Source organism: Runella sp. CRIBMP (assembly GCF_009905605.1).
GTDB lineage: Bacteria > Bacteroidota > Bacteroidia > Cytophagales > Spirosomataceae > Runella.
This window is the reverse complement of the sequence record NZ_JAAAKZ010000001.1, coordinates 115,344-173,014: the sequence shown is the minus strand read 5'-3', so window position 1 is coordinate 173,014 and position 57,671 is coordinate 115,344. Positions and strand designations below refer to the sequence as shown.

Annotated in this window: 40 protein-coding genes (2 of these 40 cut by a window edge); 19 read left to right on the top strand and 21 right to left on the bottom strand. The window is 45.9% G+C overall.

Annotation, left to right across the window (positions count from 1 at the left end):
* The 5 genes from GVN20_RS00690 to GVN20_RS00670 form a co-directional block, all read right to left on the bottom strand.
* Positions 1 to 196, bottom strand: partial view of a YceI family protein gene (locus GVN20_RS00690; RefSeq protein WP_166556499.1) — the 5' portion only. The gene continues 344 nt to the left of window position 1, outside the view; the window shows 196 of its 540 coding nt (coding positions 1-196); the start codon lies at positions 194 to 196; its stop codon lies off the left edge, out of view.
* A 167-nt stretch (positions 197 to 363) separates the two neighbouring features.
* Positions 364 to 1,152, bottom strand: a complete 789-nt coding sequence (locus tag GVN20_RS00685; RefSeq protein WP_166556498.1) for a polyprenol monophosphomannose synthase — start codon at positions 1,150 to 1,152, stop codon at positions 364 to 366.
* Positions 1,125 to 2,387 (bottom strand): hypothetical protein, encoded by a 1,263-nt coding sequence (locus GVN20_RS00680; protein ID WP_166556497.1) that lies wholly within the window; start codon positions 2,385 to 2,387, stop codon positions 1,125 to 1,127. Before GVN20_RS00680 ends, GVN20_RS00685 begins: the two co-directional genes overlap by 28 nt.
* Positions 2,388 to 2,406: 19 nt before the next feature.
* Positions 2,407 to 3,429 (bottom strand): uroporphyrinogen decarboxylase, encoded by a 1,023-nt coding sequence (hemE, locus tag GVN20_RS00675; RefSeq protein ID WP_166556496.1) that lies wholly within the window; start codon positions 3,427 to 3,429, stop codon positions 2,407 to 2,409.
* A gap of 91 nt (positions 3,430 to 3,520) precedes the next feature.
* Positions 3,521 to 4,174: a metal-dependent transcriptional regulator gene (locus GVN20_RS00670; protein ID WP_166556495.1), complete on the bottom strand. Its 654-nt coding sequence runs from the start codon at positions 4,172 to 4,174 to the stop codon at positions 3,521 to 3,523.
* A gap of 284 nt (positions 4,175 to 4,458) precedes the next feature.
* Here GVN20_RS00670 and GVN20_RS00665 point away from each other — a divergent pair, with 284 nt between their 5' ends.
* Positions 4,459 to 5,784 carry an Nramp family divalent metal transporter gene (locus GVN20_RS00665; protein WP_166556494.1) on the top strand — a complete coding sequence of 442 codons (1,326 nt, stop codon included), beginning with the start codon at positions 4,459 to 4,461 and terminating at the stop codon, positions 5,782 to 5,784.
* Positions 5,785 to 6,041: 257 nt separating this feature from the next.
* Here GVN20_RS00665 and GVN20_RS00660 read toward each other — a convergent pair whose 3' ends face one another.
* Positions 6,042 to 11,024 carry a hypothetical protein gene (locus GVN20_RS00660; RefSeq protein ID WP_166556493.1) on the bottom strand — a complete coding sequence of 1,661 codons (4,983 nt, stop codon included), beginning with the start codon at positions 11,022 to 11,024 and terminating at the stop codon, positions 6,042 to 6,044.
* A gap of 155 nt (positions 11,025 to 11,179) precedes the next feature.
* Between GVN20_RS00660 and GVN20_RS00655 the strand changes: the two genes are divergently transcribed.
* Both GVN20_RS00655 and GVN20_RS00650 read left to right on the top strand, forming a co-directional pair.
* Entirely contained in the window at positions 11,180 to 12,463 is a 1,284-nt protein-coding gene (locus GVN20_RS00655; RefSeq protein WP_166556492.1) for a DUF2851 family protein, read from the top strand.
* Between the two features lie 87 nt (positions 12,464 to 12,550).
* Positions 12,551 to 14,020 carry a M20/M25/M40 family metallo-hydrolase gene (locus GVN20_RS00650; RefSeq protein WP_166556491.1) on the top strand — a complete coding sequence of 490 codons (1,470 nt, stop codon included), beginning with the start codon at positions 12,551 to 12,553 and terminating at the stop codon, positions 14,018 to 14,020.
* Positions 14,021 to 14,065: 45 nt separating this feature from the next.
* Here the strand turns inward: GVN20_RS00650 and GVN20_RS00645 are convergent, their stop codons facing one another.
* A complete protein-coding gene (locus tag GVN20_RS00645; RefSeq protein ID WP_166556490.1) occupies positions 14,066 to 19,633 on the bottom strand; it encodes an alpha-2-macroglobulin in 5,568 nt (1,855 codons plus the stop codon).
* Positions 19,634 to 20,292: 659 nt separating this feature from the next.
* On the opposite strand from GVN20_RS00645, the gene GVN20_RS00640 reads away from it, so the two are divergent.
* On the top strand, positions 20,293 to 21,033 hold the full coding sequence (locus GVN20_RS00640; RefSeq protein ID WP_166556489.1) for a sensor histidine kinase: 741 nt from the start codon (positions 20,293 to 20,295) through the stop codon (positions 21,031 to 21,033).
* Between the two features lie 3 nt (positions 21,034 to 21,036).
* Positions 21,037 to 21,717 (top strand): LytTR family DNA-binding domain-containing protein, encoded by a 681-nt coding sequence (locus GVN20_RS00635; protein ID WP_166556488.1) that lies wholly within the window; start codon positions 21,037 to 21,039, stop codon positions 21,715 to 21,717.
* A gap of 62 nt (positions 21,718 to 21,779) precedes the next feature.
* On the opposite strand, the gene GVN20_RS00630 is transcribed toward GVN20_RS00635, so the two are convergent.
* Positions 21,780 to 23,405 (bottom strand): ABC-F family ATP-binding cassette domain-containing protein, encoded by a 1,626-nt coding sequence (locus GVN20_RS00630; RefSeq protein ID WP_166556487.1) that lies wholly within the window; start codon positions 23,403 to 23,405, stop codon positions 21,780 to 21,782.
* Between the two features lie 403 nt (positions 23,406 to 23,808).
* Here GVN20_RS00630 and GVN20_RS00625 point away from each other — a divergent pair, with 403 nt between their 5' ends.
* The 3 genes from GVN20_RS00625 to GVN20_RS00615 all read left to right on the top strand — a co-directional run bounded on the left by GVN20_RS00625 (position 23,809) and on the right by GVN20_RS00615 (position 25,877).
* Entirely contained in the window at positions 23,809 to 24,489 is a 681-nt protein-coding gene (locus GVN20_RS00625) for a hypothetical protein (protein WP_166556486.1), read from the top strand.
* A 177-nt stretch (positions 24,490 to 24,666) separates the two neighbouring features.
* Complete coding sequence (locus GVN20_RS00620) at positions 24,667 to 24,951, top strand: 2TM domain-containing protein (protein WP_166556485.1); 285 nt, start codon at positions 24,667 to 24,669, stop codon at positions 24,949 to 24,951.
* 194 nt (positions 24,952 to 25,145) lie between these two features.
* The gene (locus tag GVN20_RS00615) at positions 25,146 to 25,877 is read left to right on the top strand and encodes a metallophosphoesterase family protein (RefSeq protein WP_166556484.1); all 732 of its coding nucleotides are present in this window, start codon (positions 25,146 to 25,148) and stop codon (positions 25,875 to 25,877) included.
* Between the two features lie 27 nt (positions 25,878 to 25,904).
* Here the strand turns inward: GVN20_RS00615 and recO are convergent, their stop codons facing one another.
* Positions 25,905 to 26,600: a DNA repair protein RecO gene (recO, locus tag GVN20_RS00610; protein ID WP_166556483.1), complete on the bottom strand. Its 696-nt coding sequence runs from the start codon at positions 26,598 to 26,600 to the stop codon at positions 25,905 to 25,907.
* A gap of 45 nt (positions 26,601 to 26,645) precedes the next feature.
* Here recO and argB point away from each other — a divergent pair, with 45 nt between their 5' ends.
* Entirely contained in the window at positions 26,646 to 27,455 is an 810-nt protein-coding gene (gene argB / locus GVN20_RS00605) for an acetylglutamate kinase (protein ID WP_166556482.1), read from the top strand.
* 47 nt (positions 27,456 to 27,502) lie between these two features.
* Positions 27,503 to 27,964, top strand: coding sequence for a RidA family protein (locus GVN20_RS00600; RefSeq protein WP_166556481.1), 462 nt, complete (start codon positions 27,503 to 27,505; stop codon positions 27,962 to 27,964).
* Between the two features lie 80 nt (positions 27,965 to 28,044).
* Here GVN20_RS00600 and sprA read toward each other — a convergent pair whose 3' ends face one another.
* The 3 genes from sprA to GVN20_RS00585 all read right to left on the bottom strand — a co-directional run bounded on the left by sprA (position 28,045) and on the right by GVN20_RS00585 (position 38,756).
* Entirely contained in the window at positions 28,045 to 35,613 is a 7,569-nt protein-coding gene (gene sprA / locus GVN20_RS00595; protein WP_166556480.1) for a cell surface protein SprA, read from the bottom strand.
* Between the two features lie 242 nt (positions 35,614 to 35,855).
* The gene (gene purH, locus GVN20_RS00590) at positions 35,856 to 37,376 is read right to left on the bottom strand and encodes a bifunctional phosphoribosylaminoimidazolecarboxamide formyltransferase/IMP cyclohydrolase (RefSeq protein WP_166556479.1); all 1,521 of its coding nucleotides are present in this window, start codon (positions 37,374 to 37,376) and stop codon (positions 35,856 to 35,858) included.
* Positions 37,377 to 37,601: 225 nt separating this feature from the next.
* On the bottom strand, positions 37,602 to 38,756 hold the full coding sequence (locus tag GVN20_RS00585; RefSeq protein WP_166556478.1) for a nitrate/nitrite transporter: 1,155 nt from the start codon (positions 38,754 to 38,756) through the stop codon (positions 37,602 to 37,604).
* A gap of 104 nt (positions 38,757 to 38,860) precedes the next feature.
* Here GVN20_RS00585 and GVN20_RS00580 point away from each other — a divergent pair, with 104 nt between their 5' ends.
* Genes GVN20_RS00580 through GVN20_RS00570 form a run of 3 tightly spaced genes read left to right on the top strand, consistent with a single transcriptional unit; the run spans position 38,861 to position 41,296 of the window.
* Complete coding sequence (locus GVN20_RS00580) at positions 38,861 to 39,709, top strand: S9 family peptidase (protein ID WP_166556477.1); 849 nt, start codon at positions 38,861 to 38,863, stop codon at positions 39,707 to 39,709.
* A gap of 50 nt (positions 39,710 to 39,759) precedes the next feature.
* A complete protein-coding gene (locus GVN20_RS00575; RefSeq protein ID WP_166556476.1) occupies positions 39,760 to 40,527 on the top strand; it encodes a DUF4846 domain-containing protein in 768 nt (255 codons plus the stop codon).
* Positions 40,460 to 41,296 carry a M15 family metallopeptidase gene (locus GVN20_RS00570; RefSeq protein ID WP_166556475.1) on the top strand — a complete coding sequence of 279 codons (837 nt, stop codon included), beginning with the start codon at positions 40,460 to 40,462 and terminating at the stop codon, positions 41,294 to 41,296. Before GVN20_RS00575 ends, GVN20_RS00570 begins: the two co-directional genes overlap by 68 nt.
* Before the next feature lie 129 nt (positions 41,297 to 41,425).
* On the opposite strand, the gene pruA is transcribed toward GVN20_RS00570, so the two are convergent.
* The 5 genes from pruA to GVN20_RS00545 all read right to left on the bottom strand — a co-directional run bounded on the left by pruA (position 41,426) and on the right by GVN20_RS00545 (position 48,165).
* Positions 41,426 to 43,054, bottom strand: coding sequence for an L-glutamate gamma-semialdehyde dehydrogenase (gene pruA, locus GVN20_RS00565; protein WP_166556474.1), 1,629 nt, complete (start codon positions 43,052 to 43,054; stop codon positions 41,426 to 41,428).
* A gap of 31 nt (positions 43,055 to 43,085) precedes the next feature.
* Positions 43,086 to 45,188, bottom strand: coding sequence for a prolyl oligopeptidase family protein (locus tag GVN20_RS00560; RefSeq protein WP_166556473.1), 2,103 nt, complete (start codon positions 45,186 to 45,188; stop codon positions 43,086 to 43,088).
* Between the two features lie 96 nt (positions 45,189 to 45,284).
* Complete coding sequence (locus tag GVN20_RS00555) at positions 45,285 to 45,740, bottom strand: hypothetical protein (protein WP_166556472.1); 456 nt, start codon at positions 45,738 to 45,740, stop codon at positions 45,285 to 45,287.
* 227 nt (positions 45,741 to 45,967) lie between these two features.
* Positions 45,968 to 46,417 (bottom strand): nuclear transport factor 2 family protein, encoded by a 450-nt coding sequence (locus tag GVN20_RS00550; RefSeq protein WP_166556471.1) that lies wholly within the window; start codon positions 46,415 to 46,417, stop codon positions 45,968 to 45,970.
* Between the two features lie 35 nt (positions 46,418 to 46,452).
* Positions 46,453 to 48,165: a GMC oxidoreductase gene (locus GVN20_RS00545; RefSeq protein ID WP_166556470.1), complete on the bottom strand. Its 1,713-nt coding sequence runs from the start codon at positions 48,163 to 48,165 to the stop codon at positions 46,453 to 46,455.
* A 202-nt stretch (positions 48,166 to 48,367) separates the two neighbouring features.
* On the opposite strand from GVN20_RS00545, the gene GVN20_RS00540 reads away from it, so the two are divergent.
* Positions 48,368 to 49,222 (top strand): M48 family metallopeptidase, encoded by an 855-nt coding sequence (locus GVN20_RS00540; RefSeq protein ID WP_166556469.1) that lies wholly within the window; start codon positions 48,368 to 48,370, stop codon positions 49,220 to 49,222.
* 65 nt (positions 49,223 to 49,287) lie between these two features.
* On the opposite strand, the gene GVN20_RS00535 is transcribed toward GVN20_RS00540, so the two are convergent.
* Positions 49,288 to 49,719, bottom strand: coding sequence for a thioesterase family protein (locus GVN20_RS00535; protein WP_114067990.1), 432 nt, complete (start codon positions 49,717 to 49,719; stop codon positions 49,288 to 49,290).
* A gap of 33 nt (positions 49,720 to 49,752) precedes the next feature.
* Positions 49,753 to 50,463, bottom strand: a complete 711-nt coding sequence (locus GVN20_RS00530) for an RDD family protein (protein ID WP_166556468.1) — start codon at positions 50,461 to 50,463, stop codon at positions 49,753 to 49,755.
* A gap of 109 nt (positions 50,464 to 50,572) precedes the next feature.
* Here GVN20_RS00530 and GVN20_RS00525 point away from each other — a divergent pair, with 109 nt between their 5' ends.
* The 4 genes from GVN20_RS00525 (at position 50,573) to GVN20_RS00510 (ending at position 54,886) form a co-directional block, all read left to right on the top strand.
* Complete coding sequence (locus GVN20_RS00525; RefSeq protein WP_166556467.1) at positions 50,573 to 51,520, top strand: stage II sporulation protein M; 948 nt, start codon at positions 50,573 to 50,575, stop codon at positions 51,518 to 51,520.
* 40 nt (positions 51,521 to 51,560) lie between these two features.
* Positions 51,561 to 52,448: a hypothetical protein gene (locus GVN20_RS00520; RefSeq protein ID WP_166556466.1), complete on the top strand. Its 888-nt coding sequence runs from the start codon at positions 51,561 to 51,563 to the stop codon at positions 52,446 to 52,448.
* 142 nt (positions 52,449 to 52,590) lie between these two features.
* Positions 52,591 to 54,027 (top strand): pentapeptide repeat-containing protein, encoded by a 1,437-nt coding sequence (locus GVN20_RS00515; RefSeq protein ID WP_166556465.1) that lies wholly within the window; start codon positions 52,591 to 52,593, stop codon positions 54,025 to 54,027.
* 136 nt (positions 54,028 to 54,163) lie between these two features.
* Complete coding sequence (locus GVN20_RS00510) at positions 54,164 to 54,886, top strand: RluA family pseudouridine synthase (RefSeq protein ID WP_166556464.1); 723 nt, start codon at positions 54,164 to 54,166, stop codon at positions 54,884 to 54,886.
* A gap of 78 nt (positions 54,887 to 54,964) precedes the next feature.
* On the opposite strand, the gene glyA is transcribed toward GVN20_RS00510, so the two are convergent.
* Complete coding sequence (gene glyA / locus GVN20_RS00505; RefSeq protein WP_166556463.1) at positions 54,965 to 56,251, bottom strand: serine hydroxymethyltransferase; 1,287 nt, start codon at positions 56,249 to 56,251, stop codon at positions 54,965 to 54,967.
* A gap of 105 nt (positions 56,252 to 56,356) precedes the next feature.
* The gene (locus tag GVN20_RS00500; RefSeq protein WP_166556462.1) at positions 56,357 to 56,932 is read right to left on the bottom strand and encodes a ribonuclease HII; all 576 of its coding nucleotides are present in this window, start codon (positions 56,930 to 56,932) and stop codon (positions 56,357 to 56,359) included.
* 159 nt (positions 56,933 to 57,091) lie between these two features.
* Here GVN20_RS00500 and GVN20_RS00495 point away from each other — a divergent pair, with 159 nt between their 5' ends.
* Positions 57,092 to 57,671, top strand: the 5' portion of a protein-coding gene (locus tag GVN20_RS00495; RefSeq protein WP_166556461.1) for a polysaccharide biosynthesis/export family protein. Its footprint extends 209 nt past the window's final position; only the first 580 of its 789 coding nucleotides appear in the window; its start codon is at positions 57,092 to 57,094; the stop codon falls past the right edge of the window.

The following is a 57,671-nucleotide window of genomic DNA, read 5'->3' as shown; positions in this document are numbered from 1 at the left end:
CCATGTTGGTATCAATACTGTTGACATCGGCACTGAACTTAATAGAGGCGCCTTCAAAACTATCGCCATCCGTTTCAGCAGATGCTTCAAACGACTTAAAGCTCCCCGTTACGGTCGAAATTACTAAGTGCTTTACTTTAAATTGTACTTCTGAGTGTGTTGGGTCAGCTACCCAAGCAGTTTTTAATGTTGCCATTGTCTTATGTAAGTTTTATGTAAATCAAAATTGATGATGCAAATTTATATGTATATACATTAAATGTCAAGACATTTTTTAAATATTTTTTTTGAACAAAAAAAAGTTGCTAGTAAGCGTTTACTTACCAGCAACTTCGGAGAGGAACGACTGCCGTCGGTCTTTATTTATATCATTTCTGTGACGGAGGGAACGAGCGCTTCCTCGGCTTCTGTTTGCGGAATGTAAGTCTTAAAAAAACTTCTGATTTTTAAATATAGTACCCCCAAAACCGCTTCTTTAAAAATCTTAGTAGACATTTTAGAAACGCCCTTGGTCCGGTCTGTAAAAATAATCGGTACTTCGGTCATTTTATAGCCATATTTCCATGTATTAAATTTCATCTCAATTTGAAAAGCATAGCCTACAAATCGAATATCGTTTAAACCAATCCCCTGCAACACTTCACGTTTATAGCAAATAAACCCCGCTGTGGGGTCCATAATTTCCATCCCCGTAATGAAACGAACATAGACCCCTGCAAAATAAGACATCAAAACGCGCCCCATTGGCCAGTTGACTACATTTACCCCTTTGATATACCGAGAGCCAATCGCTACATCATTTCCATCTTTTGCACAGGCTGTATACAAACGAACCAAATCGTCGGGATTATGGGAAAAATCGGCATCCATTTCAAACAAATAACGATACCCCTCTCCAAATGCCCACTGAAATCCGTGAATATAAGCCGTACCAAGCCCCTGCTTACCTTTGCGCTCAAGCAAGTGCAATTGGCCAGAATACTCCTGCTGAAGCTCTTTCACTTTCAGCGCAGTGCCATCAGGAGAACCATCATCTACAACGAGTATATCAAAAGGAAGAGACAAACTAAATACCTTACGGATAATAGCCTCAATATTTTCAATTTCATTATAGGTAGGGATGACTACAAGATTCTCTTTGAAGATTCCCATATATTTTTTCGTTTTAAATTAATATCAAATCTGTTTAAAAAAGGCATCGAATAAAGACCAAACATCAACATGACAAATATCAGGCCATTTCGTACGTTAAGCATTACTACCCACAACAATTTCATTTCGACCATGCGATGATAGGAGCCTGGGTAAATCGCTATTGTTAAGATAAACGCTACCCCAAAACAATAAATTATCGTGGGACGCAAAAAAGGGACAATCGGCAAAAACCAAATCAGGTATTGTGGAGAAAATACTTTATTACTTACTAAAAACAAAAGTAACACTACTCCAAAAGCAATCAGCAACATCTCCGTAGAAACGCGATTTTGCTTCTGAAAAAAGGCGTATATTACCCCCAAAACCAATAAATACGCTATGGCAAATCCCCAAGATAATACTTTCAAAAGTGAGATAGTCAGGGGAGTAACCAAATGAATAGCTCCAAAATTAGCGATTATTTGCAGCGGTGTTCCTCCTATTTTATTCCAAAGCACCAGCCACCCTCCTACCAAACTTTCAAGCTGAATACCTCTTAATTGGTGATATTTTAGGAAAGACCCAACATCCTCCCCCGCCCAAAAATACATTGCTACAATTGTAAGTACCGAAATCACCGAAACTCCCCCTAAAAAAAGCGCTAGAAATCGGTATTGCTTATTTACAAAATAATAAAAAACGATTGGCGCTACAAAAATAACTGGGTATAGTTTTGCAAGAATACCAACCGCCAGCCATACACCAGAAGCGACTGGCGACTGCTTTACGACGTAATAAATGACCAGAATCGTAGAAAACGCCACAAAGGCGTCATACCTAAATAGAAAAATTGGCAGACTGATTACCCATAAAATCCAATAAATCAGATGTATTTCCTGGACTTTGGGCGCTTCTAAAAATGTATTCGCTATTTTACAAGCAATCCTCCCTGTATAAAAGCCAAGAACAATATTTTGCAGCGCAAAAAAAACGATAAAGCCATAGAAACCCGTTTCCCCAATTTGACACAACAATTGGGGAAACAGCATGGTAAGAATAGCCAATGGCGGGTATTCCAGCTTAAAATCATGGTAAGGCACTAGCCCGTACACAATTATGTTTTGGGAAAGGTCATAGTAGACCTGCAAGTCCCCCAAATGCACCGAGAAATTACGAAGGGTTACCACTACCTCAAAACACACAAACAACCCTACAAATACAAGTATAGTTTTTCTAAACAGGGCTGAATTCATGCATATTAATTAAGTGGAATCAGTACGATTTTACAGCATTAATAAAACAACGTACCTTTTCAGGATCGGTGTCTGGATATACTCCGTGGCCTAAGTTAGCAATATAACGCTGATTACCAAAGGTATCCAGCATTTTTCGAACTTCTTTTTCAATTTGACTAAAAGAAGAATAAAGCACGCAGGGGTCAAGATTTCCCTGTAAGGTTTTGGTGGGAATCAACTGGCGCGACTCCTCAATATCCATGTTCCAGTCCAGCCCTACCACTTCGCAGCTTAATTCGCCAATTTCCTTACGTGCAAAAAAGGCCCCCTTGGCAAACACTGTGACGGGGACTTCGGTGATTGCGTCACAAATTTGTTTGATATAAGGCAACGAATACTCTCGATACTGCGTTGGCGATAAGATTCCCGCCCACGAGTCAAAGATTTGAACCAGATTTGCCCCCGCTGCGATTTGTGCTTTTAAGTACAGAATGGTGCTGTCTGTGATTTTTTGGAGCAATTTATGCGAAAATTCAGGGTCAGCATAGAGAGCTTTTTTGGCCACTGAAAACGTTTTTGAACCTTTGCCTTCCGTCATGTAGCAAAAGATGGTAAATGGCGCACCCGCAAAACCAATCAAAGGCACGCGGCCGTTGAGTTCTTTTTTTACAATACGAATGGCTTTCAGCACATATCCTAAATCAGCTTCAGGGTCAGCGATTCGCAATTGGTCTATTTCGCCCATTGTTTTCACCACCTTCGGAAACACCGGCCCGCGTTTTTCTTCCATTTCGTAGGGTAAGCCCATCGCTTCGGGCACCACCAAAATATCGGAAAAAATAATCGCCGCATCTACCCCCAGCAAATCTACGGGTTGAATAGTGACTTCGGCGGCAAGTTCCGGCGTAGTGGCAAGTTGAATAAAACTACCTGCTTTTTCGCGTACGGCGCGGTATTCGGCCAATATTCGTCCTGCCTGACGCATCATCCAAACAGGTACACGTTCGGTTTTTTCTCCTCGCGCAGCCCGCAAGAGAAGGTCATTTTGTAATAATTCCATACTGCAAATGTACAAAGAAGCTGGTAGTAGGTTGGGGAGATGGGGAGAAATATCAACAACTCTGCCTAATAAAGCTCAAAAAATTTAACTGTTATTTTACCAAAAGGTTTTTTGCAACTTCATGACTGACAAACAATGTACGTACGTTGTCAATCAAAACGCTAACTGATTTATCAAAATCGCTGATTTCGTTCACTTTCAGTTGACAACCGAGGGTGAGGCCCGCTTTATCCAAATGCTGCAAAAACGCGGGGGAATGTTCTGATACTCCCGTCATAACCACCGTAGTTCCTTCCACAATTTCTGAGAGTTTACGGTAAATAAAACGGGGCATTTCGCCAGCAGCGTTAGGGATTGGATCGCCGTGGGGGTCAAACTTGGGATACCCCAAAAAAGCGTCCAGTTTTTCAATCAGGCGCTCTGAGCGTATATGTTCCAGTTCTTCGGCAATCACGTGTACTTCGTCCCAACCAAACTGAAGTTTTTCGGCCAAAAAAACTTCCCAAAGACGGTGCTTCCGAATGACCAACAACGCAAGCCGCTCACCTTCTTCGGTCAAGGTGACACCCCGGTATTTTTGATAATTAATCAATCCTTTCTCTGCCAACCGCTTAAGCATATCTGAAACCGACGCCGCCCGCGTATTGGTACTGTCGGCGAGGGCATTGGTTGAGACACCTTCCTGAGTCCCGATTGACAGGTAAAAGATGGTCTTGAGGTAATTTTCTTCCGTGAATGAATACAAGACTTTACAGTTTGTTTCAACAAAAAAACAAAATTTCGCTCACTTTTCTGCACTCACCATTCCAACATCTTTGATAAAACCCTGAATTTCAGGGAAAAATACTTGATAACTTTCACCAAAAAAGAAAATTTAGAAACGATAAATAAAAAATTTAGACTAATCTAAAAAAATTATTTGAAACCCCTTATATTTGTATTGCCTATTATTAACAAGCCATAAAAACACCTCGGTGGCACAGCTGTTTTGAGTACTAAATGCTGTGTCGCCACAAAACGAACAAAACAATGAAACTAATACTCTCTACCCAAAATATGCCTCTCGACCGCCAATCCCTTTCCGAAACCAACGCAAGCATTACCGTACACACAAAAGGCAGTTTTTGGAAAAAAATGTCGGCCTATATTGGGCCAGGTTTAATGGTTGCCGTTGGATATATGGACCCCGGAAACTGGGCGACCGACATCGCAGGCGGAGCGCGCTTTGGCTATACGCTGTTGTCTGTTATTCTTATATCCAATCTCTTTGCCATGCTTTTACAACACTTGTCGCTCAAGCTGGGTATTGCTACGGGCATGGATTTGGCGCAGGCTTGCCGCGCTTATTTTCCCAAAAAAGTAGCCCTCGTTTTGTGGGCATTGGCTGAAATAGCCATTACAGCCTGTGATTTGGCTGAAGTTTTAGGTTCCGCAATTGCCCTCAATCTGCTATTTCATATCCCGTTATCGGTGGGGGTAGTGATCACTACTTTGGATGTATTGCTGATTTTATATTTTCAGAACAAAGGGTTCCGCATCATCGAAAGCATTGTGGGTGGGCTGATTGCCGTCGTATTGATGTGTTTTGTGTACGAAGTCATCGTTTCTCACCCCGAATGGAGCCAAGTAGCGGGTGGATTGATTCCGCAAAAAGAAGTGATTACCAACCCAGGGATGTTGTACGTAGCCATTGGTATTTTGGGCGCTACGGTCATGCCGCACAACTTATATTTACATTCCAGCATTATCCAAACCCGCGCCTACGCACGCACGGATGAAGGGCGTAAATCGGCCATCCGTTATGCCACTATCGACTCAACGGCGTCGCTCGGCATTGCATTTTTTATTAATGCGGCCATTTTGATTTTGGCGGCGGCTACATTTCATACCACAGGCAACCAACAAGTAGCCGACATTACTGACGCCCACCACCTCCTCGACCCGCTTCTGGGTAGTCGATGGGCCAGCGTGCTGTTTGCCGTGGCTTTGCTGGCCGCTGGCCAAAACGCCACCATCACAGGCACCATGGCGGGGCAGATTGTGATGGAAGGATTTTTGAATCTACAAATGAAACCGTGGCTTCGCCAGTTAATCACACGGCTGATTGCGATTGTTCCGGCGTTGTTTGTTGCTATCCAATACGGCGAACATGGCACGAGCGAACTGCTTGTTTTTAGTCAAGTAATTCTCTCCATCCAATTGAGCTTTGCCGTGATTCCCCTGATTCTTTTCACCAACAAACGCGACTGGATGGGTCGTTTTGTCAACTCACGTTTACTTTCGACGGTTAGTTGGGTAATTGCCGCCATCATTGTGGTACTGAATGTATATTTATTGATAGATACTTTCACTTAGCGGTATTTTACCTAAAAAATACCTGAATTCCGGTATTGTGCACCGCTAGATAAACATAGATATTTGCACTCATAAAATCTGGTCCCCTTTTCTATAAGACACAGTAACAGCATTATCATTTTTCCTATTAGCAGCCTTTTTTACTTTTTTTATCGTTTTCAGCAGCTTTATGATGTTGTATTACATTTGAACCACAAAACAAATCGGCCAGTAAAGAGCGTAGTTCATCACTGGCCGATTTGTTTACTCTTTTTTCGCTAAAACCCTTCTTTCTCCTCTTCTTTCTCTTTTTTCTTAACAGGAACTTTGGCGGGCGTCTGCGCTACTTTTGCCCCTGGCTTGGCCTTGGGGTCAGTCGGCTTAGCCGCTGTTTTTGTATCCTTTGCCGTTGACGTTTTCGGGTCTTTCTTGCCCTTGGCAGGAGTTGCTTTATCGGCTACTTTTGTATCGGTTTCCTCCGTTATTTCTTCTTCGGCCTCCGTCTCTTCTATTTTAGGTTCTTTGGTTTTGGCGGGAGCAGCGGCCGCAGTTTTGGTTCCGCCGCTAGGAGCGGCTTTGGTAGGAGTACCCTTAGCGGGTGTCTTGGTATCTTTGGCCAATGTAGGCTTTTTAGGTCTGGGACGGTACATTGACATAAACCGGCTCACAAACATATCGCGCTCTTCTAGCCCGATAGGCAGTACTGTTGACTCCTTTTTATCACGTGATTTGACCGTAATAAAATCATTCACTTCCTGCACCGACGACACCATTGCCAGTTTTCCTTGCTGCCAGTCAAAGTAATACCAAACATCTTCCGACGACTCAATGTAGATACTCACCTCATCTCCCCGGGCGTTTTTGCGGATTTCAACCATTCCTTCCAACTCCGCATTTATGTCGGTGTTACCGAGGTTTGACACCCCGATTTTACCCACACTATAAAACGCATTTTGCGGCGCCGACCACCTCAAATCAACATTTGATAATACCAAGGATGCATTAAATTTGGGCGATGCATCAAACAGCGGCTTATACGCCGCCGCCGTACGAGCAATGTAGCTATCGGTGGCTTTTCGACCGATTAAGGCGGTCAATTTTGCCCCTAAACGTTCAAAATCAGGTTCTGCGGGGTCGCTGTTTTGTTCATCCAGATTCGTTTGAACAATATTCTCTGCGGCTTTGGTGATAATCTCCCGATTGGCGGGAAAATTCATCGAAAGCAGGGTATTAAAACGATACGAAGTGCTGTCAATGTTTGTTTGCACACTTCCCGACGCCAAAATCATCTCTTCTCCTTCTTTCTCGCCTCTTTCGTTAATCAAGTTAAGTTTTCCCACATAACTGATGGTGCCTTTGGCATCGTTGAAGGTGTACGCATTTTCCTCATCCACTAGCTCATCCGCTGATTTGGTCTCGGGAATGATTTTAAATAATTTGCTCTTCGCATCAAAACGTAACAAACCATGTGCTTCAAAAATAGTCTGGTCATTGCGGGCTTCTTTGGGCGATAAGAACGTACTGTATAGCCCATCAGCTCCTGCACGATAGTGTAATCCGACCGAAATCGGCAAATCAGACTCGTTTTTGAGGGAGGGGGTTACTTTCAACGCCACATCTTTGGTCGGCGTTTCTTTGAATGGAATCCAAGATGCAACCAAATCGGGGCGTTTTTTTATAATGGGCTTGATGTAGCCATCAAATTGCAGGTTTGGTTCGGGGGCCAACATTGTCATACCACCTTTGTACTGCAACCTCGGTCCCACCACAAAATTATCGACCTCCACAATCTCTGCCCGGGCAACGGTCGAAAATACCTTTGTTTTGTTCTGTGGAGCGCGGGTACTGGTTGAGGCCGAAGCCGTGGCTATCTGACGCAAATCAAAATTTCCCATTTTGACGGGAATGGTGTCATTGGTTACCGTAGCATATAGGTAGGTGGCATCGCCCGAGAATTTTGTACGGGATACAATCTGAATATTTCCGTTTTTCAGGCGGTGGTATTCATTCAACGTATCAAGAACCAAACGTGCGTTTTTAAACGGTGTCATTTCTCCGTTGCGGCGCACCACCACCAAACCCTTGTCAGGTAGCACCTTGGCATCAGCGGCTTTGATAAACGGAACCCCTCCGATGTTGAGCGTCATTTTTTCAATCTCATACAATGCCGACGAGCCGTTGAAGGTCAAGCCTTCTTGTTCGGGTGCGGTCGCCGTAAATGTTGACGTAGCCACATCGCCTTTCATCGCAATGGTTTTGGCATTAATATTCCATTGCGCGCGGTTGATAGATGTTCGATACGAGGCAAACGGAAATTCCATCAATGTGTTTTCCAACGAATTTTTGTTCGTAGCAATCCCCACCAATCCTTTCACGATGTTGAAATCAATGTCTACATTTTGCCCTAACAACACTGGCCGGGTGGCGTTGGTGGCTGAGATAATTTTATACTGCGACTCTCCCGCCAAAAACCCTTCTTTGTTAAATTTAATATCCTGAGAAGTAAGCTCGGAGTCGTCGCGACGCAGAAGGCCCTTGCCGTATAATCCCGTAGAGCGCAGCACAATACGCCCGTCTAGCTTGGTGGTAGCGTTATAAAAATTAAAGGTATTTCCTTTAGTAGTCAGCGACATACTATCGGCTTTGGGCATCCAGCGTAGGCTATAATTGCGCAGCTCTACTTTCGGAAAATAGGCTTTGCCAATGGTCGCTTCCTTGATTTCAGCCTCCGCTCCACTGGCAATCAATGAATCAGGCATAAACAACATGGCCTGGGTCGGAATGCGCGCACTCAAGTGGGCAATTTCGCCCTGCGAGCGCAACCCTTGCTTATCCATTACCAGTTCTTTTGTAAACTTTACGGTGGTATTGGACCCGTATACTTTATAACCAGCCGCGGGAGGCGTATAGTTAAATCCTAACGAATTGTCGGGCATGGAGCGCAGTTGTGCCTGAAACGGCGGGAAAATTCCCCCCGAATTAAATGTCCCGATAAACACAATGTCCTGTGTACCGAGGCTGTCATAATCCAATGAGGGTATCTTGAAGAATACTTTTTTATCGTAGATGAGCTCTCCCCGATCGGGTTGGTCAAAATAAACCGTCATTCCTTCGGGCACACTCAGGCGCGGGAATACCGAGTTTTTCTTACCCCCTGATTTATTTCCGGGGTCGTTTAGATAGATTCTTCCTGATTTTTCGTAGACAATATCGCCGCCCACTTCGGTCGAACTTCCTTTATCATAGGCTTCTTTGGGGATATACGTAATCTTGTCAATTTTGTTCAGGTCTACAAAAAACTTGTCGTAATTAAACATCAGATCGCGCCCATTGAACCTAAAGTTAGCTGACATCAGCAAGCCATTCATCATAAAATCCCGATTCTTGTAGACTTTGATTTGCTTGTCTGACGGAATAGCCACGATTTTCAGGGAATCACTAATGGTAAATTTATCAACCCCCCTAATCGTTAACACATTGTCTTTAAGGTCAATAGAAGCATTGGCAGTGGTACTGTTGGCGGGATAGAGCGACGACACCAGAAAATTGTCAAAGTCGGTTTGTTTGTTATTGGCCAACACGTACAAAAGCCCTTTACTGGCCATTCGGTACAGTCCCGTCTTGGGCTCAATAGCCAAGTACCCATCGACATTCAACTGACTAAAGGCAGTACGCAGCGCCGCGGGGTCACGTTTATAAAACAGTGCGACATCTTCGGCAAAAAAGGTCGGTGTTTTTTGTTTAGAAATATAGTTGGCCACCATCAGCAACGGATGAAAACCGTATTGTTCGCTCATGGCCCGAAAACGCTCTGGCTTGAAAAAACTAAAGGATTCAAAACGGACCGGAACGACATTTTTTCCCGCAATGACCGAAAACTCAATTTCATTTTTCACAAAACTCCAGCGTACCATTTCGGCGTCGATGTACATTTTATGGTACGAATCGGAAAAAAGGGTATTTTGATACCCCGTTCGCTCGGCTTTTTGAACCTTCACCAGTCCTTCCGAATCGTTGTAAGAAAGCCGAATGGCGGGGTGATACAAAGAATCTTTGTCGCCCAAATAAGTTGCAAAACTTGCCAACGGCGACGTAATGAGGGAGTCGGCAAATTCGAACCGACGGCTCGTTGATTTAAACGCTGTTTTGTTGCCGTTGCTGATAATCAGCGTTGAAGGCTCCTGGCTTAACGAACCGCTCGACAGTTTCAAACCCACCAACGACACGCCGCCTTTGTAGCGCATATTTTTGCTCAGTCCTTTCAACTGCGCGTCGTTCTGATAAGACACAAACCGTGGATACGGCGACGGCTGCCCCTTGGGCCGCCGCTTGCTTTCGTACTCAAAAAGTCCATCAATGGGTTGGTCAAGCTTGGCCGTATAGTTCAGCTTCGCGTCGTCGGTAATGAGTTTTGGTAGACCTACGTTAAAACTATAACCACCAAATGTAACGTAGACATCGGGGGTGCCCGCCATCTCCCAGGTCATTTTCCCGCCTTTCCCGAGCCAAATTCCTTCTTTGACCGCCAACTGACCGTTGGTTTGGGTGATAGGAACGGAGTCATTGGCGGTGGTCATGACTAAGTTTACATTTTTGAATTCAATAAGCGCTCCCGTCACGGTGGGCAAAGGCTTTTTTTCGTAAGCGGTGGCGCTGCTGAGCAACCCCGTCGAATCGGCAGTCACACTTCCCCATCCGTCATTGGCAGCGACAGGTTTGGTCGGGTCGGTTGCTTTGGCGGCATCGGCAGCCGCATCTACAAAGCGAAAGCTGAACGTACCCTCGAAGGCAAACAAACGGTTAAAATTTGAGAGATAAATCAGGCGATTTTCGAACAGGTTTCGCGCCGTTTCGAAATATTTAAGCGCGCTTTTTGTATCATAGGTTTCTACCACTTGCGTAGCCACGGTCAGGTAATTATCAACTTCGGCGGGGTTAGCGTAGGTTCCGTTAAAGGCCGCATTGATGCCGCTAAAAAACTGCTCAAAATGCGGCATTGCGGGTTTATAGCCTTTGGCCACCATGCGCCGCGAAAGCGCAATGATACTTTTCTGGTGATTTTGCGTCATACGACTGTCTAACCACAGCGTTTCTAGGTTCTTAGCCGCTTTGACATACGCCGGACTGCCACTCATCGCCATCATTTTTTGCGCATCGGCAATAAACTGCGCGGGGTCTTCGGAGAGCTTTACGACTTGGGCTTGTGTGTTTAAACCCAACAAGATAAAAACACATATTATAAGTAATGAGAACGGTTTCATAGACAGGTTTTTAAAACAAACTCTTAGGGGTATTATTGAAATCACTTGGCTCCACTATGTAGACATGCACATGCCCATAAACACAACGTAATTTGAAGAAAATAAACCATTTAATATAACTCAATTTAAGACCTTTTTATTTTGAATCAACGCCCATGTCTGAAGATTTTCTGTATTTCCTGTGGCAATTTCAGTATTTCCAAAAAAACAACCTGCAAACCGTTACGGGTGAGGCGCTTCAGATTTTGGCCGTGGGGCTGCGCAATACCAATGCAGGGCCCGATTTTCTGAATGGACGGGTGCTCATCGACGGATTGGAATGGGTGGGCAACATAGAAATGCACCTACGAAGCTCCGATTGGCACCGACATACCCACACGCACGACCGCACCTACGACAGCGTCATCCTGCACGTGGTCTGGGAAAACGACGCCGTCATTGCCCGCCCCGATGGCTCGTTGGTGCCTACACTCGCGCTCAAACCGCTGACATCCTTGGTGTTACTTCAAAAACACCATTCGCTCATCGATAACCACGAGGTGATTCCGTGCGCCGGTCAATTTGAACACGTACCCGAACTCCAAAAACGCTCCATGCTCGACCGCGCACTCCTGCAACGCCTCCAACGCAAGGCGGCCACTGTGCATGAAATGCTGGTGCGAAATCAGCAAGATTGGGAAGAAACAACCTATCAGTTGTTGGCCCAAAACTTTGGCTTTAAAATCAACGCCGAACCGATGCTTAGATTGGCGCAGGGACTCCCCCTCAAAGTCTTGCAAAAGCACCGCGACAATCGTACCCAACTGGAAGCGATGCTATTGGGCCAATCGGGGTTGCTTACCAACGCGCAAAATTCTGACGATTATTCCCTTACGCTAGAGCGTGAATATACTTTTTTAGCGGCCAAGTATGGCCTGAATTCTCACCAACTCCGCCTGCACGAATGGAAATTTTTACGTCTGCGTCCCGCCAATTTTCCAACGGTGCGCCTTGCACAATTGGCCACCCTGATTCAGCAGCAAACAAGCTTTTTTTCGTTGTTCATTCATGCCGAAAACGTTGAACAATTGAGTCGGTTGCTACGCGTTGAGCAATCGGCTTATTGGCAAAAACATTATTTGTTTCAGAAAGAGGCGTCGGCAAAAGTAGCCCTATTGGGCAAATCATCGGTTGAAAATATCGTCATTAATACTGTCATTCCACTTTTAGTGGCTTATTCGGAAGCCCGCGACAATCGTGTTTTTCTGGATAAAGCGATGGACTTTTTAGAACAACTCCCTACCGAAAAAAACCACATAACAGAGATCTGGACCGCGTTGAAACAAACCAAGAAGACGGCATTTGATTCTCAAAGTGTTATTGAACTTTACACGCATTTTTGCCAGCCCAAACAGTGTCTAAATTGCACGATTGGCACATCCCTTTTACGACATACCTAACCGTTTGATAATTACTTTTGGCGCGAAGAAACGATAATGTCTGCTTTTTTGTATTTTTATAAGTTCTTAACGCTTCCACAACCCCGTATGTATCGTCAAGTTTTATCTGCTTCTTCAGTAAGCCTTTTGTTGGTCGCTTTGTTGGCTTTCCGAGGCGACAATGAATTCGTTTCTTCCTTCCAAAAAATCAACGAAGATATCCTTAAAAACAGCCGAGCGTACGAAACTTTAGGCCATGCGGTATCTACTATCGGCCACCGACTAACGGGCAGTGTCAACGGTGCCAAAGCAGAACAATATGCTTTTAATTTATTCAAAAAGTACGGTTATACGGATGTAAAATACCAACCGTTTGAAGTTGAATCATGGATGCGCGACACCGTTACGCTCGAAGTTGTCCCCAATAAAAGCGATAATTTTCGGAGTGTACCCGTCGTGGCCTTGGCGCACTCGCCCGTGCAGGCGCGGGTCAATGGTGCCATTGTTGATGTTGGCAACGGCTTAGAAGAAGACTTTGAGGCGGTAAGAGAGCAGATTAAAGGCAATATCGCGATGGCAAACATCGGCTTGGTCAACGGAAAACCCGGTCAAAAGAATCTTCACCGCTCCGAAAAAACGGCCTTGGCCATTCAATACGGCGCTACGGCGATTATTACGGTCAATCAAGTGCCAGGCAATGTACTCCTAACGGGAACCGCCTCCGTGACTGGCTCGCTGATTTCCATTCCTGCCGTGAATATTTCTAAAGAAAGCGGTGAAGAAATTAGAAATTGGATAAAAGTAGACACGGATTTGCACGCCATTGTGGATATGCGCAACGTCAGTAAAAAAATCAAAGCCCGCAACATCATTGCTACTTTGCCTGGAAAAACCGACGAGCGTATCATCATCGGAGGACATCTGGATTCGTGGGATTTGGCCACGGGTGCCACCGATAATGGCCTCGGTTCCTTTACGATTATGGACATAGCCCGTGCCTTTAAAGCCCTTAAATTAAAGCCAAAACGAACCATTGATTTTGTACTTTTCATGGGTGAAGAGCAAGGATTATTGGGCTCGCGTCAGGTGGTGAAAGAACTCGTAAAAAATAAGCAGATTGACAAGGTAAAATTCATGATGAACCTCGACATGACTAACAATGTACAGGGCATGAACGTAGGTGGCCGCGATGAGCTAGTTCCTTTTTTTCAGGCCGTTGGCGAACAAATAAAGAAAGTAGACGCAAACTTTGCCAACTTGGTCGGCAGTCGTGCGGCACTGCATTCAGACCACCAGCCTTTCATGCTGGAGGGCATTCCAACGGGCGCACCTGCGGGTCGTTTAGCGCCTAATGTTTTCGGCTGCTACCACGCCGACTGCGACAACTTCAACCTTGTCAATCGAGAAGAAATGACCAATGGTGTGCGTTTTTCGGCCATGTTGCTCTACGCACTTGCCAACGCCGATGCGCTTCCTGCCAAAAAATTGGACAGCAATAAAACCCGCGATTTGCTCGTAGCTCAAGGCCTTAAAAAAGAATTGATTTTGGGAAAAGACTGGAAATGGAACGATAATTAACATCATTTATTTTCGGGACGCCCTAATGACGTCCCGAAAGTAACCTCAATCTACTTTGACTTTTCCACCTCCTGAATAACTTCTGAAATCGCCCGAATACATCGCATCGGCCGAAACTGGGCCGAGTGTGAACGTTCCTTTGGTAATTACCCGCACCATGTAATAAAACGTCTTCGGCGCGTTATCGGCAGTAGTATAATAATTGATGCGGTCGTCGCGAATATCGAAATGATTTGGGATGCTTGGTGCTTTAATCCACGGCATGTCGCGCGGCTCGGTCAGGCGCGGGTTTTCAATTTCAAAGGCTGCGGGAAGCAGGTCCGTGACCACCACATTTTCCACGGGCGAGCCATCGGTACTCGTCAGCGTGATTTTCACCACCACTAAATCATTTTGACGGAAGGTACTCAATGGCTGGCCGTTACGACTCAAAAACTGCTTGCGTACCCGCAGACCAGCATCCTCTTCTACATACGCACCCGAGGCGCTCAGTCCTTCGCTTTGCGCAAACCAGTAAAGAGAACCTTTGCCAGAAGCTGTAATTTGTAATTTACGGTTTGCAATTTGTGATTGTAATACCAAATCTTTCCCATCAAATGCCGCCAACTGCTTACTGCCTACTGCCAACTTAGCCGTTACCGTCGAACCAGCATTTTTCTTAGCCAATTTGCCTAATGCCAAAAACGAGAACGCAGCCTCTTGCGTATTTAAGTATGCGGTCGAATTGAGCGCCTGCGACAGGCGACGCGCCAAGGTTGGAATTTGCAGGTTACTCGGATCGGTTTCAATTAATGTATTCAGCGTCAGTGCTATATTCCGAATAGGCGACGCAAAACTGCCGCTCAGTTGGCGCGCAGAGCGGGTTTCGGCCAAAGCAGTTGGCAACAAAGCAACATAACTGCGCTCATCCCCAATTTGCTTAAAAGCCGCCGCCAGCAGATAGCGCGTATCTGATGTCAACAACTGTTGATTTTGTTTGTAATAATTCATCGAGGCGCGATTGGCTTTTCCGCCTATCGCCAAGGCATACAGCGAGTACAGCGACGAACGGCTCGCAATTGTTACCTGCGTGTAGCCGCTTGCTTCGTCGTAGGTGTAATCATACTCGGTAGCAGGTGAGCCCGTTTTAACGGTCAAATAATCCAACATGCGCCCCAAAGCCGATTGGTTGATTTCAAATCCAGCCCGTTGGGCTTCAATGAGGAAATGAGTAGCGTAAGCCGTTCCCCAAGCAGACTCTTCGGTACCGGCGGGCCAGTAGCTCACTGCACCGCTCGGCAACTGCATACTTTCTATTTTTTGAATGGCCGCCTGTACGTTGAAAGTGGGATTAAAATCACTCTCTCCGCTTTTAACCACGTAGGTCTTTGGCGCAATCGACTTGGCGATGTCGGCAAAATACAACTGCGGAAATGCTTTGGAGATCGTCTGCTCGATGCACCCGTGCGGATAGCCCAAGAGATAATCCAGGGCTTTGGCATACTGCACCATCGGCGAGCGGCTTACCACCAATTTACTGCTTACGGTAGACGGAATAAAACCGTTGCCGCTGAGATCAACCGTCCCGGCGCTTCCGCCGGCTATCACGCCGGATTGTGATGTTTTCAACAGGGAAGTGGCCGGACGTATCGTCAATTCCGTTTTTTCGACAAACTTTTCTTTGCCGTTATTGACCGTCACAGTCACACTACCCGTGCCCATTGCCTGTGCCGCTTTTACCACAAATGCAGTACGACTTTCTTTTTCGGGTGCAATGCTCAGGGTTTGGCTTTTGGCCTGCAGATTCTGAAGCTGACCGTTCACACTCAGGCTTACCTGCACGTTGGCAGCCGTTTTTTCGGTGTTGGTTACATTGACGGGTACAATCAGTTCATCATCGGGGCTCAGGAAGCGCGGCAAAGCAGTGCTGATTACGATTGGGTCTGCCACTTTCATGTTTTTGTTGCCCGAACCAAAACCATTGTCTTTATAGGCTACGGCCATGATGCGTAAGTCACCCGAAAACTGTGGAATATCGACTTCAAATTCAGCTTCCCCGTCCATGCCAGCGTCCAGTTGCCCAGACCAGTAGGCCACCAAATTGACCCGTCCGTTGGAAAGTGGATTGATGCGTTTTTCTAAATCATAACCATCTCCCCCCACGCTGCTGGTGGAAGCCAATGAAAGTTCGGGAAACAGAAATGGGTACAAATCGTGGCTACTAACCTCCAAGGCACGTTTTTGGTAAAAGAACCCATGAATATCTGGCGTTTGAAAATTCTTGATTTGCAAAATCCCTTCATCCACTACCGCCACGGTCACCTGCGCATTGCGGGCCGTTTTGATGCGAATCTTTTGCTTGGTTTTAGAACGGGATTTTTCCACGGCAACAATCTCTACAGGCAATTTCGTATCTTCATCTTCGACCTTGACCGAAGCAAACCCGTGCGCTACGGTCAGCGGCAGGTTGGAGTTGTCCAACGGTCGAATCAAGGTTGCGGAAATAAAGACATTAGGCAAATGATCACTGCCCACGGAGAAGCTGAATTCGGCAGATTTGTTATCGGTCGTTAAATAGGTGTGCTCCAGTACTTTATTGCGCTCAACGGTGACCAACAATTTACCCACAAAAGGCGTTTTGAACAAAACCGTGGCTTTGTCGCCTACTTTATAACTTGGTTTGTCAAATTCCATCAGCACTTCACCTTCGTTGCTCACTTCAAACGACGAGGCCGAAGTACTTCCCCAGCCGTAAGCGTAAAAGTTAACCACCGAATAGCCCGTTGCCGTGGTCGGTGTCCCCACCGACCCACCTATACGCCGTATCCGCACTTCATACTCGCCCGATACCGTAGGTACGTAACGAACTTCCGCCAAACCGTTTTTGAAATTCACGACGTTGGAATACACCACTTTTTCGCGCTTTTTGGAAGAATAACGCAATTGATCATTTTGCTTTTCCACCACCGTCTGGTAGTCCATGCGAATCACCTCTACTTGCGCCTGCGCCGTTGATTTGGGCTTGCCGTCTTTGTCAACCGCCAGCAACCCAATAGGCACTGGCGCATTGAGCCCCACGTAGTTATCGGCCATTTTTACGCCATAAAACACCTCCTGCGTAAATACATCAAAGCGCTTGAGGCGATTGACGGGGCGGCCCGTTTCGTCAAAAACCGTGACGTAAATCTTTCCTTCCAATACCCCCAAATCCTTGTATTCGACAGGGAGCGAAAATGCTTCTTTCACTAATCCATTATCATCGGTTACGCCCTGCCGCAGTACATTTTCAAATTTAACGGCATTGTCGGGCATATCAAAAATGTACTCTTTATAGTTAGTCGCAAAAAAGGCTTTGCGCTTGAGCGAAAACTCCATTTCATAATTACGCCCCGACGCGGGCGGGCCAAACAGGTTGAGCGCCGTCGCGTTGAGCGTAATGGTTTGGCCCGTTTGGTAAAATTCCTGATTGGTTTTGGCATCTACCTTGATGCGGTCGGGCATAAATTCCTCAATATTGAGCTTTTTAGAAGCCAGCAATACCTCGTTTGCGTTGTATACTTCCACGCTGTAGCCACCCGTCACGGCCGCTTTGTCGAGCGCCAAAGACGTTTCCACCGCACCTTCGCCGTTGGTCGTTACACGATAAGTTTTGAGTTCTTTACCGTTGGGTAGCAGCACTTTAATTTTGAGCGGTACCTCCCCCACACTTTTCCAGTTTTGTTGACGCACCACGGTATTGAAGTGAATCGTCTCGCCAGGGCGATAAATATCGCGGTCGCCGTAGATAAAAGCTTCAAAACCCGAATTATTGTCGCGCTTGCCCTCCACTTCAAAACGCGACGTTTCAATCTGCGTATCTTCCAGAAGGAGGTAATTAAAATCAGCCTCTCGGCTTTGGGCATCACCGCTGTGAGCCACGACCATCGCAATGGAGAAATTAGGGGCTTTTTCCGATAGTTTTTCAAACTTAACCACGCCTTTAGTGTCGGTTTTGCCCGTCAGTACGGTCTGATTATTGGAAGAGATAAGGCTGATCTCCAACTTGTCGAGCGGCTCGGCGGTTTTGATGGAATTAGCAAACACCCACAACTCATCCTTGCCCTGCTTCGCGATCAGGCCAATGTCCGACAATGACACCAATTTGTTGGCGCGTTGGTATTGCTCATCTTTCGACTGCACGCTCACCAGATAAATACCCCGAAAGGCGTTGGGTGCGTCCGGCAAGCCCAGATTAAGCGCCGAAACTCCCTTTACTTTGGGCAGGTTATCGGTTTCAACGGTTTTGTCGACGATCAGATCGCTGTACGATTGGTTGTCATCTTCCTGATAATTATAGGCACCCGTAGGTCCCCAATTGTCGTCGCCTCCCAAATACCCGTACTCTTCGTAGCGGTTATTTCTGAGGTATTGTAAAATGTTGTTCTCGTATATCTTCGCGATCTTTACCTGCACTTTAGGCACGTTTACGATCTGAACGCCTACGTTGCGTGCCCCTTTGGACGAAAGATAGACCGCTTTTTTATTGACAAAGGCAATACTCGCGGGCATCATGCCAAAAAACAGGTCTTTGCTGACCGCCTCTTCCAAGTTCGCCCCCAAAACGCCTTTCACTTGGTCGGTCAAGGTCAAAACATAGGTGTCGGTTTCGTTAAAATCTCCCCGAATGATAAACCCGTTTTCGGTCAGTTCGGCCTTGGTCTGTACGGCGGGCTGAATGGTATAAAAGGTCGACAGATCCACATTTTGGAGTTCCTGCGTGGTCACGACGCGCACCATGCCTCGGTTGTTCTCAAAACCCGTTTTTACTTCTTTTACTTCGAGGGTCGTGGCGGAGGGAATTGTACTGGAAAGCTTGATGTCTTCTTTACTGACATAGGCGGTATTGGGCACTTTCAAGCCCTTTTCGACCGACACTTCCAGCGGTTGTTCATTTTTATCGGCGGCGGCATCGGTCAAGGAAACCGTAACGGCCTCCGACGTTTGATTTTGGGTAACGGCAGAAGTAAGCGGTTTGTCTTCACTTTTCACCTTCAACTTTCCGCCCACCTCGCTGCCGGTAACGGTGTAGTTGAAATGCAGTTTGGCTTTGGCCAATGCTTTTCCCGTTTCGCGCGATTTGGTCCAGTAGGTTTCGGCGTCGGTGAGTTGGAGATATGGCGTATGAAATTCGATCTCTTCGCCCGATACATCATAGCGTTTTTCAATGGTTTTCTTTGCCAGCTCCTTGCTCAGCTCGGCGCGGTATTCGGTGGCGGGCTCAAAGCCGCTTGCGGGCGAAAAAATCAGTTCGTTGGGCGCGGTCCACTTAAACTTTCCCGCCACTGCCGGGATAAATTCCACAAATTTGGTTGACTCCCAACTGTTCAGTTCCGATTCGGGAACAATGTCTTTGTTGAACGTAAAAACCAGATTTTGCGCCAGATTGATCTCATCCTCAAAATTTCGCCCCACCACCCGAATTTCGTTGAGTTTTCCACATTGTGTGAAGAAAAGTGTGGAAAAAAGGATAGTAAAAAGGGAAAGGCGAACGAACTTCTGCGCTGTTACGGATTTAAAATCCGTGACAGAACTGATTCGGGATTTTAAATCCCGAATAGCGAGGACAAAAAAGCGACTGCTGAACAGGAAGCGCATTAGGGTAAGAGGTTTAGAATGTAAGCGTATTAACGCTGAAAGTACGCGAAATTGTTATCACAAAACAACAAAAGAATTTGCCATTTATTTGGCGGCCTGTAAACCCACTTCATCCTGTCGTATGTACCTTTTCGCCACGTCATTGAGGGCATTTGCCACCTTTATTTTCAAGCTTCATTGGGTTGTTTTTGATTTGCATCATCATCCTTATCTTTACCACTATGCAAATCAACAAATGGCGACTTTTCGGGCTTCATTATGCTATCATTCTTATCTTTTTGCTCTTATGGACTTTTGCTCTACATGATTATCTCTGGATTTATCGCACTGAACATGTAAACGCCTTTATCCCTTGGCAAACAATTCTAATAGACTTATTTGCCAACAAAAATGCTCCCTTTATCAATGCGTTTTTGTTGGCTTCAATATCAACTTACTTTTACTTGTATATTTTTCAGGATTTGATCCAAAAGCAGTTTAAACGTTTTGCAATTAAATTTTGCTTATTCCTCGGGTTTTTGATATTACTTCAAATCTTTCTTTGGGCTTTTCACGATTGGTTACTGTTTAATTACACTTACGAATATGAAAAAAATCAGGCATGGATAGAAACTCAAAAAAATAATGGTAATCTCTTTCGTCCATTTTTTTCTCTTTTAATGGATTCTTTTACGATTCTTACTCAAAACGGATTCGTAAGTTTGTTACTTGGACTAGGGATTAATGATATTATCTTTTATCTCCTCTACACCGCCTTCTTTACCCTCATCATGTACGTTTGGCAAAGCCGCAGGCGGGAAGCAGAATTGGAAAAATGGCAACGCGAAACGGAGATTCAAACCCTGAAAGCGCAGTTGAACCCGCATTTTTTGTTCAATTCGCTCAATACCATTTATAGCTCGGCACTGACCGAAAAAGATACCTCCACGGCGCAGTTGGTCCAACAGCTTTCAGGGATTTTGCGGCACAGTGTCGAGGAAGTGCAACAGGAGAAAACAGATATTCAAAAAGAACTGACGTTTATTGAAAAATACATCGCCCTCCAGCGCGCCCGCTTGCCGGAGCACCCCAATGTTTCGATTCAATCCACGCTGTTTTGGGATCAGGAACCGGCTGACATTGCGCCGCTGCTGCTGATTCCGTTGATCGAAAATGCGTTTCAGTATGGCGTCAGCATTGATGAGCCGAGCTTTGTGCGCGTGGACTTGCGCGTGGAAGACCGAACACTGCATCTTAGCGTTGAAAACAGTATTACAACTCATCACGCCGAAAAAAAAGGCGCAGGAACGGGCCTGAAAAATACCGAAAAACGCTTGGCGTTACTTTATCCTGACCGGTATTCCTTCCATTGTGACCGACAAAAAGATACCTTTGAAATTGATTTGACCCTTCAGCTGTAAGCTATGAAAATCTCCTGCATCGCCATTGACGACGAACCGGCCTCTTTGGCCGTCATTGAGCAATACGCAGAACTGGTGCCGTTTTTGGCCTTAAAACGTACGTTTGTGAGCGTCAAAGAGGCCTTGGCTTTTCTAAAAAATGAACGGGTAGATTGCATTTTTTTAGATGTAAAAATGCCCGATCTGCCCGGTACGGAACTGGCACGCATTCTGCGCGGACAAACGCAGATCATATTCATCACCGCCTATTCCGAATACGCCGTGCAGGGGTTTGAGGTGCAGGCCCTTGATTATCTGCTGAAACCCATCGAATTTGACCGTTTTTTGCAGGCGGCCAATCGGGTTCATGCGCACTTGAGCCAACGCGTAGAAGGTCAAAGTTCCATTTTTGTCAAGGAAGGCTACGATTGGATACGGGTGTCTTTGAACGAGATCCAATACATTCAGTCCGATACAAACCTGCTGTTCATTTACGAGCGAAATCGCCGCGTCATCACACGCATGACCATGATTGAGATGTTGAGTTTATTACCGTCGGACCGATTTATGCGTGTTCATAAATCGTTTATTGTCGCGATTGAAGCCATCCAAAAAATAGAACGCCATCAACTCACCTTGGCCAAAGGAAATGTGCCGATCGGCGAACTGTACCGCGAGGGCCTGGAGCGGTTGCTGTTGCGATAAAAAAAGAGAGCCGCCCTTTTATTTGGCGGCTCTCTTCGTACATATTACTTTAATTCAGTGATTTACACCAACTCTCCATACAACGCCTCACGCTGCGCTTTTACGCGGTCGTCGGTGATGTATTCGTCGTAGGTCATGAGTTTATCAATGATGCCGTTTGGCGTAACTTCGATGATGCGATTGGCTATTGTTTGAATGAATTGGTGGTCGTGCGAATAAAACATCATCGCACCTTTAAATTCAATCAAACCGTTGTTAAGCGCGGTGATAGATTCCAGGTCCAAGTGATTGGTGGGGTCGTCGAGGGTTAGGAAGTTGGAGCCCGAAAGCATCATTTTCGAGAGCATACAACGTACCTTTTCACCGCCTGAAAGCACACTGGCTTTTTTGAGCGATTCTTCGCCCGAAAACAGCATCCGACCTAAAAATCCGCGAATAAAGCTCTCGTCTTTTTCTTTGGAAAACTGACGTAGCCAATCCACTAGGTTGTCGTCGGTTTGGAAATAATGGTCGCTGTCTTTCGGGAAATACGCATTGGTGACCGTTACGCCCCATTTAAAATCGCCCGAATCAGGTTTGATTTGCTCCTGAAGAATCTCAAACAAGGCCGTGATGGCCAAGGTATTGCGCCCGATAAAGGCCACTTTATCTTCCCGATTCAGACGGAACGTGACGTTGTCAAACAGTTTGGTTCCGTCTTCGGCGGTTTTGGAAAGACCTTCTACGCTCAATACCTGATCGCCGATTTCGCGCTCAGGTTTGAAATTGATGTAAGGATACTTACGCGACGAAGGCTTGATTTCGTCGACGTTGAGTTTTTCCAACATTTTCTGCCGTGCCGTTGCCTGCTTCGACTTGGCGACGTTGGCACTGAAACGACGAATAAACTCCTCCAATTCTTTCCGCTTCTCGTCTGATTTCTTGTTTTGGTCGGCGCGTTGTTTCAACGCCAATTGGCTTGATTCATACCAGAAGGTATAGTTACCGCCGTACATCTGCACCTTACTGAAGTCAATATCCACCACGTGCGTACACACTTGGTCGAGGAAGTGACGGTCGTGGGAAACCACGATGACGATGTTCTTGAAGTTGTTCAAAAAGTTTTCCAACCACATCACCGTTTCTACGTCCAAGTTGTTGGTAGGCTCATCCAACAGCAAAATATCAGGGTTGCCGAAAAGAGTCTGGGCCAATAACACCCGCACTTTTTGGCTAGGATCGAGGTCGGTCATCTGGGCATAGTGAAGGTCTTCTTTGATACCCAAACCGCTCAATAGAGAGGCCGCTTCGGGCTCTGCTTCCCAGCCGTCCAACTCGGCAAATTCGGCTTCCAAGTCGGCGGCCTTTTCGCCGTCGGCTTCCGTAAAATCTTCTTTGGCGTAGATGGCGTCTTTTTCCATCATGATGTCATAGAGGCGTTTGTGCCCCATGATCACCGTTTGCAACACCTGAAACTCGTCAAACTCAAACTGATTTTGTTTCAGTACGGCCATGCGTTGGCCAGGCGTAATGGCAACCGTACCCGTCTGTGGGTCTATTTCGCCCGACAAAATTTTCAAAAAGGTGGATTTCCCCGCCCCGTTCGCCCCAATGACCCCGTAGCAGTTGCCCGGGTTAAATTTAATATTTACTTCGTCGAAAAGCACCCGTTTACCGTAGCGCAACGACACGTTTGATACCGTTATCATTAATGAATTGAAATTTTCTGTAAAAGATGCTGCAAAAATACAAAATTTTCGGGGGAATACGGATTATAAATATACCTGTTCAATGGCCTTGCTTGTTCTGGCCATCTCCATTGGTCAGCGAAAGAGATAACCCATTTTGGTGACTGGCAGATGATTTATGATTCATCACAAATGCCCCGGCTGTTACAGATTTTTTGTAGGTTGACGCTTACATCTGGATACAATAAAAATATCTCACTATGTCATGCCAAAACGACACATTGAGACATTGATTTATGACAGGGCCGCCTGCGCGGACGATTCGTTGCGACAATTTTGAGCGTTTATTTGGAAGAGTTTTCAGGATTGATTCTTGTCTCACAAAAACGGGCGTTTTTTGAGGCGAATTATTTACATTTATACCATGCTTAAAAATCTCTATATTTTCCTTTTAAAGCTCAGCATAGCCTTACTGATTAGCTCGTGCAATTCCAATAAAAATGGTCAGTCGGCTATTATAAATCATAAAGCAAACAGCAAACTCTACAATGCTTTAAATCAATTATTTGATAGCGATTCATTACATAGAAAAGATTTACTTTTAGTCAAAGAGTCTATTCGAGTCTATAAAACGCAATGGGGAGATGATTATTTCCTAAAATCTGCCAACCCAACTGAACCACCCCCACCTCTTGTTCTTTATATTACTCTGAGCGAACTTAATACCTATGTAGATAAGAAACTTTTAAGACTGGATGAAGTCAATTCAATGTATGCAGCTATTGACTCAAGTAAGGCTCTCAATTTTGAAGCAAATCATTTAGCGATGAAAGGAGTAAGTTCAGACTCGCTCTCTATTTTTTTTATTGGCCTTAGAAAAAAGGGGGCATTAAGGGGAGAAATTTATCAAAATCTGAAAAATTGGTACGGTCGCAGTACTGTTTTGCAGATTTCTTCTCCTGTTTTTTCAAAAGACAGTACCAAGTTATTAGTATTAATCAAGCTAAACAGCAACTCTAAGTCCTTGATTTATAAATACTTGCTAGAAAGTAAGTTAGAAAAATGGCGTATTGTAAACAAAGCAAATAAAGAGATAGAGAGTTAATCTAATATTACTACTTCACATTTCACTCCCCTCCTATTAAATCTGATACAACGCTTTCTACGCTTCGTCGGAATTTGCCGGCAAAGTGCCTCCGCACTTGCTACTTTTGATTCAACAAACAGCCGAAAGCACCTAATTCAAAAAAAAAATTAACCGAAACTTAAAACCTTTATAACCATGAACACAACCTTCACCTCCGCTCCCGAACGCAATGAATTTTTAATGAAAATTGCCCGCCGTCGGGTGAAATTTCAAAAACACGCCATCGTTTATTTAATCGTTTGTTCTGTTATTTCGTTGCTGTGTCTGGTCTCAGGCGGCCGAGTACCCGTTGATTTGTGGTGGGCGTGGGGTATTGGCTTAGGGTTTCACGGCATCGGAGCTTACGGCCTGCTACTGGACGAACAAAAAGCCACGGAAGAAGAATACCTAAAACTGATTCGTCAGGAAAGAGAAAACTAAAAACTGCTCACCATTATTAGCCAATCTCAGGGTTGAGTTGCAAAAAAATGGGGGATGAGTTTAGCTACAAACGTTAAACTTATCCCCCATTTCCGTGATGAAAAATGAAGAATAGGTTGCATTTGCTAATCATTTAGCCAACATTTGTATCCGTCAACACCTTAGTTTTGAAAAAGCGGCGGCTACCCAAAACGATGAAGAGAACGTTAGTAATTGGTGATATACACGGTGGACTGAAGGCTTTGTTGCAAGCGCTTGGACGCGCGGAGATTCAACCCAGCGATACCCTTATCTTCTTGGGCGACTACGTAGATGGTTGGAGTGAATCCGCACAGGTCATTGAATTTCTGATGGAACTTGCTACTAAGCAAACCTGCCTTTTTATGAAAGGAAACCATGATATGTGGTGCGAAAACTGGCTCGACAGCGGCCTTGCGCCCCACGTATGGCTCATGCACGGCGGAAGCAGCACCGCAGAGAGCTACCGCTACATGGATTTTCAAACTCGCCAAATCCATTTGTCATTTTTCAACCAATTGAAAAGTTATCACATCGATTCCCAAAACCGTCTGTTTGTGCATGCGGGGTTTGGCTCCATTCACGGCCCCGAAGATGAGCACGATGACAACAATTTTTTGTGGGATCGAACCCTCTGGGAAACCGCGCTGACGATAGAACGCCGGAATCAAAAAGACGAAACCATGATTCCCAAACGCTTGAAACTCTTTAAAGAAATATTCATCGGCCATACCCCAACGCTCAATTATAACATTGAGGTTCCGATGCACGCTGCCACGGTTTGGAACATAGACACGGGGGCCGCTTTTCACGGCAGACTCAGTATCATGGACATTGACACCAAGGAGTTTTGGCAAAGCGACGTAGTGCAAAGTTTATACCCCAACGAAAAAGGGCGAAACAATTAAGAATACAATAAATTCACAATCAGATACTTACCTCATCAACTCCCGCAATACATCCAACGATTTGATTTCGCCCAAACCTTCTAAATGGATTTTGAAGTAAAAAATAAGGGTATCCAATAACTGCCCCCGACGCTGTCGGTCCAACAACGCAGGGTAATCAAACGGCATCAAAATGAAGTTTTGAGTGACTTCGCGGGTGGGAGCATCTAGTGCGTAAGGATAGAGATTTTCTTTGAGTTGCTGTTCCATTTCATAGACAGTTTCGGCCCCAAACCCCAGATAAAAGGCGTATTTAGCCAGAAACTGCAAGTGAAAATTCTCAAAATGTTGGTCGGCTTCTTCGAGATAGATAATCCCTTCCATCAAAAAATGAAAAAGCGGCTGATTGGCTTCTTCTTCGCGCAGGGTTTTGACCAACATTTCCGTCACAAACAACGCAATGCTGGATTTGATAAAATCAAACGGCAAACTTCGAAACGGCAAACTGCACTTCACTTCCGAAAGCCGATGAATGGTTTGCTCTTTGTTTTTATGATAAACGACCAAATCCAATAAAGTAAGCGGCTGAAAAAGAGCGATGCGGTTGGTTTTGGATTTTGCACTCCTTACGCCATTGACAATGTAACTTTGAATGCCAAAATCTTCGGTGTAAATCTTAACGATAATAGAAGTTTCACGGTAGCGAATATAATTGAGAACAATACCGCGTGTTTTGTGGAGCATGAGTGTAACTTTGAAGCGAAAATAACACAAAATGTACAGATTCTTATGAAACCAAAGCTATACGTTGTCAAGATTGGCGGAAATATAATCGACAATTCCGAGGCGCTACGTTCTTTTCTGACCTCTTTTGCGGCGTTGAAAGGCAATAAGATTTTGCTCCACGGAGGAGGTAAAATCGCCACCCAAGTGGCCGAAAAATTGGGAATCCCTACCGAAATGGTGGAAGGGCGCCGTATCACCGACCACGCCATGCTCGATGTGGTAACAATGGTCTACGGAGGATTGGTAAACAAAAACATCGTGGCCACCCTTCAATCATTAAACAGCAACGCCATCGGGCTTACTGGCGCTGATGCGGGCCTGATTCGAGCGCACAAACGCCCCGTCAACGACAAAGTAGACCCCGTGATTGACTACGGTTTTGTGGGGGATATTGACGCGGTCAATGGCAAACAATTGACGGCCTTCCTGAAAAACAAACTCCTGCCCATCATCGCACCTTTAACGTTTGACCCCGCCTTGGGCGTGATGCTCAACACCAATGCCGACACCATGGCCTCGGCCGTAGCCGTTGGTTTATCAGAATTTTATGACGTAAATCTGGTTTATTGTTTTGAAAAAAACGGCGTATTGCTCGATGCCGACAACGACGACACCGTCATTCCTGTACTGACCCCTGAACTCTACGCCACGTGCAAAACCGCAGGAGCTATTTATAAAGGCATGATTCCGAAACTGGACAATGCCTTTGCGGCCCTGCGCAACGGCGTTGCGGAAGTGACTATTTGCCACGCCGACCAACTCGGTCTGGCATTAACCAAAAAAACAGCTGGCACAAAACTTACGCTTGGCTAATTCAATCTATCGCCATTTTTCTCATTTTTTCATCATCCTATAATAACATGACTCCCGAACAAAACCTTGTCAATCTGGGAATTACGCTTCCATCACCTCCCGCCAAAGGAGGCGTTTATACACCCGTCGTTGTAACGGGCAATTTGGCCTACATTTCTGGACACATCTCTTTAGACCTCGACGGCAGCCTCATTGCGGGCAAAGTAGGCCGAGACCTCACCGCCGAAGAGGCAAAAGAAGCCTCCCGCAAAACGGGCTATTTGTTGCTTGCTACGCTTCGTTCTTATTTCGGCAGCCTCGATAAAATCAATAAAGTTGTGAAAATTCTGGGCATGATTAACGCCGTTCCTGAATTTGAACAGCACGCCTTCGTCATGAACGGTTGCAGCGAATTATTTGCCGAAATTTGGGGGCCCGAAAAAGGCGTTGGCGCCCGTAGCGCCGTAGGAATGGGCTCTCTCCCGCGCATGGCCGCAATCGAAATTGAAGTAATTTTTGAACTGGCGTAAATATCTCACCGCATCTGTTTGCTGTCTTACATTTAGCAGCCCTCTCCTTGTTTAAGGAGAGGGCTGGGGTGAGGTAAAACTTACAACTCTGCTACGTTAAACCGCACCTGGATTCCTCCTGCGGTGGTAGCCCTTCTGAAAGAGTTAAGTACGTACGGATTGTTGAACGTACGGTCAAAATAAAGCTGCAAACTCCACAATTTACTGACGGTATAATTAAGTTGCGGACGCAATTGGAAGTTATAATTACCCGCAATCGCCGTGGGCGGCTCGTCAAAACGCCGCTGTATGGCGCGCGTGTCGCGAATGGTAAAGTTGCACTGAAACTGCAAATCGTTCTTCAATTTTTTGAACTCCCCATTGATTCGGAACGGAATCCGCACATTATTTCGGGTCAGGCCCAACGTGATGGTTACGTCGCGGTTAAATAATTCTGCCACCTGCGAATTTGACAGGTTGAGTGAAATATTCCGGTCTTGGTTATAAGCAAAACGCATGTCAATCTTGTTTTGCGTCCGCGCTCGAATGGCAATCAAAGGAGCAAATTTCTCTGACAACGAAATAGTGCTCATTACAAAAATAGGAAGGGCACTCCCATTTTCGCCCGACAATAACGCAAGTTGGTAATCCCGATTGTCGAGGGTCAAGTATTTGGTATACAAATCATTGTAATCTAAAGAAGAAGTAAAACTCCCTACACTGTACGTAGATTGGTAACTGTGCTCTAAGGTAAACGAACTGAAAATTTTCTTAAACCCGGGCAACTGGGCAAGTCCGTTGTAATCGACTCGCCAATTGGGCAGCGGAAAACCCAAAAAGGGATTGGTGCGGGCTTTGGCTGGGTCTTTCTTAGGGTCACGTCCGTTGTAAGCGGCAAAAAAGGCCGCAATCAGCACATCCTGTGAGTTTTGATTATATTCTCCCCCTTTGTATTCAGGATTAGAACGTTGTTTTTCGGTAAGGATTTGCACAAAATCTTCACGGTAAGCCTTAAACTGTTCAAAAATCGGGGAACTGTTGTCGTCATTGATTTTAGCAAAAGCCGTTCGGAACGACATGAATGACATCTGGAAGTTTCCAGTTCTGACGGGGCTTTGGATTTGGTAACTGTTGCGATTGGTTGAGTCCACTACTCGGTAAAACATGCGGTATTCATCACCGCGCGTAAGTTGGGCGCTGATCTGAACTCTGAAATCTTTAAACGGCTCCAAACGGGTATTTATTCTGAATGTCCGATTGTCGGTCTGTACAAAAGGCACGTTCAGCATGGTGCTTTGTGTCAAATCGCCTTTCGCCGCCGCATCGTAAAGTACTTTGGTGCTTTGACTGCCCAAGATAAATCTTGTTAATGAACTAGGACGGGTGCCGTCTAACCCCCAAAAACCTGTACTAGAAGGTAAAAATCCAGGAAGGGTGGTGGTAAGCATTCGAGTATAATCCACGTCTATGCCACGCACGGTCATCAGCAGACGGGTTAGGTTTTTAAGCACTTTACTGGGCTCCCGGCTGATGTCTTCGTCGTCTCCTGGGCTACGGGCAAAGTTTTTACGCGGGGGTGACGGATTATTGGCAAAGCGCAGATAACGAAGTTTATTATATAATTTAACAAAATCGACCTTTCCTCGAATTCCTTGCTCTCTGCCATTACGAAGGATATTTCCCAAAAGAAAATTCTCAGAATCGGTCAAGCGATAACCGCCCGCCTGAAACGCTGGATTTTGGTTTGCGCCATAGCCGCCAGTGTTGCCTACTCCGTAGCTATTATTTCCACCAAACATCGACATACCCGGTGAGCCTGACGAAAAGGACGGCCCCGAGGAAGAATATGATGTAATCGGCGAAAACTGATACATAATGTTATGGTTGTAATCAGCCGTCATCCAATCCAACAACGGAATTTTTTCCAACGGCAACCGGTAGGTCAGTCGTATTTTCTGGTCAAAATTTTTCATTCTTCCCAGATTTCTAAAATTACGCCAGACGACATCCTGCTTAGCCTGCGTATTAATATCCCCTTCGGGCTCATCAATCACGGCATTGGCCAAAGCGCTGTAGCTCAGCACCACATTTTTGGTCAAGTTCCATGACAAATCATAGCCACGATTGAATAGGAAATATTTTTCAAACAAAGGTGCCTGATTGGCATCCGTAAGGTCGGCACTACGGTACAGCGTACGGATAAAACTCCGGTCGGCGTCAAATCTGATGGCTACTTGGGTAGGGAGCAATGAAAGGTTGAAATCTTTCAGTAGTTCCAAATAAGGCCGCTCAAAACTCTTCACGGTACGGAAAGGCTCCCACGAACGCTGCGGAAAGCCGTATTGATACACAATGCCGCCACGATATTGCCGTTGGGCGTAATCAGCAATGGTACTGGTTCGGCGAGTTTGTTCGTTGTAGGCATACGTAAACGATAGATTCTCAAAGTCCCAGAAATGCCGCTTGGCGTTGGGTCCTAGTTTGGTTTTACGTACGTTGGAAAAATTAAACCCGCGCCGCTCGGCTTTTTCGGTAGAGGCATTTTCGAGTTGTATCCGTCGCGGGTCATTTTCGGCGTAGTTTGCCAACGACATCGCCAAAGGTGTATCAGGATCGTAAGGATTGAAATGCGGTTTTACGTCGCGCAGGTCGTAGTTTACATACAACGGAATTTTAAAGCCCCATTTTTCAGGCAAAAATTTATCCAGCGCCAGCGCCGCCGAAAGGCTAAACTCGCGCGAATTGTCGCGGGAGCGGTCAGTTAGTTTTTGTTGAACCCCACCAAAACCAAACGTGGTGTATTTTCCTGCCACTTGTACCGTACCTAAATCGGCAAGTTTAATATCCGCCCGCGCAATCGCCGCCGTTCCCGACTGATTGTCAAAACCCTGCACGTGCATTTCGTTGACCCAAATACAAAAGCTTTTGGGTTGTTGGTCGGGCGTGCGTGGGTTTCGCAACCCAATCATGATAATCATCACGTTGCTCAAATCTGGCCGCCCCACCACGGTAATCCGGTACACTCGCCCAAGGGCATCCGTTTTAGTGACCGTGTAAGGTGCCGAAATCGTCCCACTTGCCTGACGGTCACGCTCGGCTTTGGCCTCTATCAGCCAAGGTATTTCAATATCAATTTCGTTTTGTTGGGGCCAAACTCGCTCAGGGTCTGATTCATTGGGCGGCGTGGCCTGCAAATTAGTCACCTCAATTTCGTAGTAATGTTCCGAAACATCCGTTCCCAAACGCATAAATGCCGACACCTGACCATTTTCATTTTGGTCATTTTGCATGTGCACAAACATCTTCAGGCGTTCACGGAAAAGTAAGTTTTGGCTCGTTACATTCTTAAAAGCCGCTCTTGAGTCCCCATCCCGCAAGTTGGTCACGCAGAGGCTCATGGATTGCTCGTTCAACGGGCGTTGGTTGGGGGTAGTATAGTCCACATCGCGCTGCCATCCCGGAGGTACAGTGTAAATATTGCGCCCTTGCCCCTGTCCGCCCGTGGTTACGGGAGCGCTGTTTTCTTCCACACTGACGGTAGCAATTTTAAATTGCGCGTCGTACGGCTCGGGTACTTCCTGCAAACCTCGGGCGTTGAGGTCGCCCGTGTACTTACGATATTGCGTGGCAACCATTTGCAACTGCGCAAAACGCAAAACCACCGGCTGTTCCCAATCGGTCATGTACATCCGCACAAAACGAATGGATTTAAACCCGTTGATGTTTCCGACTTTGCGCGTAAACTCCCGCACAGGGATACGGAACAAGTACCAATTTACTTCTTCACCAGCACCGTTGGGGGCACTTACTTTATCCACAATATACGGCTTTCCTACATCCAACTGCCCCGGCTTCAGGTCTACTTCGTATTCATAATAAGCCTCTTGGTCATTGATGGTATTGTCGGTGTTGAGGTCTTCAATATCGGGTAAATTCGTGGCGGCGGCGGTAATTTCATTGTTGCTCTGAAACTCTGGCGTATTGTTTTCTACCCCCATGTAATTTTTATAACGCTCAACAATTTTCTTGTTGGCGCTGTCGGCTTTGGCACTGAAATAAAACTCAAAGTCATCCCCCGACGGGTCGGTTAGGATTTGATTACGGGCTTCTGTTTTGAGGGTAGGCGGAAGGTTCTGAATGTAATTTTGGAAGAAAGTCCGCTCTTCGTCATTGCTCAAGCCATCCAATCCTACGTCCTGCTTGGGCCGAGCGCCTGCCTCGTTGGTAAACGCATTGATAATATACTGCTGCCGGGTCGAATAGCCCCACGCCGATTGCGCCACGTTAGCAGGAAGGGGGCCCGTAGTAGAGGTTCTTTTTTCGTCCAAAGGCAAGCCGTTCTCGAAATCGTACCGTCCGTTTTTAACCACGTCTTCCGAAACCTCACCCAAGTTAAAGTACAATTTCCCGCCCGTCGTGTTATTGGTATTGGTCACCCCATCACGAACCACCCCGTTGGGGCCTTCTTTAAAGGGGTCCATCAACCAAAACTCCATGATTTCGACGTTGGCATTGTCAAAATCAACGTCTGACCCAATGGCCCGCGTAATGGCACCAAAGTTTTTTCGTGGATTTTTGAGCCTTCCGTCGGGGTCAAGGTCGGTATTAAAATTATACATTCCCCGTTCACGCGGGAAATACGCAATGTCCAGAATATTTTCGGGCAAATTGACCAAGTACTGCCCGCGTCCTTTGAAAATATCTTGCGGGGTAAAAAGCCGCTCGTAGAAATTATTAAAGTCTTGGGTCGTAATGTTTGGGCGAACGCTCAACCCCACTTGTGCTTGGGGCGAAAACGTGATATCAATAGTATAGGCAGATATTTTGGCGCGGTTGTAGGCATATTCCAGCGGATTGGTCGGAGTGCCTTGCGGGAATTGCTGCGGAGTGCCACCCAAACGCCAGCGCGTCGGTTGGCGAGTTAGGTCAAACTGCGTACGAGCCGCTTCAAAATCATCAATCATGATGCGGTTTCTAACCTGAGGGTGCAAGCCCGCAAAAGACTGCGCGACTTCACCCTGAAACTGAATAGCCGATATCTCTTTGGTCTGCAAAAGAGGCAGTTTGTCCAACAATTTTGTCAGAAAACGAGATTCTTTCCGAAAAGTAAGGTCGGCCCCAATGATGCTGTTGTTGACGGGGTCGTTGCCCAACGCGGCGCGGGTCAAAAAGCCCGGCGGCGTTTCGCGCATATTCATGGCGGTAAGCCCAATCTGCATATCGCGGTTAACGACGTAGTTGAGGCGCGTACCTAACAACCGACGAATTTGGTTTTGAAACAAGTCTGGTTGTTCATAACAAATTTCAATGTCACGACCTGAATTCAGCACACTTTCATTGATCAACCGCACCGATCCAGATTGGCCTTCGACGGCATAATCAATCCCTGGCTGGAGCTGAACACCACCCGCACGTACGGTTACTGATTTTTCAGATACGCCAAACGGCAATGGAATTGACGCCCCGCCCGACGAGCCTTGAAAAGACCCTTTCAAGAAGAATTTATTTTTCTCGGTTACCTGCTGCGCGTCGATTTGGGTAGTACGATACAGTTCATTAAAGACGTATTTATTGGCTAATACAGGATCGCTGTTGAACTGCTTCACCAGATTTGAACCAAAAGGCTCCAAAACGGGAAAAATAATACGACCAAAACGACTGTCAATCGTGACATTGTCTACAAAGTCAAAGTTACCATCACCAATGGCTTTCCCTGAATTATCCAAAACGGGGTCATTGAGCGGGTTCAACTTATCCAATCCCATCACCCGCAACAGCGGCACGTTGGCAATCGGCCCTTCCTGCAAGTTGGGGTTATCAATACCAGTTAGGTCATCTTTATAGATAACCCGCATCTGAAAATTTTGCTTTCCTACCTGCGTGGTGTTCAATGAGTAAATGTTCTTCATCATCAAATTCCACATCGGATGGCTCGTATTATTACGAATCGTGGATGATTTCAACAGTTTCAGCACCAATACCTCATCATCGCGGCGCGCCTGGTAATCTTCGGTGAGTTCTCCTACTTTATATTTTTGTCCGTTAAGGGTGTATTCATAGGCCACGGCCAAAATCTCATCGTTGCGCAAGGGCGTTAGTAATGAAATATAACCCAGTTCGGCCTGAAATTTATATTCGCGTTCGTTCAGTTTTCGCGCACCGCGCAGAAGGTCATAATCATCGCCCCGACGGAGGTTGTAGCGGCTGTCGAGCGCAAAACTTGTTTTATCTGCTTCGCGAAGTTCGGGGTCATTGGTTACTTTTTGATACAGGCCGTTGCTTTTGTTGTTGACGGGCTGATTGGCCACAATTGGCGCCAGATTTGGATTAGCGCTATTGACGGGAGCCGATTCTCCCAAATCAGAAAAAGCGACAAAGTTTCGTAGGGTTTCGGTATTGTTGGTACGATTGGTTACGTACACTTCCAGACGGGTAATGGTCACCCCCGACATAACCAGCGGGATATTGCCTAACCAGCGTTCATAATTATTGCGGAAGAAGTACGACAGAAAGAAGTGACGATTTTCGTCATAAGCATCTGCTCGTATTTCAAACGGACGATTTTGCACCCCTCCCCGCAACGTAATACACTGTTGTTTAGACCGTTGCTGTGAAGCCACCACCGTTGTAGTCAAACGCCCGAAACGTAAATCAACCTTGGCTCCGAATAAATTTTGTACGCCCGGAATCAACTGCGAAGGAATTTGCCAGTTGATATTTCCCGCCTGAATTCCCTGAATAATGCTTTCGTTTTCGGGAATATAATTCTGCGGCCCTGCCCCCAAACCACCGAACGGATTTTGACCTGCACCACCATTTTGACCCAAGCCTTGCACTCCGTTTTGACCTAAACCCGCTGCATTGGGGAGATTGGAAGCGTTCGGAAGATTGGCGGAGTTGGTGGGAAGATTTCCTGGACGATAATCCAGTTTGAACTGATTCTCAAAATTGAAACTCGACTTAGTATCAAAGTTGGTCAACATTCCAAGTTTATCGCCAATCTTGCCGTTAAAGTTAATGTTGATTTGCTCATTAAACAGGAAGTTCGTCGATTTCCGCTGACGGATAGGCACTTGCGGATTGTCAATATTTTGATGCAACACGCCAAAATCCAACAGTACAAAGCCGTTGGGCTTAAAGTCGACAAGATTGCTGCCAAAAATACGGTCAAGACCCGGAGGCAAGTCCAATTTGGGCAACAAGCCACGCGCACCAAGCGCGCCTTTACCGTCCTGTTTAGAGGAATAATCGCGCCAGAGGTAGTTGAAGACCCGCTTGTCCTGCAATTTCTGGAAATCTTCGTAACTCATACTCAGCGGGTCGCGGTAATTGAGGGTCGGCAATTTAGCATCGCCAATGCGCTCATAAACCGAAATGCGGCGGGTGGTATCCAACCGAAATTCATTGGAAAGCCCTTTGGGCTCTTTCAGAAAGAAAGTAGAACGGGGCGGTGTATAAATGAAACGATTGCCGATGCGGTCGTTCCAACGAGAATAGAGCAGCCGCCGACTTTGACGGTCGTTTCGGCTGGTATCCTGAACCACGGGGCGACGGTTGGTCGGTTGTTGAGCAACCCCCACGTACGCAACTAACCACAGAGCTACGACTAGCCCGATGATAAAGTATGATTTGGTAGAGATAAGGTAGAGCTGTTTTCTGATAATTCCCACGATTCTTCAGCGGTCTGGGTACTCAAATCCTTAACGGCTAAAACCTTGCCAATCGTCTCTGAGCGTTCAACTATTTTTAAGAATGTGAGGTAAAGATAGAAACAGGCACGAGATAAACGCAATTTTTAGCCAAAAAAGGCAGATGTGTACAACTTACGGGTTTTTAAGAAAAGCTTGAATAGAAACAAAAAGAGACTACCCTTTTGAGATAATCTCTTTTGTCATTCTGATTTTTTTAAATATTAGTGCTTAAAGTGCCGCACGCCTGTGGTTACCATCGCCATGTCGTTTGCATCGCAATAGTTGATAGAGTCTTGGTCACGAATGGAGCCTCCAGGTTGCACAACGGCCGTTATACCCGCCAAACGAGCAATCTCCACACAATCGGCAAAAGGAAAGAACGCATCAGAAGCCATCACCGAGCCTTTCAGTTCAAACCCAAAAGCCAAGGCCTTGTCGATGGCCTGACGCAACGCATCCACGCGCGAGGTTTGGCCCGTTCCGCTGGCAATCAGGCGGTTCTCGGTGGCCAACACAATCGTATTGGATTTGGTGTGCTTGCACACTTTCAACGCAAACTCCAACGCCCGTACTTCTGCTTCGGTCGGTGCTTTGACGGTTACGGTTTTAAATTGTGAAGCGGTTTCCACTACCAAATCTTTGTCTTGCTCAAGCACTCCGTTCAAGATGGTTTTAAACATCTTAGCGGGCAATTCCACATTTTTACGCTGAAGTAAAATGCGGTTTTTCTTCGATTGCAACAACGCCAATGCCTCAGGCTCATAGGCGGGAGCAATCAATATCTCCATAAACAATTTATTCAATTCTTCGGCCGTGGCCACGTCAACGGTAGCGTTGGTAATAATCACTCCCCCAAAGGCAGAAACTGGATCGCAGGCCAAGGCCGTTGCGTAGGCTTCTTTGGCGGTAGCTGCGGTGGCTACGCCGCAGGCATTGGTATGTTTGATGATGGCGAAGGTAGGTTCATTACCAAATTCATCAATCAATGCCACGCACGCATCTACATCCACCAAGTTGTTGTACGACAACTCTTTACCATGAAGTTTATCAAACATTGCCTCTAAATCTCCGTAAAAAGTGGCCGCTTGATGCGGGTTTTCTCCGTAGCGCAATGAATTTTGCGGCAACTCGGTAAATGAGTAAATATCCTGCGTCGATTTCCCCAAAAACCACTGATTGATGGCCGTGTCGTAATGGCTCGTGGTGGCAAAAGCCTCTTGCGCATAACGACGGCGATCTGAAAGTTCAGTGCTGCAATTTTTCTCGGTCAAAATGCTCAAAACATCCGCGTATTGCGTACGCGACGATACGATGAGTGAATCTTGAAAGTTTTTGGCACCCGCCCGAATCAACGAGATTCCTCCAATGTCAATTTTTTCGATGATGTCTTCCTCACTCGCTCCCGACGCCACGGTTTCTTCAAACGGGTACAAATCCACCACTACCAAATCGATGGCAGGAATATTGAATTGCGCCGCCTGCGCTACATCGCCTGCATCTTCGCGACGGTACAGAATACCACCAAAAACCGCAGGGTGAAGGGTTTTGACACGCCCCCCAAAAATGGAGGGATAGCCCGTAAGGTCTTCCACCGCCGTCACGGGAATACCCATGTTTTCGATAAAAGTTTGCGTACCACCCGTTGAGTATAGCTTAACGCCATTTTGGTGGAGAAGTTGGACAATAGGTTCGAGACCGTCTTTGTAATAGACCGAAAGTAAAGCCGATTGGATTTTTTTCATTGAATTGAGTGCTTCGGCACTGTTGATTATTTATCGTGAGGAATGAATTAATTATCCTGACGAACAAATCGTTAGTGCAGCAAAAGCGGTTAATTAACAACTGATTACATCACTGATAAAAAATGAAGCCGCAAAATTACTGCTTTTAATCTTAGAAAAGGAAGAATGAAAAAAGAAAACCTGCAACAAGGCGGGTCTTTAGGAAACCAGCGTTGGTGAAACCGTTTATATTCGTCGTGAAGCTGCCAACCCAACAACTCCTCCCAAGCCCAATACGGCCAGCGCAAAGTGCCCATAAGCATTAAAAAGCCATTGGGTCATATAGAGACTCGGAATAGTAATAAAGAACCCAATCGAAGTGACCAACGTCAGTGCCGTAGCCCGATAATTTGAGGGGGCATTTTGTGAAACCAAGGTCGAAAACTGCGGCGAGTCTCCCACCACACTTATGCCCCAGATAAACATAAATACCAGAAAAAAGAACCCAGAATAGAATGGAAGAAAAACGCACAGCCCACAGCAAATGCACGAAATCAGCAGCGAAAACCAAGCCGTTCGGTGACTACCCCAACGCAGCGAAAGCTCACCCGTCAGAACACACCCCAACGCCCCCGAAGCAATGATACCAAAAGCACACAGCGGAACAGGGAGATTCTGGTGAGCAAGCTGATTATAAGAAGTAATGATGACCGGAACAAAAGCCCAAAAAGTATAAAGCTCAAACATGTGCCCGAAATAACCGAAAGCCGAACTTCTAAAAGCCTTATCCTTAAACACATCTCGCAAAACGACGGGATTAAAACCTCCAGCTACACGCCTAAACGGACCATCTTTTACAAACAGCCCAATCACAATTCCTCCAAAAACGGCCAGGCCCGAAGTAACTATAATGACATATTGCCAAGGCAGGCTGAGCGAAAATGATTTAAGAATGTACGGGAAGGCCGTTCCTAATACCAACGCACCCACCAAATAACCCAAGGCTTTTCCTAATCCCGTTTCGTACCAATCACTGCAAATTTTCATGCCCACGGGGTAGACACCCGCCAGAAAGAATCCAACACCCAACCGCATCATAAAAAGCCCTTCGAGCGACTGGTAACTTACTAAGACTGTCAGATTAGAAGAAGCCGCCAGCGCTGCCGAAATCATAAAGACTCGAACGGGAGAAAAACGGTCGGCAATTGAGAAATAAGAATAAAAAAGCGTACCCAACACAAACCCCAACTGAACGGCGGTGGTCATGGTGGGCATAAAAGCCGATGTTTGGGGGTGAAATGCCTGTAATGTTTGCATGACGGCATTGACCGCAAACCACAGCGAAGTGCCCGCAAACTGCGCCACCACCACCAGCGGAAGAAGGTAATAAGGTCGTTTCATTCCATTCAAAAAGCAATGTTACCAAAGAATAAGCGGTTTCTCAAAAGGAAATAGATTTTGATTCGTTTTTACTTTCATAGAGAAACCTTTTGACCTTTTTCTTCATGATTCTTTCTAAAATTACGCTGATTTTTGGCAGTCTTCTGTTTTGTATACTTCAATTATCCTATGGGCAACCCGCCGCCGAAATGGATATTTTTCAGTCCTTGCCCCCCGAAAAACAAGTCAGTACGTTTAGCGGATTTCCTTGTGCTTCGTTTATCTTTATCGGCCGCCAAGCCAAAGTTGTGAAGCCAGTCAAAGTGGCAAGAAATGCTCCTTGGGTGTGGCGGGCACGTTTTTGGGGGCATGAGCCACAGGCCGACAGTGCGCTGTTGGCTCGCGGATTTCACGTAGTGTATTGCGACGTAGCCGAACTCTACGGCAATGCACACGCCGTTGAAATCTGGAATCAATTTTACGCTTTTTTGCGTAAAGCGGGGCTTTCATCCAAAGTTGCTCTTGAAGGGTTCAGCCGGGGCGGGGTGTATGCCTACAATTGGGCCATCGCCAATCCCGAAAAAGTATCTTGCGTCTATGCCGATGCGCCCGTTCTCGACCTAAAAAGTTGGCCAGGCGGCAAAGGCCGAGGCCCAGGGAGTGCAAAAGATTGGGAGGTATTCAAACAAGATTATAATCTACAAACGGAACAAGAAGCGGCACAGTTTAAAGGAAGCCCACTCGACAACGTGGAAAAAATCGTCAAAGGAGGCTATCCGATGCTCCATGTCTGCGGCGATGCCGATGAGGTGGTGCCCATTGAAGAAAATACCACATTGTTTGAGCAACGCGTAAAAGCCCTTGGTGGCAACATCACAGTTATTTACAAACCCGACGTAAAGCACCATCCGCACAGCTTGAAAGACCCCTCGCCCATCGTGGCGTTTATCTTAAGGGCTACATGGCGGGATTAATGCGTTCTTGCCCTGAAAGGGCCTAAAACACCTTAAAAGTCAGACAATAAATGTCAAAAACCCTTTTTATCCCAATCCTTTTTGCGGTTTTAAACACGGTTGCGCAGGTAAAAATAGACAAATCGGCGACGACCATTTCGACGCGTTTTGCTCCGCCTGTTGGTTTTGAACGCAAGGCTACTGACTCCAACTCCTTTCCATACTACCTCAGGCGCCTGCCACTAAAACCTTGGAACAGCAACGTGTTGTATTTTGACGGCCGAACCAAAAATACGCCCAACGTGTACGCCTCCGTCGTAGATTTAGGCATCGGCAAAAAAGACCTGCACCAATGCGCCGACGCTGTGATGCGCCTACGGGCAGAATACCTGTACTCCCAACGTCGTTTCGAAGAGATTCATTTTAATTTTGTGGCCGACGGTAAGCCCCGCTTTTTTAAGAATTACGCCAAGGGTGATTACACTTACCCGAAATTTTGGAAATACATGGAATACATTTTTATATCGGCCAATACCCGTTCTTTGCATGATGAATTAAAACCCGTTGCGATGTCAAAAATGCAAATCGGCGATGTTTTTATTCAGAAAGGAATTCCATTTGGCCATGCCGTCATTGTGGTAGATATGGCCGAAAATCCAGCAACGGGGCAAAAAGTGTATCTGTTGGCCCAAAGCTACATGCCTGCCCAAGAAATTCAGTTATTGGTCAATCCTCAAAATAACTCGCTCAGTCCTTGGTATGAACTTAAAAATGAAACAATTACAACCCCTGAATGGACTTTCGAGCCTTCTGACCTCCGTCGTTTTGCGAGTTATTGATCCATTTTTGGTCCGTAGAAATCTGCATTCACCCACGTGCTTGTTGTCCACATTTGTGCTCTGTTCGACGGCCTACGCTCAATCTGAATACCTCAAAGCTTATCCTGACCACATCGTTCGAGTCACCAAAAATCAACTCATTTGGAAAGACTCAACAGCCATGCCCTTTGATGATGGACAAAAAAAAACGTTTGCTCAACTCCTCCAAAACGCTGATTTAGAAGACCAACTAGCCCAAAAATACCCTTTAAATCGCGTTCAAAATCCGCCTGCCATCAATCAAGACCCAGGTCGTTTTCGTTACGAGCCTTTTTTTCGAAAGATGTACGGAAACACAGAGGCCGAAGTCCGCAAAAACCTAACGGAGATTATCTGGCTCCCCAAAAACCTAAAAAAGAAGTTATTGGTAACAAAAGTGAACAATGTTGACAAACAATTGAAAGCCGTTTCTGATGAACTGGAAAAGCATCCTGAATTACTAAAATACGTCAACAATCCCGCTGGGACATTTTCGTGGCGGGTCATCAGCGGTACCAACCGGCTTAGTATGCACAGCTACGGCACCGCCATTGATATTAACTTAAATCTTTCGCATTATTGGCAATGGGACTGCCGCTGCAAGGATGAAGCCATCAAGCTCAAATACCGCAACCTCATCGCCGCCCAAGTCGTTGAAATCTTTGAAAAACACGGCTTTATCTGGGGTGGCAAATGGTACCACTACGACACCATGCACTTCGAATATCGGCCCGAATTACTGCTGAAATGATTGGAATTCGGTAAAAATGCCAAAAAACGATAGAGAGATTCTAGCAAAAAAATCCCCTTTTATAGCAGACAGGCACTTGGCAGTCTACCATAAAAGGGGATTTTTTAGTCTTAATAACGCCGCGATTTATTATTCCGCTAAAAATGGGTAACGATAATCCACTGGAGAAACAAAAGTTTCTTTTATGGTACGTGGTGATACCCAACGCAACAGGTTCAAAATAGAGCCCGCTTTGTCGTTCGTTCCCGACGCTCGCGCCCCGCCGAAGGGCTGCTGTCCTACTACAGCGCCCGTTGGTTTATCATTGATGTAAAAATTCCCTGCGGCATTTACCAATTTCTTACTTGCCTGCTCAATTACGTAGCGGTCTTGGGCAAAAATAGAGCCTGTGAGCGCATAGGGAGATGTTTTATCGACCAATTCAAGGGTTTCTTCAAATTTATCTGGCTCATAAACATAAATAGACAGCACAGGCCCGAAAATTTCTTCACACATCGTGGTGTACATTGGATCGGTAGTGAGCAGTACCGTAGGCTCAATAAAATAGCCCGTTGATTTGTCATAATTTCCACCCGCGATGACCGTCACACGGGGGTCATTTTTGGCATTATCAATGTAACCTGCGATTTTATCAAACGATTTTTCGTCAATGACGGCGTTGATAAAGTTGGAAAAATCTTCGGTAACGCCCATTTTCATGCTTGCCAAATCGGCAATCATATAGCTTTTTACTTCTTCCCATAAGTTGGCTGAAATGTAAGCCCGCGAAGCCGCTGAGCATTTTTGGCCTTGATACTCAAACGCTCCGCGCACCAGTCCTACGGCCACAGCTTTGGCATTGGCCGATGAATGGGCTACGACGAAGTCTTTACCGCCCGTTTCGCCCACAATACGCGGGAAGGATTTATAGATAGAAAGATTATCGCCAATGGTTTTCCAGATATGCTGAAACACTTTTGTACTGCCCGTAAAGTGAATTCCCGCAAAGTCTGGATGGCTCAAAATGACATCACCCGCTACGGGGCCATCTACATAAATCAGGTTAATAACGCCATCGGGTACGCCTGCTTCTTTGAATACTTTCATCAAGACGTTGGCAGCGTACACTTGCGTAAGCGCGGGTTTCCACACGCATACATTGCCCATCAACGCTGCCGAAGTAGGCAGGTTTCCAGCAATCGCCGTAAAATTGAAAGGCGTTAAGGCAAACACAAACCCTTCCAACGGACGGTGCTCCAAGCGGTTCCAAACCCCCTCCGACGACTGCGGCTGCTCACCGTATATTTGGGAAGCATAATATACATTAAAACGCAAAAAATCAATCATTTCGCAGGCCGCATCAATCTCAGCCTGATAGGCATTTTTGGATTGTCCAAGCATGGTCGCTGCGTTGATTTCGGCGCGGTACGGACCCGCCAGTAAATCAGCAGCTTTCAAGAAAATGGCGGCCCGATGTTCCCAACTTAAATTTGCCCAATTTTCACGCGCTGCCAAAGCTGCATCGATGGCTTTTGTCACATGCGACGCATCCCCTAAAGAATAATACCCAAGTACGTATTGGTGGTCGTGGGGAGGTGTCACGGCATGTTTATCCGCCGTCATTATTTCCTCGCCACCGATGTACATTGGTATCTCTATTTGTCGACTTCGTGCTTCCACAAGAGCCGCTTTGAGCGCGGCCCGTTCGGGCGAATTCGGTGCGTAAGATTTGACGGGTTCGTTTTTGGGAACAGGTACGTTGAAAAATCCAGTAGCCATAATAGTATGTTTGTTGATTTTTGGATGAATGTTACTTCCAGCTAAGTCCCATGTTATAAAACATAAAAGCGTAAATATCAGCCGTTTGTTCCAACGACTTAGCGGTATTGCTTGCACCGTGTCCACTGTTCACGTCAACCCGAATCAGAAGAGGATTTGTGGTAGTTTTGGCGGCTTTGGCCTGCAATTCAGCAATGTATTTAAACGAATGCGCCGGCACCACGCGGTCGTCATGGTCGGCGGTAGTAACGAGCGTGGCGGGATAATTAATGCCTTCTTTGATGTTGTGCAAAGGTGAGTAGGCGTACAAATTTTTGAAATCCGTGGCATTGTCACTGCTGCCATAATCGGCAATCCAGTTCCAACCGATGGTAAATTTATGAAAACGAAGCATGTCCATAACGCCCACTTGCGGAAACGCCACTTTGGCCAAATCAGGCCGCTGATTCATGACTGTTCCGACCAGCAGGCCGCCATTAGAGCCACCGCGCAATGCTAAACGAGCGTTGGAGGTATATTTTTGGGCAATGAGGTACTCCCCTGCCGCAATAAAGTCATCAAATACATTCTGCTTTTGAAGCCGCATTCCTGCTTCGTGCCATTTATCACCGTATTCGGCCCCGCCGCGCAGGTTAGCCTGAGCATATACGCCGCCATTGTCCAAAAACGGAATCAATACGGGACTGAAACTAGCAGTCAGGCTGATGTTGAATCCACCATAGCCGTACAAAATAGTGGGATTCGTTCCGTCCAATTTTAGTCCTTTTTTATAGACAATAAACATCGGAATTTTAGTACCGTCTTTGCTGGGATAAAACACCTGCTTTGTCTCATAATCAGCGGGTGTAAAGGCCACTTCAGGATTACGGAACACGGTACTTTTACGGGATGCAATGTCGTAACTAAAAATCGTGGGAGGGTAATTGAAAGAAGAAAACGTATAAAAAACCGTTTTGTCTTCTTTTTCACCACCAAAACCACCCGCTGAGCCTAAGCCAGGGAGCGGAACTTCATTTTCGAGCTTTCCGTTCAAGTCGTACACATAAGCGCGGGTCGTTACGTCTTTTAGGTACGTCACAAACATCTTCCCACCTGCAGTACCTGCACCCTGCAATGGTTCGGGTTTTTCTGGCAGAATTTCTTTCCAATTCTTTTCGTCGGGATTGGCTGGGTCAAAAAGTACTACGCGCTCATTTTTGGCATTTTTATTGGTACGAAGCAAAAATTTATTGCCCACGTTGTCCACAATCGAAAACTGATCGTCTGTAATTTCAGCAACTACGGGCTTAAACTCTTTTTGGCCATTTTCGCGATAATAGAGCGCATTCCCATCTTTGCCTTTGCCTCTATCTGAAATATTCAGAAACGAAAACCGCTCATCTTCACTCACATACACCCCATGAAAACGCTGGGGGTTCGCTTTGTCTTCATACACCAATTCATCCGCTGACTGCGCGGTTCCTACTTTGTGAAAAAACACTTGGTGATTTTCATTTTTTGCCGCCAATGCGCTGCCTTCAGGTTTGGGATAACGGCTATAATAAAAACCATTTCCTTGCCACGAAGCCCCCGATACTTTTACCCATTCGATTTTATCAGCGAGCATTTTCAGGGTTTTCATGTCCATAATTTGGTATTCCTGCCAGTCGGAGCCGCCTTGAGAAAAACCACAAACAGCATAATCTCCTTTTTTGGACAAACTAAATACCGTCAGTCGGGTGGTACCGTCGGCCGAAAGTTTGTTAGGATCAAGCACCACTTCGGGCGCACCGCTCATTCCTTTTTGGCGGTACAACACCGACTGATTTTGTAATCCGTCGTTTTTATAAAAATAAAAATACTCTCCCTTGCGGCGCGGAGCCGAATATTTGGGGTAGTTGTATACTTTTTCCAATTGCTGTTTGATGAGGCCTCGGTAGGGTATTTTTTCCAAATATCCGAAAGTGACCTTATTTTGCTCCGTTACCCAGGCTTTGGTATCGGCGGCGTTATCGTCTTCGAGCCAACGATAGGGATCGGCTACTTTTGTACCATGGTAGTCATCGGTCTGAGCTACTTTTCGGGTGGTGGGATAAGTCATTTGGGCGTGTAGAGTGACGGAGAACAGGGCGAGAAAAATAAAGGGTTTTATCATTGGGAATACGCGTTTGGATGAAGTGTTTGGCAAAAATAAAAAATGTCGCCCTCTTGTCAGAGAACGACACCTAAATAGTTTATTTTGACCCCTTTTTTAGGGGGATACCAATGTGTAGTTATTAATGGTTCCGCCCGTTTTTTGGCTTCCAGAGGTGCGGGTCATTACAAATTCCGTTTCAGTGGCCGAGTTTATCGTAAACTGAATGGTTCCGTTGGTGCCCGTTGGCTGCGGTGTCAAATTCTTTAATATTAGGGTGTTACCAGCAGTTGTTTCCTGCACTTCCCACTGACCCGTAAAAGTATTTCCATCCCACTCTTTCAAGGTTGCAGAGGTAGGGCTGCTCAAATCCAACCGAAAATTAAGATACCCTGGTGTTGGGTTGGTAGCGGCTCCCTTGGTATACACTACGCTCGAACCATGCTTAATCAATTGCGCGCTCCACACTCGTCCGATAATTTCGCTTAAAGGTTTAGGTTTCTTCTTGCAGCTTGAAACCACCACGGTACCTACCACTGCAATCATTACAAAAACCGTAAAAAAACGTTTCATAAATAGTTACTATTTTAAGTAAAATTGATTCTTCACAATTAACTCACTATACAAAACCCACGCCAAAGGTTTAATATTGCGCTCGAATATCAGTTTTTTTCAAAAAACTTACAAGCTTTCGACGCAAAACCTATTCAATGGTACTTTTAACTCGTCTTATATAACCAAGACGAAAAAAAGAGGGCATACGTTGCATTCTTATTTCTTTTTTAACTTAGACTCACTTCTCACGGCAAACGAAGAGATTGCCACGTAACCATTTGCCACCCTTCCTTGCGCTTAACATACACATCCGTAAAACGAAAACGGGTATTAAGTTGTTGGCCATTGCTGACTACTTTGGCAGTACATACCCCCGTAATCACGGCTGTTTTATCATAAATCCGCACTTTCAGCTCATCAGGTGTCATTTCGTTGTAGACCAATTTACCGTCCTTTATTGATTGAATGAAAGAGGCTTTCGTGTCAATCAATCCACTGGAATGGCAATAAATTATATCTTCACCCATTACTTGGTTCAGGTACGCATAATCTTTGCTGACCAATGCGGCAAAACGTTTTTTCTCAATATCGGCAACCAATGTCTCTTTGGATGTTTGAGACAATGCCACGTAACTTTTAAATACCCAGAGCAGCAAAATGGCCCCGATGAGAGTGAACCTTGATAGATTTTTCATTTTCAATCAAATTATTGGAAAACTAATGCACAAAACTACAAATTCTTTTTCTTCATTTCCTCAACGGCGTGATTAGCCGCCCGGGCCGTAAACGCCATAAACGTCAAAGAGGGGTTTTGGGTGCCGATGGAGGTCATGGCTGCCCCGTCGGTAACAAATACATTTTTACAGGCGTGCAATTGATTCCATTTATTGACCAGCGAGGTTTTGGGGTCAGCACCCATCCTTACACCACCCATTTCGTGAATATCCAATCCAGGATTACGTTTATCATCTACCAAACGAATATTTTTAAAACTTGCTTTGTCCAACATTTCGGCCACTGTGGTATGAAAGTGCTTGATGATTTTCAGGTCATTGTCATCGTATCCTACCGACGTAATCAACTGCGGAATACCGTATTTATCTTTGTGGTCTGGGCTGAGTCGTAAATGGTTTTCAAACTTCGGAATTGTTTCGGCCTGAATCTGCACGTACAAATGCCACGGACCAGGCTGGCTATTTTTCTCTTTCCATTCGGCTCCAAAGCCTTCTTGCCCCGCTGCATTTCCCCAGCCACCACGGGCCGCGCTCAGCGCCACGAGATACCCCCGCAAGAAGTCGGTTTCTTGTTTATGCACATTCTGATAACGTGGCATAAAACCCGACGTTGGCCGCCGACCAAAATAATATTGATCTTCAAAGCCATCAATATCGGCATAAACGTTTCCGCGATAATTGTGAAAAGCCACATAATGACCGAGCAGTCCATTGTCATTTCCCAGCCCTGCCGAAAAGCGGTTGGAGGTTGAATTGAGCAAAATCTGGTTGCTTGCCAAACAAGAAGCATTCAGAAAAATGATTTTTGCGTAATATTCAATCACCTCCTTGGTATTGGCATCAATAATCCGAACGCCTGAGGCTTTGCCCAGTTTTTCGTCATAAATAATGGAATGAACTACCGAATGCGGCCTCAGTGTGAGCTTTCCCGTTTTGCGTGCCGCGGGCAAGGTAGACGATTGTGAACTAAAATACGCACCAAAAGGACAACCCCGGTAGCACAAATGCCGCGCCTGACACTGCGCCCGGCCAAGGGCCGTATGCCAAGGCTGTGGCTTGGTGAGGTGCGCACAGCGACCAATGATAAGGTGACGGTCGGTATAATTAGCGTTCAGCGATTTTTGCAGGTGCTTCTCAACGCAGTTTAATTCCCACGGGGGTAAAAATTCCCCATCGGGCAACCCCTCCAATCCGTCTTTATTGCCACTGATGCCGGCAAATCGTTCTACATAACTGTACCAAGGGGCCATTTCGTCATAGGTAACAGGCCAAGGCACAGCGAAGCCATCACGGGCGGGCCCTTCGAAATCAAACTTACTCCAACGCTGCACCTGCCGCGCCCACAAAAGCGATTTACCGCCTACCTGATACGCCCGAATCCAGTCAAAGGGTTTTTCCTGAATATAGGGTTGCTCAGCATCTTTAGTAAAAAACTGCTGTGTGGCTTCGTCCAACGCGTAGCACTTACTTGCAATGGGGTTTTCTTCCCTAAACGACGGCGGAAGGCGATTATGGTGCTCAAATTCCCACGGATTTTTCATGGCCGTGGGGTAATCAGTGATGTGGTTTACATCGCGCCCGCGCTCCAGCACCAGCGTACGCAAGCCTTTTTCACAGAGCTCTTTGGCCGCCCAGCCGCCCGATATACCCGACCCGATAACGATGGCGTCGTAAGTGTTTTGTTTTTGAGCGTTGATATTCAAATACATATAGAAACGGTTTCTTTTATAAACAACTACAAAAAGTAAATTCAGGAATTCGAAGGTACTAAGATTTATGATGGGAATAAAAGGTGTGGGTGTGTAAATAATTCCACACTTTCCTACCCTACTGGCACACTTTTTTAAGCATTCTCTGTGCAGCATTATTTATTCGCTGCCTTATTCGAAATTCACTAATCTCTACATCAAAATGAAAAAGTTCATAATTGCTTCTTTCGCATCGTTGGTTTTCGTGGTTGCGTGCCAAAAAGTGCCGCTCACGGGCCGTAATCAGTTGATGCTCATCAACAGTAAAGAGCTATTACCCATGAGTTTCAGCAGCTACAAAGAAGTACTCGACACTAGCAAAGTGCTAAGAAACGGTGCTCAGGTAGAAATGGTCAAACGCGCTGGGCAACGCATCAAAAAATCCGTTGAAGCCTATTTGACTGCCAATAACTACAGTCAAGTACTGGAAGGGTTTCAATGGGAGTTTAACGTCATCGAAAACAAAGCCGTCAACGCTTGGTGTATGCCCGGCGGGAAAGTGGTTTTTTACACAGGGATTTTGCCCATTTGCCGCGATGAAACGGGCATTGCCGTGGTGATGGGCCACGAAATATCACACGCCATTGCCAGTCACGGCGCTGAGCGCATGAGCCAGGGGTTGCTCGCACAGGGAGCGCTCACTGCTGGTCAAGTAGGATTGGGCGTAGCGATGGCCAACAAGCCCCAAGAAACCCAAAACATTTGGATGGGTCTGTACGGGATAGCGGCCCCAGCGGCGGCCAGTGTGGGGTATATTTTACCCAATAGCCGCAATCAGGAAAGTGAAGCCGACCGTTTGGGACTTACGTTTATGGCCATGGCAGGCTATGACCCACGCGCTGCCGTTGATTTTTGGCAACGGATGGCGCAGGCAAGTGGTGGTCAGAAACCTCCACAGTGGCTCTCAACCCACCCCGCTGATAATAGCCGCGTATCCAACCTTCAGAAGTTGATGCCCGATGCAGTGAAGCTTTATAACAAATCGACGGGAAATACTAAATCAACGGGAAGACGATAGCAAACACAACGTCGTCGAGGTTTTGAACGGGGACGCCTAATCCTCGACGACGTTACGACATTCTCTTACCCTTTCAAAAGTCGTGCTCTGATGGCCTCCGGAATGGGGGCTTTCTTTTTTTGGGCATAGTCATAAAATACTACCCTGGCAACACCCTCGGCCGCGATGCGCTCATGGCGTGTACTGATGACCAGTTGTTGCAATTGAATACTGAATTCATCCACCGACTCAGGTTTGACCCGCGACGCCACCACAACCGTATCAGGATACGTGACAGGAAACTTATAGCGGCAGTTTATTTCGGCCAAAATAGGTCCAATTCCTTCTGGTAAGGCCGCTAATTGTAAAAAATCACTAAAAAAACGAATTCGGCCCGACTCCATATACCGCAGGTACGAAACATTGTTTACATGCTGCATGGCATCCATATCCCCCCACTGAACGGGCAGTTCGAGATAAGAAGGATAGTCTTTGATAAATTCCTGAATAAAAAGCATGTTTTTAGGGGCGTTTCAGTATTGTAAATTCAATCAATTATTTTCCTGAGAAGCCAAATACGTGTAATCGTTAATGATGGTCAGCAGAAAAGTACGCGGCTCGGTGACATTATTGATACTCAGCACATTCGACACCTTTTCGGCCGTTTGGACCGTCAATTCTTCATTACGTCTTCTAAGTACCTGCCGAATGGTTTCAATATCCCGATCATTCAATTGTGCGGCTTCTGCATAAGTAACTTTATAGTCTTCCGGCAGTTCCTGATACACCACTTGGCTTAGCTTTACGTGTTTGGTCGTTTTTATGACGGTCGTACCCGCCGCAATGTCGCCTATCCGCTGGCCTTTCCCATTGGCCGCTATCGCAATAATGGCCACAATCGGCGTAAAAATACCCGTGTCAATAATCAACAATAGCCACCGCAACAGATATGCACTGAGCGTTGGCTTGTTGCCGTCCAAGCGCACCACCCGAATATTCATGGCCCGTTTTCCCAACGTTTGTCCATTTAAAAAATATTCGGCAAGCAAAGGATAAAGTAAAACGGGCAAGATGATAGTTAAAACCATCAAAAACATGGATTGATCATCGCCCAGTTTGAGCAAAGAAAACAACCCAAACCACGCCATAGCCCACCCCAAATAAATCAATCGGTCGATGATGGTCGCCAAAATACGGTCTCCCACACTGGCTGGTTCATATTCTAATTCAACATTTTGGGAAGTTTGGATACGGACAGACATTTTTTTGGGTGGAAAAGGATGAATTTGTGAATGAGTGAATAGTTTTTTATAACTTTTCCGCAAAATAGACAATTCGTTTATTTACTCATTCTATCATTTATTCATTTTAATGAAAGAAGCTGTTTTTGTCAAACGAAATACGGAAAAGTGGCACGAATACGAGTCTACCCCCGCCCATGACCCCGACCAGCTTACGGAGCGATTCATTGAGTTGACCGATGACCTTTCGTACGCCCGGACGTTCTATCCCAAGTCCACCGTAACGCGTTATCTCAACGGGGTGGCGGCTCAGTTTCATCAAAAACTCTATTCCAACCGCCAGGAAGACCGCAACCGTATTGCCGCTTTTTGGAGATACGAGCTGCCTCTGTTGCTGTTTGAATCGCGGTTTAAGTTGTTGTATTCATTCTTGTTTTTTTTCGGTGCGTGTATTCTGGGCTGGCTATCGGCGGCTCACGACGATACTTACGTAAGACTCATCATGGGCGATGCGTACGTAAATCAAACTCTTGAAAACATTAAGAATGGCGACCCGTTAGCTATTTATGGCGGTACAGGCCAAGCCGATATGTTTATGCAAATCACCGTCAACAACATTAAAGTTTCGTTTGTCGCGTTTGCGTTGGGGGCTTTTTTTTCGTTTGGCACAATCGCTGTACTATTCCAAAATGGCGTTATGTTGGGTTCTTTTCAGTACTTTTTCTTTGAGCGCGACCTGCTATTGACTTCTGTTTTGAAAATATGGATTCACGGTACGCTCGAAATCTCCGCCATTGTGATTGCGGGAGCTGCTGGATTGGTAATGGGCCACAGTTTACTTTTCCCCGGCACTTACAGCCGGCTAGAATCCTTTAAACAGGGTGCAAAAAAGGGCATGAAAATTGTTATTGGCTTGGTACCCGTCTTTATTGCTGCGGGTTTTTTAGAAAGTTTTATTACCCGGCTTACCTTGCATCCCGTAGTCAGCAGCGTCATCATTATTGCTTCGGCCTTGTTTATCGTGTGGTATTTTGTTATTTACCCGCGCAAAATTTACCGACAAACGACCCTCTCTTAATTCCCTCCTAACGAACCATCTCCTCTTAACTTTCTAACCGATGAAACCACCTATCCAATTACAACAGGAGCGCGATTTTGGACAAAAAATCAATGTAACATTTGAGTTTATCATCCAGAATTTCAAGCCGTTGATGCTTTCTCTTTTGTACATTGCGGGCCCACCAGCGCTGATTGGCGGCTTTTTTATGGGCGCGTACCAGTCCAATATGCTCTCACTCCAACAGCAAATCTTAGGCTCCGACGACGTCGACAGCTCCCTTTCTAGTATCTATTCCATGGGTTCATCCATGTTGCTACTGTTCATCTTTTTGGGAGCGGCGGGTCTAGCTGCCACGCTAGTGGTCAACGCCTACTTGATTGAATATGAAAAAGGGAGCCGAGACATTACGCCCGAAATCATGTGGAACCGAGTAAAAGAACACATTGGGAAAGGCGTAGGATTCAGCATTGTGATGGTAGCAGCCGTGATTGTAGCAACGATGTTTTTTCTCATTCCAGGCATCTACGTGGGGGTTACGCTCTCGCTAATGTACATGGTCATGATGCGCGAAAACCTGGGTCTGGAAGCTACGTTTCGGCGGTGTTTTTATCTTATTAATGATAAATGGTGGTCTACATTTGGGCTGTTGATGATTATGGGAATCATCTCAGGTATTATAGGTTATGTGTTTCAGATTCCGACGCTGATTGTTACGTTTTCTTCAATTCTTCAAATCGGCGATGGCATCAATACTTTCTGGACTACCGTGGGCGGGGTAATCGGAACCGTGGGTTCTGTTCTAGTGCGGTCATTGGTGCTGGTAGCAGTAGGATTTCAGTATTATAATTTAGTAGAACGTCGGGATGGTTCGGGGATTATGGGCGCGATTCAAGACATCGGCAAAAACGACACACCGAGAATTGACCGCCGAGAAGAAGAGTTTTAATAACGAATGGAGGAGAAGATTTGTCAGAAGAATTACGGACTTCACCCCTTCGATACATTGATTTGTCAAAAACAAACCGCCTGTTTGCTTATTGATTTGTATTTTTATTGAAATACATGCACCACGAATCCGTTGTACAGAAATGAAATCGGCCTCGCGCGACCAAATTTACGAAGACCTCAAAAATGCCCGTTCCAATTTTCGTAAAACGGAGATAACGGGCATGGATTTGAGCGGAATGGATTTGTCGGGAGCAGATTTTCGATTTTCTGATTTGTCAGGGGTTAATTTCAGCAATTCAATTTTAAAGAAAACAAACCTCAGTTTTTCAAATCTTGACGATGCCAATTTTGAAAATGCTGACCTGACCGATGCCAATTTAAGCTTCTCGTCGCTGGTCGAAGCCAACCTCACCAACGCTAAAATTGCGGGAGCAAACTTCAGTTTCTCAGGTATCAGCAAAAGAAACCCCACCGACCGTTTTGCCTCTCTTACCCATTTTTTATACCGAACAGGCTGGTTTGGGACCGTCATCGGGATTTTTATCGGAGCATTTATTTTCTACGGAGTCAGTGCGGTCATTTATTTTACGCACCAGATTCTGACCGCCTCCGACCCACGCTTGGCCATGCTCAATCAATACATTGTTGGCAATAATATTTCGGGTGGAATCATTACAGTCCTCATAACCAATTGGCTCTCTGGCCCATTAGAAAAGTATTTTAAAGCCCCTTGGATTCAACACTTGACACTGTCGTTGATTGTGGGAATTGGCTATTTGGGCTTAATAACATTTTCTTATTTTCAATTCGGCGACAAAATCATTAGCGATGTGCTGGAAAAATTCCCAAATCAAGTCACCAACAGCGCGCCTTGGTACGTGTACGTCCTGTGCCCGATTTTTGTCGCCAACGTTTTTCATTATTTTCAAAAACAGGGCAAACAGCTTACGCTCATCATTACCGAGCAAGAACTGCAACTTTCGGAATTGGAAAAATCAAAAACCAAAGCCGAATTGGAAGCGCTTCAGGCCAAAATCAACCCTCATTTTTTGTATAACTCTCTCAACAGCATCGCAAGTTTGGTTCATCTTGACCCTGACAAAGCCGAGCAAATGACGTTGCTGCTATCGAAATTATTCCGATACGTGACCAATAAAAAAGCGGATTATTTTGATTCCCTCGACAACGAATTAGAAATGGTCGCAACCTACCTCGAAATTGAGCAAGTGCGCTTCGGTGACCGTCTGTCCTTTAAAATAATTGTTCGCGACGAAACGCTCCGAAACATACCCGTTCCCCGTTTTTTAATTCAGCCCGTAGTTGAAAATGCCATCAAACACGGAATTGCGCGTATTGCCGACCGCGGCGTGATTGAAGTCCGAGTCACTAAAGAACAAAACCTGCTGCGAATTACGGTCCATGACAACGGTCCTAGCTTTCCCGAGCCTATCAGCGGCGGGTATGGTTTGCAAAGTGTTCAGAACAAACTCAAGCTACTGTATGGCGGCAAAGCGGCGGTGTCCCTCCAAAATATTCCCCTCAAACAAGTCATTCTTGACTTGCCTTTTACGCCGTAGTTGGTAAGTCGTCAAATAAAAGGCTAATTTTGTGGCAATTACTAAAAAAACGCACCTTTCTAAGCAAAGTTCGGAATTCCCAACCGCTTCTTTTGGTTTTGGTTTTATCCTCCCACAATAGCAGGACCCCCAATAAATGACAAAATTTGATTTTAAAGATTTGATATTATTTGAAAACGAAGATTACATCGTTATCAATAAACCACCGCACGTAGCCACCATTAATGAACGTACCGCCGACAAGTCGGTGAGTATTCTGCGTATGGCTAAGGAATATAGTTTTGACGCCCAGGTAGGACACCGATTGGATAAAGAAACCTCTGGAGCATTGGCTATCGCTAAAAATCCCGAGGCCTACCGTCATTTGGCCATGCAGTTTGAACACCGCGAAGTGACCAAGCGCTACCACGCCGTGGCCAACGGCCTCCACGATTTTGACAGTATTTCGGTGTTTTTACCAATTTCACCCGTAAAAGATGGCACCGCCGTAAAGATTGACCGTCAAAAAGGGAAGGCGGCCGAAACCGTGTTCTTTACACTTAAAGCCTTTCGCCGACACACATTGGTGGAATGTATTCCTATCACGGGCCGGATGCACCAGATACGTATCCACCTGCAATGCCTCAAAGCACCCATCGTGTGCGACCCAACTTACGGCGGCGCCAACGTGCTTTTGTCTTCATTGAAAAAGGATTATAAATTAAAGCAAGAGACCGAAGAGCGTCCCATCATGCAACGAGTAGCGCTGCACGCTTTTTCGCTTTCGTTTCAGTTAATGAACGGCGAAACCGTTAAGATAGAAGCCCCTTACCCCAAAGACTTTGCAGTATTGGTGAAGTTGTTGGAGAAGAATAATTAAGTAGGCAGTTTACAGTAGGCAGTACAAAAACAAAGTTTTGCATTATTTACTGCCTACTGTAAACTGAAGACTGATTTCTTATAAATAGAGAGGCACTTTTGCCATCCAGTCGTTTACTTCCTGCTTTACGGCTTCGATTTTTGCGTCGTTGTCGGCATTCATTAATACCGTATCCATCAAATCAACAATGCGCTCCATATCGGCTTCTTTGAGGCCACGAGTGGTCATGGCCGGCGTTCCGACGCGCATTCCCGAGGTGACCATCGGTGATTTAGTATCAAACGGCACCATGTTTTTGTTTACCGTAATATCTGCCTTGATAAGGGTATTCTCAGCCAACTTACCCGTCAATCCTTTGGAGCTCAAATCAATCAACATCAAGTGGTTATCTGTACCTCCCGAAATAATTTTGTAGCCTTTTTCTACAAACGCGGCGGCCATAGCCTGCGCGTTTTTACGTACCTGAACGGCATATTCGGTATAATCATCGCTCAATGCTTCGCCAAAAGCAACCGCTTTGGCCGCAATCACATGCTCCAACGGGCCGCCCTGTGTACCTGGAAATACGCCAGAGTCAAGCAACGACGACATCATACGAATCTCTCCTTTGGGTGTAGTAATACCAAACGGATTGGGGAAGTCATTCCGCAACATAATCACCCCGCCGCGCGGTCCGCGCAGGGTTTTGTGCGTAGTCGTGGTTACGATGTGGCAATGCTCAAGCGGGTCATTCAATAATCCTTTGGCAATCAGGCCCGCTGGGTGCGAAATATCCGCCAAAAGAACCGCGCCGATTTGGTCGGCAATAGCCCGCAGGCGCACGTAATCCCAATCGCGGCTGTAAGCAGAAGCCCCGCAAATCATCATTTTGGGGCGCTCTTTGAGGGCAGTAGCCTCTACTTTGTCCCAATCAATCAGTCCGGTTTCCTGCTCTACTCCGTAGAAAAACGGCTGAAAATATTTACCAGAAATGTTGACTGGTGAGCCGTGGGTCAAGTGACCACCGTGCGCTAAGTTGAAGCCTAAAATTTTATCACCGGGCTGCAAGCACGCCAAAAACACTGCCGTGTTGGCCTGAGCTCCCGAGTGGGGCTGTACGTTGGCCCAAGAGGCTCCAAACAATTCTTTGAGGCGGTCAATCGCAATCTGCTCAATTTGATCTACTACTTCGCAGCCACCGTAGTAACGTTTGCCGGGCAAGCCCTCGGCGTATTTATTGGTCAACACGCTTCCCTGAGCTTCCATTACTTGCTTAGAAGTAAAGTTTTCGGAAGCAATCAGTTCAATACCCGACTCTTGGCGGTGGTGTTCTTTAGCGATCAAATCAAATATTTGGGTGTCGCGCCCTGTTGTCGTAGCAACCATTGGATTTACAATTTGGGATTTACGAAATACAAAATGGGGAAATGTTTCGGCAAAGGTACAAAGACGCGTTAAAACTTACAGTGTTATTCTGTAAACCTTTGAAATTCATATTAACTTAAATGACATTCGATGGTGGTGACAGGGGCCAAACTCCTTAATGGCTCGCCGATGAACAGGAGTAGGATACCCCACATTTCTGGCCCAACCGTACTGTGGAAATTCTTCGGAAAGCCGCTCCATGAGGTCGTCACGGTAGGTTTTTGCCAGCACCGACGCCGCCGCTATACTCATAAATTTAGCATCTCCTTTCACAATACAAGTATGCGCTACAAAAGGGTAAGTCGTAAAACGATTTCCATCCACCAACAAATGTTCGGGGCGCATCTCCAGCTGGTCTAGCGCACGGTGCATAGCCAAAAAACTAGCTTTTAGAATATTGATTTGGTCAATTTCTTGATTAGAGACCTCTGCTACGGCCCAAGCCAAGGCCGCTTCGGTGATTTCATTACGCAGTTGGTTACGCTGCGCTTTGGTAAGCTGCTTAGAATCATTGAGCAAAGGATTCGTGTAGTCTTTGGGTAAAACAACCGCCGCCGCTACCACGGGGCCCGCCAAACATCCACGCCCTACTTCGTCGAGCCCAGCTTCAATGAGATGTGGATGATAAAAAGGTTTTAGCATGTTGTTTTTAGAAAATAAAACGGTTGCAATAACAGACATTGACCTTCAAACAGACGTATATAATTTAAGGTCATACCTTTGACGTCGGTCGCAATTTTGGTCTGGCGGGCAATTTACTTAATTTTGTTTCGAGGTTATATCTCCTTTTCTATTTTTGCTATGCGTTTAACATTATTATTTATACTGTTGTGTTTTCAGGTTGTGGCCCAAAAAAGCGCCACTGACACCCTAAAAACAAGCGGAATTATCAGTACAAACTATTTTGGGATTCCCAAAGACACCTCCGTTTATCGTATTAAAGTGGGCGATAAACTCCGTATTCAGAGTCTAAATGCCCTCGAAATTATCTATCCGCAAGGTGGAAATATTACGGTGGGAAATTCTCCTATGACGGGCGGACAGGCAAGCGGTACGCCCGCGTATTTCGCTACGGTAGATTTAAAAGGCCAAATCATTCTGCCCCAAGTGGGGCGCATCAGCCTGACTGGACTTACCAAAGCCGAAGCGGCAGCGGCAATAGAGAAGCAATATCAACAATTGATAAATAACCCCGTTTTTGACGTTGAAATCACCAATCGTCGTATTCAGGTGTTGGGAGCGGTGGCTAAGCAAGGAGTCATTACCATGGATATGGAAAAAATAACCTTGGGAGAAGTCATTGCGATGTCGGGCGGAATTGATTTTACCATCGCTGACAATACCATCAAGCTGATTCGTACCCGCTCAGGTATGCAACAAG

What these genes read in the sequence shown, in the direction of transcription:
- GVN20_RS00510 (WP_166556464.1), top strand. Translation starts at nt 54,164, where the DNA reads ATGACAAAATTTGATTTTAAAGATTTGATATTATTTGAAAACGAAGAT.
- GVN20_RS00535 (WP_114067990.1), bottom strand. Translation starts at nt 49,719, where the DNA reads ATGCTTTTTATTCAGGAATTTATCAAAGACTATCCTTCTTATCTCGAA.
- GVN20_RS00570 (WP_166556475.1), top strand. Translation starts at nt 40,460, where the DNA reads ATGAAACAATTACAACCCCTGAATGGACTTTCGAGCCTTCTGACCTCC.
- GVN20_RS00500 (WP_166556462.1), bottom strand. Translation starts at nt 56,932, where the DNA reads ATGCTAAAACCTTTTTATCATCCACATCTCATTGAAGCTGGGCTCGAC.
- pruA (WP_166556474.1), bottom strand. Translation starts at nt 43,054, where the DNA reads ATGGCTACTGGATTTTTCAACGTACCTGTTCCCAAAAACGAACCCGTC.
- GVN20_RS00680 (WP_166556497.1), bottom strand. Translation starts at nt 2,387, where the DNA reads ATGAATTCAGCCCTGTTTAGAAAAACTATACTTGTATTTGTAGGGTTG.
- GVN20_RS00525 (WP_166556467.1), top strand. Translation starts at nt 50,573, where the DNA reads ATGAAAGAAGCTGTTTTTGTCAAACGAAATACGGAAAAGTGGCACGAA.
- GVN20_RS00625 (WP_166556486.1), top strand. Translation starts at nt 23,809, where the DNA reads ATGCTTAAAAATCTCTATATTTTCCTTTTAAAGCTCAGCATAGCCTTA.
- GVN20_RS00575 (WP_166556476.1), top strand. Translation starts at nt 39,760, where the DNA reads ATGTCAAAAACCCTTTTTATCCCAATCCTTTTTGCGGTTTTAAACACG.
- GVN20_RS00520 (WP_166556466.1), top strand. Translation starts at nt 51,561, where the DNA reads ATGAAACCACCTATCCAATTACAACAGGAGCGCGATTTTGGACAAAAA.
- GVN20_RS00620 (WP_166556485.1), top strand. Translation starts at nt 24,667, where the DNA reads ATGAACACAACCTTCACCTCCGCTCCCGAACGCAATGAATTTTTAATG.
- GVN20_RS00650 (WP_166556491.1), top strand. Translation starts at nt 12,551, where the DNA reads ATGTATCGTCAAGTTTTATCTGCTTCTTCAGTAAGCCTTTTGTTGGTC.
- GVN20_RS00640 (WP_166556489.1), top strand. Translation starts at nt 20,293, where the DNA reads ATGGATTCTTTTACGATTCTTACTCAAAACGGATTCGTAAGTTTGTTA.
- GVN20_RS00630 (WP_166556487.1), bottom strand. Translation starts at nt 23,405, where the DNA reads ATGATAACGGTATCAAACGTGTCGTTGCGCTACGGTAAACGGGTGCTT.
- recO (WP_166556483.1), bottom strand. Translation starts at nt 26,600, where the DNA reads ATGCTCCACAAAACACGCGGTATTGTTCTCAATTATATTCGCTACCGT.
- GVN20_RS00555 (WP_166556472.1), bottom strand. Translation starts at nt 45,740, where the DNA reads ATGAAACGTTTTTTTACGGTTTTTGTAATGATTGCAGTGGTAGGTACC.
- GVN20_RS00635 (WP_166556488.1), top strand. Translation starts at nt 21,037, where the DNA reads ATGAAAATCTCCTGCATCGCCATTGACGACGAACCGGCCTCTTTGGCC.
- glyA (WP_166556463.1), bottom strand. Translation starts at nt 56,251, where the DNA reads ATGGTTGCTACGACAACAGGGCGCGACACCCAAATATTTGATTTGATC.
- GVN20_RS00685 (WP_166556498.1), bottom strand. Translation starts at nt 1,152, where the DNA reads ATGGGAATCTTCAAAGAGAATCTTGTAGTCATCCCTACCTATAATGAA.
- GVN20_RS00530 (WP_166556468.1), bottom strand. Translation starts at nt 50,463, where the DNA reads ATGTCTGTCCGTATCCAAACTTCCCAAAATGTTGAATTAGAATATGAA.
- argB (WP_166556482.1), top strand. Translation starts at nt 26,646, where the DNA reads ATGAAACCAAAGCTATACGTTGTCAAGATTGGCGGAAATATAATCGAC.
- GVN20_RS00645 (WP_166556490.1), bottom strand. Translation starts at nt 19,633, where the DNA reads ATGCGCTTCCTGTTCAGCAGTCGCTTTTTTGTCCTCGCTATTCGGGAT.
- GVN20_RS00655 (WP_166556492.1), top strand. Translation starts at nt 11,180, where the DNA reads ATGTCTGAAGATTTTCTGTATTTCCTGTGGCAATTTCAGTATTTCCAA.
- GVN20_RS00545 (WP_166556470.1), bottom strand. Translation starts at nt 48,165, where the DNA reads ATGTATTTGAATATCAACGCTCAAAAACAAAACACTTACGACGCCATC.
- GVN20_RS00580 (WP_166556477.1), top strand. Translation starts at nt 38,861, where the DNA reads ATGATTCTTTCTAAAATTACGCTGATTTTTGGCAGTCTTCTGTTTTGT.
- GVN20_RS00665 (WP_166556494.1), top strand. Translation starts at nt 4,459, where the DNA reads ATGAAACTAATACTCTCTACCCAAAATATGCCTCTCGACCGCCAATCC.
- purH (WP_166556479.1), bottom strand. Translation starts at nt 37,376, where the DNA reads ATGAAAAAAATCCAATCGGCTTTACTTTCGGTCTATTACAAAGACGGT.
- GVN20_RS00540 (WP_166556469.1), top strand. Translation starts at nt 48,368, where the DNA reads ATGAAAAAGTTCATAATTGCTTCTTTCGCATCGTTGGTTTTCGTGGTT.
- GVN20_RS00585 (WP_166556478.1), bottom strand. Translation starts at nt 38,756, where the DNA reads ATGAAACGACCTTATTACCTTCTTCCGCTGGTGGTGGTGGCGCAGTTT.
- GVN20_RS00515 (WP_166556465.1), top strand. Translation starts at nt 52,591, where the DNA reads ATGAAATCGGCCTCGCGCGACCAAATTTACGAAGACCTCAAAAATGCC.
- GVN20_RS00550 (WP_166556471.1), bottom strand. Translation starts at nt 46,417, where the DNA reads ATGAAAAATCTATCAAGGTTCACTCTCATCGGGGCCATTTTGCTGCTC.
- GVN20_RS00660 (WP_166556493.1), bottom strand. Translation starts at nt 11,024, where the DNA reads ATGAAACCGTTCTCATTACTTATAATATGTGTTTTTATCTTGTTGGGT.
- GVN20_RS00560 (WP_166556473.1), bottom strand. Translation starts at nt 45,188, where the DNA reads ATGATAAAACCCTTTATTTTTCTCGCCCTGTTCTCCGTCACTCTACAC.
- GVN20_RS00600 (WP_166556481.1), top strand. Translation starts at nt 27,503, where the DNA reads ATGACTCCCGAACAAAACCTTGTCAATCTGGGAATTACGCTTCCATCA.
- hemE (WP_166556496.1), bottom strand. Translation starts at nt 3,429, where the DNA reads ATGGAATTATTACAAAATGACCTTCTCTTGCGGGCTGCGCGAGGAGAA.
- GVN20_RS00615 (WP_166556484.1), top strand. Translation starts at nt 25,146, where the DNA reads ATGAAGAGAACGTTAGTAATTGGTGATATACACGGTGGACTGAAGGCT.